The organism is Halomonas sp. 5021, from assembly GCF_036663435.1.
GTDB lineage: Bacteria > Pseudomonadota > Gammaproteobacteria > Pseudomonadales > Halomonadaceae > Vreelandella > Vreelandella janggokensis.
In genome coordinates this window covers 171,965-229,257 of sequence record NZ_JAXOVU010000005.1, presented here as the reverse complement: position 1 = coordinate 229,257, position 57,293 = coordinate 171,965, and the positions used below count along the sequence as shown (strand labels likewise).

General features: G+C 58.1%; 51 protein-coding genes (2 of these 51 running past the window's edge). 26 read left to right on the top strand and 25 right to left on the bottom strand.

What is annotated here, in order from left to right; translation table 11 throughout:
* Window positions 1-169 carry the 3' portion of a lipopolysaccharide assembly protein LapB gene (gene lapB / locus R3F64_RS10980; protein ID WP_309782796.1) on the top strand. 1,031 nt of this gene lie to the left of the window's left edge, so 169 of the gene's 1,200 nt are visible here — the last part of the coding sequence; the start codon falls outside the window, past its left edge; its stop codon occupies window positions 167-169.
* 12 nt (window positions 170-181) lie between these two features.
* On the opposite strand, the gene pyrF is transcribed toward lapB, so the two are convergent.
* On the bottom strand, window positions 182-880 hold the full coding sequence (gene pyrF / locus R3F64_RS10975) for an orotidine-5'-phosphate decarboxylase (protein WP_199285082.1): 699 nt from the start codon (window positions 878-880) through the stop codon (window positions 182-184).
* 220 nt (window positions 881-1,100) lie between these two features.
* Between pyrF and R3F64_RS10970 the strand changes: the two genes are divergently transcribed.
* Window positions 1,101-1,385 (top strand): ComEA family DNA-binding protein, encoded by a 285-nt coding sequence (locus R3F64_RS10970; RefSeq protein ID WP_085917471.1) that lies wholly within the window; start codon window positions 1,101-1,103, stop codon window positions 1,383-1,385.
* Window positions 1,386-1,439: 54 nt separating this feature from the next.
* Here R3F64_RS10970 and R3F64_RS10965 read toward each other — a convergent pair whose 3' ends face one another.
* From R3F64_RS10965 to R3F64_RS10940, 6 genes are read right to left on the bottom strand one after another with little or no spacing between them, the layout of a single operon-like run.
* On the bottom strand, window positions 1,440-2,930 hold the full coding sequence (locus tag R3F64_RS10965; protein WP_332611420.1) for a bifunctional 2-methylcitrate dehydratase/aconitate hydratase: 1,491 nt from the start codon (window positions 2,928-2,930) through the stop codon (window positions 1,440-1,442).
* A gap of 11 nt (window positions 2,931-2,941) precedes the next feature.
* Window positions 2,942-4,126: a 2-methylaconitate cis-trans isomerase PrpF gene (prpF, locus tag R3F64_RS10960; protein ID WP_332611418.1), complete on the bottom strand. Its 1,185-nt coding sequence runs from the start codon at window positions 4,124-4,126 to the stop codon at window positions 2,942-2,944.
* 14 nt (window positions 4,127-4,140) lie between these two features.
* On the bottom strand, window positions 4,141-6,765 hold the full coding sequence (acnD, locus tag R3F64_RS10955; protein ID WP_085917468.1) for a Fe/S-dependent 2-methylisocitrate dehydratase AcnD: 2,625 nt from the start codon (window positions 6,763-6,765) through the stop codon (window positions 4,141-4,143).
* Window positions 6,766-6,777: 12 nt separating this feature from the next.
* Window positions 6,778-7,905: a bifunctional 2-methylcitrate synthase/citrate synthase gene (prpC, locus tag R3F64_RS10950; RefSeq protein WP_199285079.1), complete on the bottom strand. Its 1,128-nt coding sequence runs from the start codon at window positions 7,903-7,905 to the stop codon at window positions 6,778-6,780.
* A gap of 56 nt (window positions 7,906-7,961) precedes the next feature.
* Window positions 7,962-8,864: a methylisocitrate lyase gene (gene prpB, locus R3F64_RS10945; protein ID WP_332611415.1), complete on the bottom strand. Its 903-nt coding sequence runs from the start codon at window positions 8,862-8,864 to the stop codon at window positions 7,962-7,964.
* Window positions 8,865-8,906: 42 nt separating this feature from the next.
* Window positions 8,907-9,647 (bottom strand): GntR family transcriptional regulator, encoded by a 741-nt coding sequence (locus R3F64_RS10940; RefSeq protein WP_085917526.1) that lies wholly within the window; start codon window positions 9,645-9,647, stop codon window positions 8,907-8,909.
* 274 nt (window positions 9,648-9,921) lie between these two features.
* Here R3F64_RS10940 and pabB point away from each other — a divergent pair, with 274 nt between their 5' ends.
* Both pabB and R3F64_RS10930 read left to right on the top strand, forming a co-directional pair.
* Window positions 9,922-11,277 carry an aminodeoxychorismate synthase component I gene (gene pabB, locus R3F64_RS10935; protein WP_332611412.1) on the top strand — a complete coding sequence of 452 codons (1,356 nt, stop codon included), beginning with the start codon at window positions 9,922-9,924 and terminating at the stop codon, window positions 11,275-11,277.
* Window positions 11,278-11,394: 117 nt separating this feature from the next.
* A complete protein-coding gene (locus tag R3F64_RS10930; protein WP_264826312.1) occupies window positions 11,395-12,015 on the top strand; it encodes a phosphoadenosine phosphosulfate reductase domain-containing protein in 621 nt (206 codons plus the stop codon).
* 13 nt (window positions 12,016-12,028) lie between these two features.
* Here R3F64_RS10930 and cysB read toward each other — a convergent pair whose 3' ends face one another.
* On the bottom strand, window positions 12,029-13,003 hold the full coding sequence (gene cysB / locus R3F64_RS10925; protein WP_085917463.1) for an HTH-type transcriptional regulator CysB: 975 nt from the start codon (window positions 13,001-13,003) through the stop codon (window positions 12,029-12,031).
* 254 nt (window positions 13,004-13,257) lie between these two features.
* On the opposite strand from cysB, the gene trxA reads away from it, so the two are divergent.
* Window positions 13,258-13,641 (top strand): thioredoxin, encoded by a 384-nt coding sequence (trxA, locus tag R3F64_RS10920; protein WP_139839338.1) that lies wholly within the window; start codon window positions 13,258-13,260, stop codon window positions 13,639-13,641.
* A 43-nt stretch (window positions 13,642-13,684) separates the two neighbouring features.
* Here the strand turns inward: trxA and R3F64_RS10915 are convergent, their stop codons facing one another.
* Window positions 13,685-14,788 (bottom strand): AI-2E family transporter, encoded by a 1,104-nt coding sequence (locus R3F64_RS10915; protein WP_085917462.1) that lies wholly within the window; start codon window positions 14,786-14,788, stop codon window positions 13,685-13,687.
* Between the two features lie 204 nt (window positions 14,789-14,992).
* Here R3F64_RS10915 and R3F64_RS10910 point away from each other — a divergent pair, with 204 nt between their 5' ends.
* Window positions 14,993-15,826, top strand: coding sequence for an SIMPL domain-containing protein (locus R3F64_RS10910; protein WP_332611406.1), 834 nt, complete (start codon window positions 14,993-14,995; stop codon window positions 15,824-15,826).
* Here R3F64_RS10910 and serS read toward each other — a convergent pair.
* The gene (gene serS, locus R3F64_RS10905) at window positions 15,771-17,048 is read right to left on the bottom strand and encodes a serine--tRNA ligase (protein ID WP_332611404.1); all 1,278 of its coding nucleotides are present in this window, start codon (window positions 17,046-17,048) and stop codon (window positions 15,771-15,773) included. The genes R3F64_RS10910 and serS overlap by 56 nt on opposite strands.
* Window positions 17,049-17,210: 162 nt before the next feature.
* On the opposite strand from serS, the gene R3F64_RS10900 reads away from it, so the two are divergent.
* The 4 genes from R3F64_RS10900 to R3F64_RS10885 all read left to right on the top strand — a co-directional run bounded on the left by R3F64_RS10900 (window position 17,211) and on the right by R3F64_RS10885 (window position 25,301).
* Window positions 17,211-17,801 (top strand): DUF4202 domain-containing protein, encoded by a 591-nt coding sequence (locus R3F64_RS10900; protein WP_199285073.1) that lies wholly within the window; start codon window positions 17,211-17,213, stop codon window positions 17,799-17,801.
* Window positions 17,802-17,889: 88 nt separating this feature from the next.
* Window positions 17,890-20,988, top strand: coding sequence for a D-2-hydroxyglutarate dehydrogenase YdiJ (gene ydiJ, locus R3F64_RS10895; protein WP_332611401.1), 3,099 nt, complete (start codon window positions 17,890-17,892; stop codon window positions 20,986-20,988).
* A 74-nt stretch (window positions 20,989-21,062) separates the two neighbouring features.
* Window positions 21,063-22,139, top strand: a complete 1,077-nt coding sequence (locus R3F64_RS10890; protein WP_332611400.1) for an efflux RND transporter periplasmic adaptor subunit — start codon at window positions 21,063-21,065, stop codon at window positions 22,137-22,139.
* An 18-nt stretch (window positions 22,140-22,157) separates the two neighbouring features.
* Window positions 22,158-25,301 (top strand): efflux RND transporter permease subunit, encoded by a 3,144-nt coding sequence (locus R3F64_RS10885; protein ID WP_332611398.1) that lies wholly within the window; start codon window positions 22,158-22,160, stop codon window positions 25,299-25,301.
* Here the strand turns inward: R3F64_RS10885 and trpC are convergent.
* The 3 genes from trpC to R3F64_RS10870 form a co-directional block, all read right to left on the bottom strand.
* A complete protein-coding gene (gene trpC, locus R3F64_RS10880; protein ID WP_085917525.1) occupies window positions 25,298-26,101 on the bottom strand; it encodes an indole-3-glycerol phosphate synthase TrpC in 804 nt (267 codons plus the stop codon). The two genes, R3F64_RS10885 and trpC, sit on opposite strands and share 4 nt — an antisense overlap.
* 102 nt (window positions 26,102-26,203) lie before the next feature.
* Window positions 26,204-27,223: an anthranilate phosphoribosyltransferase gene (trpD, locus tag R3F64_RS10875; RefSeq protein ID WP_332611395.1), complete on the bottom strand. Its 1,020-nt coding sequence runs from the start codon at window positions 27,221-27,223 to the stop codon at window positions 26,204-26,206.
* 35 nt (window positions 27,224-27,258) lie between these two features.
* Window positions 27,259-27,864, bottom strand: coding sequence for an anthranilate synthase component II (locus tag R3F64_RS10870; protein WP_085917454.1), 606 nt, complete (start codon window positions 27,862-27,864; stop codon window positions 27,259-27,261).
* A 269-nt stretch (window positions 27,865-28,133) separates the two neighbouring features.
* Between R3F64_RS10870 and R3F64_RS10865 the strand changes: the two genes are divergently transcribed.
* Window positions 28,134-29,051 carry a metal ABC transporter solute-binding protein, Zn/Mn family gene (locus R3F64_RS10865; RefSeq protein WP_332611392.1) on the top strand — a complete coding sequence of 306 codons (918 nt, stop codon included), beginning with the start codon at window positions 28,134-28,136 and terminating at the stop codon, window positions 29,049-29,051.
* 18 nt (window positions 29,052-29,069) lie between these two features.
* On the opposite strand, the gene R3F64_RS10860 is transcribed toward R3F64_RS10865, so the two are convergent.
* A complete protein-coding gene (locus R3F64_RS10860; protein WP_264826323.1) occupies window positions 29,070-29,738 on the bottom strand; it encodes a phosphoglycolate phosphatase in 669 nt (222 codons plus the stop codon).
* A 146-nt stretch (window positions 29,739-29,884) separates the two neighbouring features.
* Between R3F64_RS10860 and R3F64_RS10855 the strand changes: the two genes are divergently transcribed.
* A complete protein-coding gene (locus R3F64_RS10855; RefSeq protein WP_199285067.1) occupies window positions 29,885-31,183 on the top strand; it encodes an NAD(P)/FAD-dependent oxidoreductase in 1,299 nt (432 codons plus the stop codon).
* Window positions 31,184-31,205: 22 nt separating this feature from the next.
* Here the strand turns inward: R3F64_RS10855 and rpe are convergent, their stop codons facing one another.
* Window positions 31,206-31,901, bottom strand: coding sequence for a ribulose-phosphate 3-epimerase (gene rpe, locus R3F64_RS10850; RefSeq protein ID WP_085917450.1), 696 nt, complete (start codon window positions 31,899-31,901; stop codon window positions 31,206-31,208).
* A 231-nt stretch (window positions 31,902-32,132) separates the two neighbouring features.
* Here rpe and cysP point away from each other — a divergent pair, with 231 nt between their 5' ends.
* The 4 genes from cysP to R3F64_RS10830 are packed head-to-tail and all read left to right on the top strand — an operon-like array spanning window position 32,133 to window position 35,937.
* A complete protein-coding gene (gene cysP, locus R3F64_RS10845) occupies window positions 32,133-33,140 on the top strand; it encodes a thiosulfate ABC transporter substrate-binding protein CysP (RefSeq protein ID WP_085917449.1) in 1,008 nt (335 codons plus the stop codon).
* Window positions 33,141-33,164: 24 nt separating this feature from the next.
* Window positions 33,165-34,019, top strand: a complete 855-nt coding sequence (cysT, locus tag R3F64_RS10840; RefSeq protein ID WP_264826324.1) for a sulfate ABC transporter permease subunit CysT — start codon at window positions 33,165-33,167, stop codon at window positions 34,017-34,019.
* Window positions 34,019-34,846 carry a sulfate ABC transporter permease subunit CysW gene (cysW, locus tag R3F64_RS10835; protein ID WP_085917447.1) on the top strand — a complete coding sequence of 276 codons (828 nt, stop codon included), beginning with the start codon at window positions 34,019-34,021 and terminating at the stop codon, window positions 34,844-34,846. The genes cysT and cysW overlap by 1 nt, the downstream gene beginning before the upstream one ends.
* On the top strand, window positions 34,843-35,937 hold the full coding sequence (locus R3F64_RS10830) for a sulfate/molybdate ABC transporter ATP-binding protein (RefSeq protein WP_085917446.1): 1,095 nt from the start codon (window positions 34,843-34,845) through the stop codon (window positions 35,935-35,937). The genes cysW and R3F64_RS10830 overlap by 4 nt, the downstream gene beginning before the upstream one ends.
* A gap of 77 nt (window positions 35,938-36,014) precedes the next feature.
* Here R3F64_RS10830 and R3F64_RS10825 read toward each other — a convergent pair whose 3' ends face one another.
* Window positions 36,015-36,632: an alpha-ketoglutarate-dependent dioxygenase AlkB family protein gene (locus R3F64_RS10825; RefSeq protein WP_085917445.1), complete on the bottom strand. Its 618-nt coding sequence runs from the start codon at window positions 36,630-36,632 to the stop codon at window positions 36,015-36,017.
* A gap of 174 nt (window positions 36,633-36,806) precedes the next feature.
* On the opposite strand from R3F64_RS10825, the gene R3F64_RS10820 reads away from it, so the two are divergent.
* Window positions 36,807-37,400, top strand: coding sequence for a YajG family lipoprotein (locus R3F64_RS10820; protein WP_085917524.1), 594 nt, complete (start codon window positions 36,807-36,809; stop codon window positions 37,398-37,400).
* 35 nt (window positions 37,401-37,435) lie between these two features.
* Here the strand turns inward: R3F64_RS10820 and R3F64_RS10815 are convergent, their stop codons facing one another.
* Genes R3F64_RS10815 through R3F64_RS10805 form a run of 3 tightly spaced genes read right to left on the bottom strand, consistent with a single transcriptional unit; the run spans window position 37,436 to window position 39,103 of the window.
* Complete coding sequence (locus R3F64_RS10815) at window positions 37,436-38,071, bottom strand: thiopurine S-methyltransferase (protein WP_332611384.1); 636 nt, start codon at window positions 38,069-38,071, stop codon at window positions 37,436-37,438.
* Window positions 38,072-38,092: 21 nt separating this feature from the next.
* Window positions 38,093-38,728 carry a TIGR04211 family SH3 domain-containing protein gene (locus R3F64_RS10810; protein WP_085917443.1) on the bottom strand — a complete coding sequence of 212 codons (636 nt, stop codon included), beginning with the start codon at window positions 38,726-38,728 and terminating at the stop codon, window positions 38,093-38,095.
* A 48-nt stretch (window positions 38,729-38,776) separates the two neighbouring features.
* Window positions 38,777-39,103 carry a DUF1820 family protein gene (locus R3F64_RS10805; protein WP_085917523.1) on the bottom strand — a complete coding sequence of 109 codons (327 nt, stop codon included), beginning with the start codon at window positions 39,101-39,103 and terminating at the stop codon, window positions 38,777-38,779.
* 374 nt (window positions 39,104-39,477) lie between these two features.
* Here R3F64_RS10805 and R3F64_RS10800 point away from each other — a divergent pair, with 374 nt between their 5' ends.
* Window positions 39,478-41,520: a hypothetical protein gene (locus R3F64_RS10800; RefSeq protein ID WP_085917442.1), complete on the top strand. Its 2,043-nt coding sequence runs from the start codon at window positions 39,478-39,480 to the stop codon at window positions 41,518-41,520.
* The gene (locus R3F64_RS10795; RefSeq protein ID WP_085917441.1) at window positions 41,517-42,275 is read left to right on the top strand and encodes a TlyA family RNA methyltransferase; all 759 of its coding nucleotides are present in this window, start codon (window positions 41,517-41,519) and stop codon (window positions 42,273-42,275) included. Before R3F64_RS10800 ends, R3F64_RS10795 begins: the two co-directional genes overlap by 4 nt.
* On the opposite strand, the gene mscK is transcribed toward R3F64_RS10795, so the two are convergent.
* Entirely contained in the window at window positions 42,272-45,604 is a 3,333-nt protein-coding gene (mscK, locus tag R3F64_RS10790; protein ID WP_309782745.1) for a mechanosensitive channel MscK, read from the bottom strand. The two genes, R3F64_RS10795 and mscK, sit on opposite strands and share 4 nt — an antisense overlap.
* Before the next feature lie 152 nt (window positions 45,605-45,756).
* Between mscK and R3F64_RS10785 the strand changes: the two genes are divergently transcribed.
* From R3F64_RS10785 to R3F64_RS10770, 4 genes are all read left to right on the top strand, one after another.
* Window positions 45,757-46,794, top strand: a complete 1,038-nt coding sequence (locus R3F64_RS10785) for a phospholipase A (RefSeq protein WP_085917439.1) — start codon at window positions 45,757-45,759, stop codon at window positions 46,792-46,794.
* Window positions 46,795-46,865: 71 nt separating this feature from the next.
* A complete protein-coding gene (locus tag R3F64_RS10780; protein WP_085917438.1) occupies window positions 46,866-47,198 on the top strand; it encodes a DUF883 family protein in 333 nt (110 codons plus the stop codon).
* Window positions 47,198-47,599, top strand: a complete 402-nt coding sequence (locus R3F64_RS10775) for a phage holin family protein (protein ID WP_268900804.1) — start codon at window positions 47,198-47,200, stop codon at window positions 47,597-47,599. The genes R3F64_RS10780 and R3F64_RS10775 overlap by 1 nt, the downstream gene beginning before the upstream one ends.
* Entirely contained in the window at window positions 47,574-47,894 is a 321-nt protein-coding gene (locus tag R3F64_RS10770; RefSeq protein ID WP_199285063.1) for a YqjK family protein, read from the top strand. The genes R3F64_RS10775 and R3F64_RS10770 overlap by 26 nt, the downstream gene beginning before the upstream one ends.
* Before the next feature lie 19 nt (window positions 47,895-47,913).
* Here the strand turns inward: R3F64_RS10770 and R3F64_RS10765 are convergent, their stop codons facing one another.
* Entirely contained in the window at window positions 47,914-49,098 is a 1,185-nt protein-coding gene (locus tag R3F64_RS10765) for an NAD(P)/FAD-dependent oxidoreductase (RefSeq protein ID WP_332611378.1), read from the bottom strand.
* 177 nt (window positions 49,099-49,275) lie between these two features.
* Here R3F64_RS10765 and R3F64_RS10760 point away from each other — a divergent pair, with 177 nt between their 5' ends.
* Window positions 49,276-50,343, top strand: a complete 1,068-nt coding sequence (locus R3F64_RS10760) for an efflux RND transporter periplasmic adaptor subunit (protein ID WP_309782740.1) — start codon at window positions 49,276-49,278, stop codon at window positions 50,341-50,343.
* On the top strand, window positions 50,343-53,456 hold the full coding sequence (locus R3F64_RS10755) for an efflux RND transporter permease subunit (RefSeq protein WP_332611375.1): 3,114 nt from the start codon (window positions 50,343-50,345) through the stop codon (window positions 53,454-53,456). The genes R3F64_RS10760 and R3F64_RS10755 overlap by 1 nt, the downstream gene beginning before the upstream one ends.
* A 118-nt stretch (window positions 53,457-53,574) precedes the next feature.
* On the opposite strand, the gene R3F64_RS10750 is transcribed toward R3F64_RS10755, so the two are convergent.
* Window positions 53,575-54,000, bottom strand: a complete 426-nt coding sequence (locus tag R3F64_RS10750; RefSeq protein ID WP_085917432.1) for a DUF3617 domain-containing protein — start codon at window positions 53,998-54,000, stop codon at window positions 53,575-53,577.
* Window positions 54,001-54,113: 113 nt separating this feature from the next.
* Here R3F64_RS10750 and R3F64_RS10745 point away from each other — a divergent pair, with 113 nt between their 5' ends.
* Window positions 54,114-54,323: a CPXCG motif-containing cysteine-rich protein gene (locus R3F64_RS10745; protein WP_066322201.1), complete on the top strand. Its 210-nt coding sequence runs from the start codon at window positions 54,114-54,116 to the stop codon at window positions 54,321-54,323.
* Here the strand turns inward: R3F64_RS10745 and R3F64_RS10740 are convergent.
* From R3F64_RS10740 to R3F64_RS10730, 3 genes are all read right to left on the bottom strand, one after another.
* Window positions 54,320-55,156 carry an ABC transporter permease subunit gene (locus R3F64_RS10740; protein ID WP_085917431.1) on the bottom strand — a complete coding sequence of 279 codons (837 nt, stop codon included), beginning with the start codon at window positions 55,154-55,156 and terminating at the stop codon, window positions 54,320-54,322. The two genes, R3F64_RS10745 and R3F64_RS10740, sit on opposite strands and share 4 nt — an antisense overlap.
* Window positions 55,153-56,064: an ABC transporter permease subunit gene (locus tag R3F64_RS10735; RefSeq protein ID WP_085917430.1), complete on the bottom strand. Its 912-nt coding sequence runs from the start codon at window positions 56,062-56,064 to the stop codon at window positions 55,153-55,155. Before R3F64_RS10735 ends, R3F64_RS10740 begins: the two co-directional genes overlap by 4 nt.
* Before the next feature lie 63 nt (window positions 56,065-56,127).
* Window positions 56,128-57,293 carry the 3' portion of an ABC transporter ATP-binding protein gene (locus R3F64_RS10730; protein ID WP_199285058.1) on the bottom strand. Its footprint extends 16 nt past the window's final position, so the window shows 1,166 of its 1,182 coding nt (coding positions 17-1,182); its start codon lies off the right edge, out of view; it ends in the stop codon at window positions 56,128-56,130.

Below are 57,293 nucleotides of genomic sequence, written 5' to 3'. Positions count from 1 at the left end.
GGACACACGGCTGGTGCTGCTTAAGCATCATACCGAAGCATTGCTGAAGGGTCGCCCCCGCCACCGTTGCCAACGCTGCGGCTTTACCAGCGATGCCTTGCAATGGCAGTGCCCCACTTGCCGTTACTGGGGCACTATCAAACCGATTATCGGGGTTGAAGGCGAATAACGGTTTCGTTCCCTATTCCAGCTCTTGCTGGATAGCCTTCAACGCCTCCATGGGACGCTCTGCCTGGGTAACCGGCCGCCCGACGACCAAGTGCGTGCTACCTGCCTGCATCGCGTCCCTGGGCGTCATGATCCGCTGCTGGTCATTAGCCGCAGCGAAGGCAGGTCGAATGCCTGGCGTCACTTTCAAGAACTCGTCACCACATAGCGATGCAAGTTGAGTCGATTCCTGAGCCGAACACACAACACCGTGCAAGCCACTCTGTTTGGCGAGCTGAGCCAGCCGCGTCACCTGGTCGCTAACCGATGACGGTATACCGACATCCACCAGATCACGGTCCTGCATGCTGGTCAGCACCGTCACAGCGATCAGGTGCGTGGTGAGGCGCTGTTGCGCCAGGCGCGTTGCGGCGGCTTCCATCATTGCCCGACCGCCGCTGGCGTGAAGGTTGACCATCCACACCCCCTGCTCTGCTGCCGCCTCTACGGCGCTGGCCACCGTGTTGGGAATGTCATGGAACTTGAGGTCCAGGAACACATCGAAGCCACGCCCGTGCAACGCTTCAAGGACGGCCGGGCCGCTGCGGGTAAATAGCTCTTTACCGACCTTCAGCCGACACCAGGACGGATCCAACTGATCCGCCATGCATAGCGCCGCGTCCAGTGATGGGTAATCAAGTGCGATAATCAGCGGTGATTCAGTGACAGCCATACCAAGCTCCCCAAGTGTTTCGGCGCATTATATCAGTCCCTTTCGCTCGCCATGTAAGCCTTTTGCCATGCGTGTATAGCAAAAATCTTACATAACGTATCGCTAATTTCCGACAGCATCGCTCCGGAATCCAGTTAAGGTGAAAGAGCGGGGACTTCCCCGCTCACAATAGGACTGATAACCGCCATTAGGACTGAAACCACTATTAAAGGGGCTTAGGATGAAGCTATCACTGAAAGGATTATTCGCCGCATTACTCTTCAGCATCGGCATTGGGGTTGCAAGCAACGGGGTGGCCCAGGACATTGCCCCGATCAACGTCAACAGCGCCGACCCCGAATTACTCGATGAGCTACCGGGTATCGGCCCCAGCCGAGCCGAAGCTATCATTGAAGAGCGTGAAGCAAACGGCGACTTCGAAAGTGCCGATGACCTTACCCGCGTCAGCGGTATTGGACCGGCAACGGTTGACCGTATGCGCGATCAGGTCAGCGTTGAAGACTAACATGACAACACTAAACGCCGCCCGATTACGCTAGTGAATCGGGCGGTTCGTCGTTTAGGGTGTCATCTCCCATAGCGCCATAAAGCGGTTAACCGGCATGGATGCAAGCGCTGCATGATCCTCGCATACCCGCATGATCTGCTCGCACCGATGTGCCGGGAACCGCGTGGCAAGGTGGCGATGAAATTTGTCAAGTAACAACGGCATACCCTCGTCCCGTCGCCGCCGATGACCCAGCGGGTACTCCACGGCGACCTTTTCAGTGGCTGTGCCATCATCGAAAAACACCTGCACGGCATTGGCAATCGAACGCTTTTCGGGGTCCAGATAAGCGCTTGAATAATCAGGGTCCTCTTCCACTTCCATCTTTTCGCGTAGCTGATCAATCAGCGGGTGTGTGGCATGGAAGTCATCTTCATAGTGATCCGCGGTTAATGTCCCCTGTATCAGCGGGACGGCCACCATGTACTGCAGGCAGTGATCGCGGTCAGCGGGGTTGGCGAGCTGGCCGGTTTTGGAAATAATCCGGATAGCCGCCTCATGGGTCGTGATCACAACGCGCTCGATAGACGATAAGCGATCTTTAACCTGCGGATGTAATGCCACCGCCGCTTCACAGGCCGTCTGGGCGTGGAACTCAGCGGGAAATGCCACCTTGAAGAGAATATTTTCCATCACGTAGCAACCCAACGTGCGCTGGAAGCGAAGTCGACGCTCGCCGTCAGGCTTAAGACGGAGGTCTTTATTACTATGACTGAAGGCGATGTCGTAAAACCCCCATTGAGGCGCGCTCAAGGCACTGGGAATACCCATTTCACCGCGCATGGCGATATCCGCGAGGCGCACGCCGCGTGAGGTGGCATCGCCTGCCGCCCAACTTTTGCGGGAACCTGCATTCGGGGCGTGCCGGTAGGTGCGCAAGCTCTGTCCGTCGACCCAGGCATGGGAAAGCGCCGACAGCATCTGCTCACGGTCGGCGCCCATCAGTTTCGCGACAACGGCGGTGGAGGCCACTTTAACCAGTACCACATGGTCCAGCCCCACCCGGTTGAAACTGTTTTCCAGCGCCAGCACCCCCTGGATCTCATGGGCCATGACCATGGCGTGCAGGACGTCCGCCATCACCAAAGGTGCAGCGCCTTCGGCCACTCGCTTCTGGGAAAGATGGTCGGCAACGGCAAGAATCGCGCCCAGGTTATCAGAGGGGTGTCCCCACTCAGCGGCGAGCCATGTATCGTTGTAATCGAGCCAGCGCACCATCGCACCGATGTCCCAGGCCGCCTTGACCGGATCCAGTCGCAGCGATGTGCCGGGTACGCGAGCGCCATGCGGCAGTGTCGTCCCCTCGACCAACGGGCCAAGGTGTTTGGTACACGCAGGGAAACGCAACGCCAACAACCCACAGCCCAGCGTATCCATCAAACAGTAGCGCGCCGTCGTCAGCGCTTCCTCGGAGGGGGCACGAAAGTTGAGAACGTAGTCGGCCAGCGTTTGCAACTCAGGGTCATAGTCCGGACGATCATTCACATCGGCGGTGGTATGCATGTCTTATTCCCCTACTGGTTCAGCGTATCACTCGGAACGCGCACGGTTCCTTCCATCAATACGCGTGCGCTGCGGCTCATGACAGCTTTGTCTATTTGCCAGCGTCCGTCCACCAGGCTTGCCTGAGCCCCCACCCGCAAACTGCCCGAGGGGTGGCCGAAGGTGACCGCATCACGTTCGCCGCCTCCCGCCGCCGCGTTGACCAGGGTGCCTTTAATCGCGGCCGCCGAGGCGATCGCGACAGCGGCGGTGCCCATCATGGCATGGTGGAGTTTACCCATGGAGAGCGCACGCACCAGCAGGTCGACATCACAGGCGTCAATCATTTTGCCGCTCGACGCCGTATACCCCGCAGGTGGTGCAACAAACGCCACTTTAGGCGTGTGCTGCCGGTTGGCCGCTTCATCCACGTGTTTCATCAACCCCATACGGACGGCACCATGGGCTCGGATGGTTTCAAACATCGAAAGCGCTTGGCTATCGCCATTGATCGCCTGTTGAAGCTCAGTACCGGCATACCCGATGTCGGCGGCGTTAATAAACACCGTGGGAATACCAGCGTTGATCATGGTGGCTTTGAGCGTGCCTACCCCTGGCACCTCCAGATCATCGACAAGATTGCCGGTGGGGAAAATAGCCCCTTCGCCGTCGGCTGGATCCATAAAGGCCACCGGAATCTCGGCAGCGGGAAAGGTGACGCCATCGAGCTCAAAGTCGCCGGTTTCCTGTACCTCTCCGTTGGCCATCGGCACCCGCGACACGATCGTTTTCTGGATATTGACCTGCCAGATACGCACCTCGACCACGCCGTTTTCAGGAATGCGTCCGGGGTCAACGAGACCGTGGGTAATCGCAAAAGGGCCGACCGCCGCCGAAAGATTGCCGCAGTTCCCGCTCCAATCGACAAACGGTTTGTCGATTGCGACCTGACCAAACAGATAATCCACATCGTGCTCGGGCGATTCACTTTTCGACAGAATTACCGTTTTACTGGTGCTGGACGTCGCGGCGCCCATGCCGTCGATTTGTTTCTCGTAGGGATCTGGGCTACCTATTACCCGTAACAGCAGCTTGTCGCGCGCCTCGCCAGGCTGCCGGGCGGCGTCGGGCAAGTCGTCGAGTTTAAAAAACACACCCTTGCTGGTCCCGCCACGCATATAGGTGGCGGGAATTTTGAGTTGAGGGCCGTAGGGCATTACGTCATCTCCAGCTAGGCGGCAGTGGATTCGAGAAAGTCCTGAGCAAAGCGTTGCAGCACGCCACCAGCGGTGTAAATCGACACTTCCTCGGCGGTATCCAGGCGGCAAATCACCGGTACGCGTTCGGAGCTGCCACTCTGGCGATGAATCAACAACGTGAGCGTGGCGCCCGGCTGCGGGGTGCCCTCCACATCGTAAATTTCGGTGCCGTCCAACTCCAGCGTGTGGCGCGTTGTGCCTTCTTCAAACTGCAGCGGCATAACGCCCATGCCGATCAGATTGGTGCGGTGGATGCGCTCGAACCCCTCGGCCACAATCGCCTCGACGCCAGCCAGCGCAACGCCCTTGGCAGCCCAGTCACGGGAAGACCCCTGGCCGTAATCGGCGCCCGCAATAATGATCAGCGGCTGCTTGCGGGCCATGTAGGTCTCAATGGCTTCCCACATCCGGGTAACCTTACCCTCCGGCTCAATACGGGCAAGCGACCCTTGCACCCCATTACCCTGCTCGTCACGTACCATTTCATTGAACAGCTTGGGGTTTGCCAAGGTGGCGCGCTGAGCAGTCAAATGATCACCCCGGTGGGTCGCGTAGGAGTTAAAGTCCTCCTCCGGCAGGCCCATCTTGTCCAGGTACTCACCCGCTGCGCTGTTCAACTGAATCGCATTAGAGGGCGACAGGTGATCGGTAGTGATATTGTCCGGCAGAATTGCCAGAGGTCGCATCCCTTTCAATCCGCGCTCTTTGGCCATATTGCCTTCCCAGTATGGCGGACGACGGATATAGGTGCTCTGAGGGCGCCATTCATACAGCGGGCTGACCTGAGTGCGGGCACTTTTATCCAGGTCGAACATGGGGATGTACGTATCGCGGAACTGCTCAGGCTTTACCGCCGACTTCACGATGGCGTCGATCTCGCTGTCGTCGGGCCAGATATCCTTGAGCGTGACCGGGTTGCCTTCAGCATCGTGACCCAGAATATCCTTTTCGATATCAAAGCGAATCGTGCCCGCGATAGCGTAAGCCACCACCAGCGGCGGCGAGGCCAGAAATGCCTGTTGGGCATGGGGATGTATCCGTCCGTCGAAATTACGGTTACCGGACAATACCGCCGTTGCGTATAAATCCCGGTCGATAATTTCCTGCTGAATCTTCGGATCCAGCGCGCCGGACATGCCGTTACAGGTGGTACACGCATACGCCACCACGCCAAACCCAAGGTCTTCCAGCTCGCCCATCAGGTCGGCTTCTTCGAGGTACATCTTGACGGTTTTGGACCCCGGAGCGAGCGATGACTTGACCCAGGGCTTGCGGGTAAGACCCAGCTTATTGGCATTTCGGGCAATCAGGCCCGCCGCCACCATATTGCGCGGGTTCGACGTATTGGTGCAGCTGGTAATCGCGGCGATGATCACTGCGCCATCCGGCATTCTGCCCGCCTGTTCTTCGGCGCGGGCTTTATCCAGATCAACCGCAATACCGCGCTTGGCAAGCTCTGAGGTCGGCAAATGCGCATGGGGGTTGGAAGGCCCCGCCAGCGTGCGCGTCACGCTGGATAAGTCAAAACGCAGCACCCGCTCGTATTCGGCGCTTTTCAAGCTGTCGGCCCAGAGACCGGTATGCCTGGCGTAAGCCTCGACCAGCGCCACCTGCTCGTCCTCGCGCCCGGTAAGCTTGAGGTAGTCGATGGTCTGGCTGTCGATGTAAAACATGGCAGCCGTCGCACCGTATTCCGGCGTCATGTTGGAGATCGTTGCACGATCGCCGACGGTCAGCGCATCGGCGCCCTCACCATAGAATTCCAGGTAGGCGCCGACCACGCGCTCGCTGCGCAGAAACTCGGTAATCGCCAGCACCATGTCGGTGCCGGTCACGCCCGGCTGTAGTTTACCGGTGAGTTCGACACCGACGATATCCGGTAGGCGCATCATTGAGGCGCGGCCGAGCATCACGCTCTCTGCTTCTAGGCCGCCGACACCCACCGAAATCACGCCCAGCGCATCGGTCATCGGTGTATGACTATCAGTACCCACGCAGGTATCAGGGTAAGCCACACCTTGCTGGACCTGGACCACTGGCGACATCTTCTCCAGGTTGATCTGGTGCATGATGCCGTTGCCAGGCGGGATCACATCGACGTTCTCGAAGGCCACTTTCGTCCAGTTGATAAAATGGAAACGGTCGTCGTTGCGGCGGTCCTCTACCTGGCGGTTTTTTTCAAAGGCGTCTTTTTCAAAACCGGCGTGCTCGACAGCCAGCGAATGGTCGACGATCAGCTGCGTCGGCACCACCGGGTTGACCTTCGCCGGGTCGCCGCCTTTATCGGCAATGGCATCGCGCAGGCCCGCCAGGTCGACCAGCGCGGTCTGGCCGAGAATGTCGTGACACACGACCCGCGCCGGATACCAGGGAAAGTCCAGGTCGCGCTTGCGCTCGATCAGCTGTTTGAGGGCAGCCGTCAGCTGCTCTGGATCACAGCGGCGCACCAGCTGCTCGGCCAGTACTCGTGAGGTAAACGGCAGCGTTGCGTAGGCGCCAGGCTGGATATCCTCCACGGCCTGGTAGGTATCAAAGTAATCAATGGCAGTCCCGTCGACCGTGACACCCGGCAGCGGTTTGCGATAATTGGTGTTCATCGTCACTCTCACTTAATCACGGGCTTCAATGGGTACCCATTCGCTCTTCTCGGGGCCGGTATAGTCAGCGCTGGGGCGAATAATGCGGTTGTTTTCACGCTGCTCAAACACGTGGGCGGCCCAGCCGGTAAGCCGTGACATCACGAAAATCGGCGTGAACAGCTTGGTGGGAATATCCATGAAGTGGTAAGCGCTGGCATGGAAGAAGTCCGCGTTGCAGAATAGTTTCTTCTCCCGCCACATGACCGCTTCGCAACGCTCAGAAACGGGGTAGAGCACGCTATCGCCCACATCGTCGGCGAGCTTTTTCGACCAGTGCTTGATGATGGCATTACGCGGATCTGACTCGCGGTAAATGGCGTGCCCAAAGCCCATGATTTTTTCTTTGCGCTTTAGCATGCCGAGCATTTCCCGCTCAGCTTCTTCAGGCGAGGTCCAGTTTTCGATCATCGCCATCGCCGCTTCGTTGGCGCCACCGTGTAGCGGCCCACGCAGCGTCCCAATCGCCCCGGTCACACAAGAGTGCATGTCGGAGAGCGTTGAGGCGCAAACCCGGGCGGTGAATGTGGAGGCATTGAATTCGTGCTCTGCGTAAAGGATGAGAGATACGTTCATTACCCGTGCATGCAGCTCGGAGGCCGGTTCACCGCGTAGCATATGCAGGAAGTGACCACCTACCGAGGCATCGTCGGTTTCGGTATTGATACGTACGCCGTCATGGCTGAAGCGATACCAGTAGCAAATGATCGAGGGCAGCACGGCCAGCAGACGGTCGGCCACGTCTTCCTGCTCTTCAAAGCTTTCCTCGGTCTCCAGATTACCCAGCATGGATGCCCCGGTACGCATCACATCCATGGGATGAGCGTCTTTGGGGATTTCTTCCAGCACGTTTTTCAAGGCGCTGGGTAAGCCACGCTGGCTTTTGAGTTTGTCAATGTAATCGTCCAGCTCAGCTTGATTGGGCAGTTTGCCCTTTAGCAGCAGATAAGCGACTTCTTCAAACTTGGCCTTTTCAGCCAGTTCTTTAATGTCGAAGCCACGGTAGGTTAATCCAGAGCCTGTTTTACCGACGGTACACAGCGCGGTGGAACCGGCGCTCTGGCCTCGCAGTCCGGCACTGTTTTGCGGTTTATCAGCCATGTAGGTCTCCTGCTAGCGTATTTTATTGGTTATAACGTTGTAAGGGTTAACGGCGATTAGGTATCTTTCTGCTCGGCGAACAGCGCATCGAGCTTTTGTTCGAAGTCGTGGTAGTTCAAAAAGTCGTATAGCTCATCGCGGGTTTGCATGGTGTCCAGCACGTCTTTCTGATGGCCGTTGTCCAGAATGCTCTGATAGACATGCAGCGCGGCGGCGTTCATGGCGCGGAAAGCCGAAAGCGGATACAGCACCATTCGGCAGCCCACCTCCCCCAACTCCTGCTGAGTGAAAAGCGGCGTCGCGCCAAACTCAGTGATATTGGCAAGGATCGGCGCATTGACCCGTTCGCAAAACGCCCGGTAATCGTCCAGCGTATGCACCGCTTCAGCGAAGATGGCGTTAGCACCTGCCTCGATACAGGCATTGGCACGCTCGATCGCGGCATCCAGCCCCTCTTTCTGAAAGGCGTCAGTGCGGGCGATGAGGTAAAAGTCAGGGTCGAGCCTGGCATCCGCCGCGGCCTTGATGCGATCGACCATTTCCTGCTGGGAGACGATCGCCTTGTTGGGGCGATGCCCACAGCGCTTCTGGGCGACCTGATCTTCCAGGTGTACCGCCGCCACGCCCGCACGCTGCATTTCCTTGACGGTGCGCGCAATATTAAACGCCCCGCCCCAGCCGGTATCGATATCCACCAGCAGCGGCACATCCGTCGCACCACAAATACGGTGAGCGTCTTCCACCACGTCGTTCATGGTGGTCATACCCAGATCGGGCAACCCAAAAGAGGCATTGGCCACGCCACCGCCGGACAGATAAATCGCCTGATGACCGACCCGTTCGGCCATCATTGCCGTGTAGGCATTGATCGTGCCAAGAATGGGCAGCGGCCGATTCGCCTCTAGCGCTGCGCGAAAACGTGCACCGGGGGTAAGCCCTGACTGGGGAGATTGAGACATGGACGTGGACTCCTTTGTATTGCGACACAGGTAGATGGCGTTTTATTCCGAGGGTGTCGATGATTGTTGTTCAAGAATAGTGGCGTAACGGTCGGCAACATTGGCGCGGGAGGCGCTGACGTGACGGCGCATCAACAACTCGGCGAGTTCGGCATCACCGGCTTCAATGGCATCGACAATGCGATGGTGCTCCACAAAGGCCCGCTGGGGACGCGCGCCGCTGGCGCTGAACTGGGTACGATAAAGACGGACAAGGTAATAAAGGTCGTCGCAGAGAAGGTTCATCAACATCTTGTTGTGGCTGCCCTGAACGATCCGATAGTGAAAATCGAGATCGCCTTCACGCTGATAGTAGGCCTCACCGCGCTTCAGATCACTCTGCCCTTCGTGGAGCGCCAGTACATCCCGCAGCCCCTGGATCTCGTCTGCAGACATGTGCTCGGCGGCCAGCCGAGCGGCCATGCTTTCCAGGGCCTCGCGTACGTCAAACAACTCAATCAGCTCCTTCATTGAGAGTTTGACGACCCGAGCCCCGACATGGGGAACCCGCTCGATCAAACGATGTGCTTCCAGACGTCGCATCGCTTCACGCAGCGGCCCCCGCGAAATACCGTAGGTTTTCGATAACCCGGGTTCGGTAATCTTGCTGCCTGGGGCCAACTCACCGCGAACGATAGCGTCCTGGAGTTGTTGGAAAACCCGCTCGGCCAGCGTGCGCACTTCCGGAGAGGCTGCTTCATGATCCGATGAATCTTTGTGTGTCGTCACAGCTGATAAGGTCATGGGTAAATTGTCGACAATTAAATGATGGGACAACTTTAGTCCTCTGCAAAACCGCCGTCAACCTTGCTTACCGTACGATCAGGTAGGCCTTTTGTCGTACGACCCAGGGCAATAACGTCTTGCGGTGTCAACAATCTAGCGAGAAGCAGGAAAGCGTCGGGGGCAATGTCTTTCACCATGTGATTAACGTGAGAAAGCCGTCGAGAAGACCGACTGGTGTCCTTGTTTAACGCCCTCTAAAATATGCTGCCCCACTTGGCCAGGCGTTTGCTTCATGATATCAGCGTTAACACTGACGGCACTGCCCTACCTACCTGACCCCTTGACGACGTTCGCGGCACTTCGCCAACGCTCAGGCGCGGTCTTGCTAGATAGCGGGCGCCCGTTGGCCAATGGCCGGTTTGACATCATGAGCAGTGACCCACTGGCGACGCTTGAGATCGATGCCAACGGTCAGTCGAAGGTCACGTCCGATCAACTTACTGCGCCCCTTGACTGGCCGGATGCCTTTGCCCCCCAGCAGTGGCTGCTTGATCAGTTGCCTGTGCCATCACAAGACATGGGCGAGCTCCCCTTTGCTGGCGGCTTGATCGGTTACTGGGGTTATGACCTGGGCCGTGAGCAGCAGTCGATTGCCAGCCAGCAGCCGTGTGTCACCGACCTGCCCCAGGCCCGAATTGGGCTCTATGACTGGTGCGTCACGTTTGACCACCACACCCAGCAAGCATGGCTGGTCGCCACCGACGAGCGCCGCGAACAGGTCATGCACTGGCTTGGCCGCTCGTTGCCAGCGACGGCGCCGTTTTGCCTGACCGCTTCTTTTCAGGCGGAGCTCAGCCGCGCTGACTACCATCAGCGCTTTCATGCCGTGCAAGATTACATTCGCGCCGGAGACTGCTACCAGATCAACCTTGCCCAACGTTTTTCGGCGTCTTATCAGGGTGATGAGTGGCAAGCCTATTTGCGACTTCGCCGGGCCACCCCCACGCCTTTTTCAGGGTTTATGGCGTGGCAGGACAAAGCAGTGCTTTCGCTCTCTCCCGAACGGTTTATTCGTAGCCATGAAGGCCAGGTGGAAACCCGCCCTATCAAGGGAACGCGCCCCCGCGGCATGACCCCTGAAGAAGATCAAGCACTCGCCGAGCAGTTGCTTAACAGCCGTAAAGACCGCGCTGAAAACGTCATGATCGTGGATCTTTTGCGTAATGACCTCGGCCGTATCTGCCTTCCCGGTACGATCAGGGTGCCTCAGCTCTGTCATCTGGAAAGCTATCCCAACGTTCATCACCTGGTCAGCGTGATCCAGGGAAAGCTCCCCGACCCGCGTGCCACCCTCGCCCTACTCGCCGCCGCGTTTCCCGGCGGCTCGATTACCGGCGCACCCAAAATTCGTGCCATGCAGATCATCGATGAGCTGGAGCCCTGCCAGCGAAGTATTTACTGCGGCAGCCTCGGGTATGTCGACGTACGGGGAAGCATGGACACCTCGATTGCCATCCGCACGGTGGTGGCAGACGCCGGTAGGCTTCACGTTTGGGGAGGCGGCGGGCTGGTAGCCGACTCCAACGTCAACGAGGAATACACTGAGACACTGGACAAAATTCGTCACTTGATCAAAGCGCTGGAATAAGCAAGCACGGTCTTTAAATCAAAAAGGAATATAAAAGCCAAACCAAACGGTATTGGGGCGACCTGCCTGCTCTTTGGTAGCCTATCGGCATGATCTTTCCGACGATAAGGAGGCAGCATGTCCTCAGAACTTGAAGCGATCAACAATGAATTTGCCAACAACCCTCAAGGGTTAGTTGAGTGGGCACTGGCTCAGGGCACACGGCCCATCTGCACGACCAACTTCCGCCCGTTCGAAGCGGTCATTCTGCACATGGTGACCCAGGTACGCCCGGATATTCCCATCGTATGGATGGATAGCGGCTACAACACCGAGGCGACTTACCAATTTGCTGATGACGTCATCAAGCAGCTTAACCTCAACATCGTCAGCTTCCTGCCCAGGCGGACCCGCGCGCATCGCGAGGCACTGGAAGGCCCCATGCCAGGCATTGATGACCCGCGCCACGATGCCTTTACCCAGGAAGTCAAAATCGAACCCTTTGAACGTGCCCTGAGGGAAATGCATCCGGACGTGTGGCTCACCGCCCTGCGGGCAGAAGACACGCCGGAACGTGCCAGGATGCAACCGGTCAGCCGCAATGCTGACGGCCTGTTGAAAGTCGCGCCGTTACTTCAGTGGACAGCCAAAGATATGTACCAGTATCTGCAAGCCCACAATCTGCCCAACAACTTCGACTACTTTGACCCCACCAAGGTCGAGGAAAAGCGCGAATGCGGACTGCATTTACAGCACTAACCCACACGGCGGGTTAGTACTCCGGCAGGTCCAGGTCGTCAAATAACGACTGCTCATGACGCGGGCCCGCGGTCAGCGCCTCTTCCACCCGATCACGGGTAAGATGAGGCGCAAAACGGGTTAGAAAATCGTACATATAACCGCGCATGAAGGTGCCACGACGAATACCAATCTTGGTCGTGGAGCTTGCAAAAAGATGCCGTGCGTCCAGCGCCACCAGGTCATCATCCAGGGCCGGGTCGACGGCCATATGGGCCACGATGCCCACGCCCATGCCAAGCCGCACGTAGGTTTTGATCACATCGGCATCTGCCGCTGTGAGTACCACGTTAGGTGTCAGCCCTTTGGCTTTGAACGCATCATCCAACTGGGAACGCCCGGTGAAGCCAAACACATAGGTGACCAGCGGATGCTCCGCCAACGCTTCCAATGTCAGCGGCGCATCCAGATGGGCCAGCGGATGGTCTTTAGGTACCAGCACACAGCGGTTCCATCGATAGCAAGGCAGCAGAATAAGATCGGTAAACAGTTCCAGCGACTCGGTGGCAATGGCGAAATCCGCCTGGCCCTCACTGACCATCTGGGCGATTTGCTTGGGTGTGCCCTGCTGCATATGCAGGGCCACATCGGGGTATTTCTGGGTGAAAGCGCTGATAATAGGCGGCAGCGCATAGCGCGCCTGGGTATGAGTGGTGGCAATCGCCAGACTACCGCGCCGTTCGTCGCTGTGCTCCTGGGCCACATGCTTGATGTTCTCGGTCAACCGCAGCACTTGCCCGGCCAGATCAATGATCGACTGACCTGCTGGCGTCACACGGGTCAGGTGCTTGCCACTACGAGCAAAAATCTCGACACCCAGTTCGTCTTCCAACAAGCGAATCTGTTTGGAAATTCCAGGCTGCGAGGTGTAAAGACTTTGCGCGGTGGCCGAAACATTCAAATTGTGCCGATTCACTTCCCAAATGTAGCGAAGCTGCTGCAGTTTCATAGTGTCACCTAACCGGTCAATGCACGGATGATTGCGTTGAAACGACAAGCGCTGCCTTTGCACTTGGCTCACACAACCATTATTAGAATAAAAAAAATCGCTATAATGCCTTTATAGTATAAAAAAACGGCCCTAGCAGCACCTATTACTTTTTACTATTTTATCGATTTCATGCCGTTCGCATTTGCCACACCCCGTTTCGCCCGCTAACATTTGCCGACTTGGCGCGATGAAATGCGCTATGTAATCGCGTGATGACCGTTGCTCCATTTGAGGCAACGAAACAGCAAGAGCAACGCAAACGGGAGAAGCAAATGGCTACTAATGTTGATGTTACTAACGCCAATTTTGAGCAGGAAGTCCTCAACGCCGAACAGCCAGTCCTACTGAAGTTTTGGGCCCCCTGGTGTGGCCCCTGCAAAGTCATGGCGCCGGTGGTCGATGAAGTCGCCGACGAACAAGGCGAAAACCTCAAGGTGGTCAGCGTGAACGTTGATGACGCCCCCGAGATCGCGGCAGAGCAAGGCGTCCGCGGCGTTCCTACCGTCATGCTGTTTAAAGCCGGCACCAAGGTGGCATCGCTGGTGGGTGCTCAATCGAAATCGCAGCTAACCCAGTTTATTGACCAGAACGCTTGACGTAAAAAACCGCCGACTACGTCGGCGGTTTTTACGATTCCATTCAGTGACGTCTTAACCAAGGCGGTCGCCGAGCGTCCAGCTTGCTGGATTTTTCCCCTCTTCGACTGCCTGGACCCAATAAGTGCGCCATCCATCGCGTTTGCGGGTGGCTGTCCAAGGCTATCTTGAGCGTCATGGTCAAAACGACCGACAGCAACATCCCGGCAACCCCGAATACCCACCCCCATACCACCAGCGATAAAAACGCCACAAAGGTGGAAAGCCCCAGCGCCTGCCCCATGATCCGCGGCTCAACCAAGTTACCCAGCACGAAATTGATTGCCAGGTAAGTGGATGCCAGCAGCAATGCCTCCCAGATCCCTCCATTCTGAGAAACCAGCAGCAATAATACCGGCGGAATCGCGGCTATCGCGGAACCGATATTGGGAATAAAGTTGAGCGCAAAGGCCAGCACCCCCCAAAGCAGCGGAAACTCAACCCCCACCATCAGGCAAGAAAGCCATACCAAAATCCCCGTCGCCAGGCTAATCACCGTCTTTACGGCGAGGTAGCGCTTCAACGTCAAGCTGAATTCGCTGAAACGCTTCAAACTCGGCGCCGGGTTTTCCAAGGCCCGCGACACCTTATCGCGAAAATTCAGCGTTTCGAACATCAAGAAAATAACCAGCAACGCGACAATGCTGCTCTGCATGAACAGATTGCCTAGCTCTCCCAGCAAGGTTTGCATCCAGGACCCTTCACCTTCCATTTCCAGCATAGAGCTTAGCTGATCAGGATCTATCGCCAGGCCGCGCGAGGCCAACGCATTTAATATATCCCAGTAGTGCTCGTAGAGACGCGTTTCAATATCAGGCAGGGCTTGAATGAAGGTACTGAAACTGTTCACCACCAGCAGGCCGATCAGCGATATAAACACCAGCATGAAAATCAAGGTGAGAAACACGGCGAGCCGTAAGCTAAGCCCGCAACGATTCAGCCAATGCACGGGGGATGTGCATACCACCGCGATAAAAATGGCGAGCAGCAGTGGCACCAGCAGATCCGAGCCCATTTTCATGCCCGCCATAATGACCACCAAAGCCGCCATGGCCAGCGTGGCATTCAACGGAATACTGCGGTAACCCTCATCCGATAACTTCGACATACCCCTCCATCCCTAAGCAATATCGCCTTCTAAACCAGAAGACAACGGAATTTAGCACCAAGCGTGCAAACTTCTAGCAACAACTTTCCACCACACCGCTACGGCTGAACTTTCTTTGGCCTACCGCATTCCAAGCAGAGTCTAGTCTTACTCTTTCTACTCCGCCATGTGCCTAGCGCACACGCAATAATAGGGATGTTACCAATGAAATGTCGCTTACCCTCTAAAACACCACTACGCCAAAGCCTCGCCGTCGGCGCACTGCTTACCCTGATCAGCATTCCGATGGCCCAGGCAGCCCCAACGCCCCCGAGCTTACATGTACAAGCTCAGTCCTTTGTTGAGGTCGCGCCTGACAAAGCCACCCTCAATGCCCGTTTATGGGAAAAGACGCCCGCACTATCAAGCCTTGAAGACACCGACAGCGAGGAATTAACCGCTGCACGGGAACGTCTTGAACGCCGGGCAAGCGAGCTGATAAACACCATGGAAGATAGCGGCCTTGAGCGCGATGCGATCAGCGCCGGTTCCTTGAATATTTACCCTGAACAGGTATCAGGTCCGCGTGGCGGTAATGGCGAGGGTGAAACGCTGCAACGCACGCGGCTCGAACGCCCGGTTACCGTCGAATTGACGGATATCGACCAGCTTGGTGACGTGCTGGACGCCTTGATGGATGCAGGCGTGAACGCCTTGGACGGCGTGCAATTCGACCTGCAGGACCGTGACGCTGCTACCGACGAAGCGCTGGTCAAGGCACTGGAAAAAGCCCGGCACAAGGCCGAGCTAATGGCCGGAACGCTGGAGACTAACCTCGGTCATGTTCAGCACATTGAAGAAACCCAATCGCCCATTTTTCAACCCCGCATGATGTCCATGCGTGCGGAAGGCAGCGTCAGTGCCGATACCCATGATAGCCCCAGCCGCGAATACCGCCCTGGGACCATCCGCATAGAAGCAGGCGTTAACGTGGAATGGGCGCTTAAAGGGCCAGACGCTCCAGCCCACCCAGATACCGACGTAGCGGCTCAGGAATAACTACCGAGCCATCCGCCTGCTGGTGGTTTTCAAGCACCGCCAGCAGGCAACGCCCAACTGCCAGCCCTGAGCCGTTCAGGGTATGCAACAGTTGGGGCTTTTTCGCCTCCGGATGACGGAAGCGCGCCTGCATACGCCGCGCCTGGAATTCCTCACAGTTGGAAACCGAGGAAATTTCGCGGAAGGTATCCTGACTGGGTAGCCATACTTCCAGGTCGTAGGTCTTCGCCGCCCCGAAACCCATATCGCCAGTACACAGCGTCACCACGCGATACGGCAACTCAAGCGCCTGCAGGATCGCCTCAGCATGGCCGCGCATTTCTTCCAGCGCCTCATAGCTTTTGTCCGGCTCGACAATCTGGATCATCTCGACCTTGTCGAACTGATGCTGGCGGATCATGCCCCGAGTATCGCGCCCGTGTGAGCCCGCCTCAGAACGAAAACACGGCGTATGCGCAGTGAGCTTCATGGGCAGCGCTGCCAGGTCAACGATTTCATCGCGCACAAAGTTGGTCAGCGGCACTTCCGAGGTAGGAATCAGGTGGTATTCACGCTCATCATCCAGGCGGAACAAGTCTTCGCCAAACTTGGGCAACTGGCCGGTGCCCGTTAGCGATGCGCGGTTGACCATGTACGGTACATAGCACTCTTCGTAGCCGTGCTGCTCGGTTTGGGTATCCAGCATGAACTGCGCCAGTGCGCGATGCAGACGCGCCACCGGCCCGCGCATCACTGCAAAGCGTGCGCCGGTGATCTTGGAAGCCAAATCAAAATCGAGATAGCCTGACTGCTTGCCCAGATCGACGTGATCCAGCACCTCGAAATCGAATGCACGAGGCGTGCCCCAACGGTGCAGTTCAACGTTATCGTCTTCGCTTTTGCCTTCCGGCACGCTGTCATGGGGAATATTGGGAATCCCACTGACCGCATCGTCCCACTCGGCCTGCACCTCCGCCAGCTGCTGTTTCGCGGCATCCAGGCGCTCGCCCAGGTCACTGACCTCGTCCAGTAGCGGCTGAATATCCTCACCGTTGGCCTTCGCCTTGCCAATTGCCTTGGAGCGGGTATTGCGCTCGTTCTGCAGTTGCTCAGTCTGGGTTTGCAGCTCGCGACGGCGGGACTCCAGCGCCTGAAGTCCTTGTTTATCCAATACAAAGTCCCGGCGTGCCAGTTGTTGCGCCAGCGCATCAAGATCACCGCGCAGCAGTTTCGGATCGAGCATGAGGTATCCCTTGGCCTGAATTCAGTGAACCACGGCGCAAAGCGCCGACAACAAAGGCAACTATTGTAGGCAAAAGCACGGCGGGGGGCTATGGGGTTATCCTGCTGCGCGCAGCACTGCTAACATAAGCGTATCGACCTTGATTAGCCAAGCGAGCTTCAAATGACCTCCGCTTTTGAGCAAACACTCGACGCCATTGATGCGCTTCATGCCCAGGACCCGCGTTCCACCACGCTTGACGATGGCACCACCATGCCTCAGGAGTTGGCTTATGCCCAGCGGATGAGCAAGTGGCTGGAATCTGTTTTTGATGCACCCGGCGAGCTATTGCAACTGGCGGTACGCGCCCAGCACTTGCAGCGCTGGCAGGTCCCCCGCGAAGACTATGATAAAGGACGGGTGGGCTATTTGACCTGGCGGCGCGACCAGGGCAAACGGGCAGGCGAAACTACTGCCAAACTGATGGAGAAAGCCGGTTACAGCGTTGAGGAGGCCAAACGCGTCGCGGCAATGATCGGCAAGAAAGGTCTGGGGCGTGATCCCGAGGTACAGGCGCTGGAAGACTGTGCCTGTCTGGTGTTCCTGGAAAACTACTTCGCCGATTTCTCGCGCAAGGTCGAGCACGATCATATGGTGCGAATCGTACAGATGACCTGGCGTAAAATGTCCCCGCGTGCCCATGAGCTGGCGTTGACACTGCCCATGTCGCCATCATCGACCGCGCTGGTCAAAGAAGCCCTGGGCGAGGCATAACGCCGCCGCCCTGATGCACCGGCGGCGACGCTGCGGTAAAGTAGCTGTCTTCTCTTTTCCGCTTTCGGCAGTGACGACCTGATCAATTATGATTGCATCTCTGGATTCACGCACCGCGCCATTTGAACGCCTGGGCGCCCATTACGTCCGTTTTCTCGAGGCGCTGAAAACGCGTGGCTTTGAAGGCGAGATCGCGCCAGATTACGCCAACCGCACGGTACTGGCGACGGACAACTCGATTTACCAGCGCCTGCCACAGGCGGCGGTCTTCCCCAAGCACGCCGAAGACCTGGAGCGTCTGACCAGACTGGCGGGCGAAGTGCCCCATCGCAATATCGTACTCACCCCACGTGGGGGCGGTACCGGCACAAACGGCCAGTCGCTGACCGACGGCATTGTGGTGGATGTTTCCCGCCACATGAACCAGATTATCGAGATCGACGCGGATAATCGCCGGGTGCGCGTCCAGGCGGGCGTGGTCAAAGACCAGCTCAACGCCGCGCTCAAGCCTCACGGGCTGTTTTTCGCGCCGGAGCTCTCAACCTCCAATCGCGCCACCATTGGCGGCATGATATCCACCGACGCCAGCGGCCAGGGCAGCTGCGAGTACGGCAAGACCCGCGACCATGTGCTTGAACTCGACACGGTGCTGCTGGGGGGTAAGCACTTACATAGTCGCCCGCTGAGCGTTGAAGAAGAAACCGCTGAATGCGCGCAAGAAGGCATTCTCGGCCGGATCCACGCCACTGCCGCCAAGATTATCGACCAGCAGCGCGAACTGATCGAGACCACCTTCCCGCCGCTCAACCGTTGTCTGACTGGCTATGACCTGGCCCACCTGCGTGACGATAGCGGCCAGCTCAACCTCAACAGCCTGCTCTGCGGCTCAGAGGGCTCACTGGGCTTTCTGAACGAAGCGGTATTGAACGTTTTGCCGATTCCCAAGCACTCGACGCTAGTGAACGTTCGCTACGCCGGTTTTATGGAGGCCCTGCGTGACGCCAAAGCACTGATGGCGTCAAGCGCTCGCCCCACGTCCATCGAAACCATCGACGACACCGTGCTGCAACTCGCCATGGACGACTTCGTATGGGACAGCGTGGCCGAATTTTTTCCGGCCGGTGACACCGCCATTCGCGGCATTAACCTGGTCGAGTTCAACGACGACGACCCCGATGCGCTGGCCCGGCGGGTTCGCGCGTTCACCGAGCATTTGCGCCATGATGCCACCGTCGAGCGGCTGGGCTACACCCTGGCCGAAGGTCGCGGTCAGATCCAGACCGTCTACGGCATGCGCAAGCGCTCGGTGGGGCTTCTGGGCAACGTTCAGGGCGAAAAGCGCCCGCTGCCGTTTGTGGAAGACACCGCGGTGCCGCCCGAGCACCTGGCCGACTATATTGCCGAATTCCGCGCGGCGCTGGATGCCCGGGGGCTTGACTACGGCATGTTTGGCCACGTGGATGCTGGGGTACTGCACGTTCGTCCGGCGCTGGATATGAAAGACCCGGCTCAGGAAGCGCTGATTCGGGCAATCTCCGATGAAGTGGTCGCGCTCACCCAGAAATACGGGGGGCTTTTATGGGGCGAGCACGGCAAGGGCGTCCGATCGGAATACTCGCCGACATTTTTTGGTGAGCTCTACCCCAGCTTGCAGCGAGTCAAAGCCGCGTTTGACCCTTATAACCAGCTCAACCCCGGCAAGATCGCCTCCCCTGGTGAAGGGGACAAGCTGATCGCCCGGGAGCACGACCCGGAGCTGCTCACCATCGACAGCGTGCCGATGCGCGGCCAGCTTGACCGCACCATCGATGAACGGGCCTGGCAGGCCTACGACGCCGCGGTCTACTGCAACGGCAACGGCGCCTGCTACAACTACGACGTCGACGACCCCATGTGCCCTTCCTGGAAGGCCACCCGCGACCGCCGCCATTCCCCCAAGGGCCGCGCCAGTTTGATCCGTGAGTGGCTACGCCTGCAGTCCAATGCGGGTATCGACGTGGTGGAAGAGTCGCGCAGGAAAAAAGCCGAAAGCAGCTGGGGCTTTATCAAGCACTTCCCACGGCGGGTAGCCAACACGCTGAGCCGCAGGCAGCACCACGACTACTCCCATGAGGTCTATGACGCCATGGCGGGCTGCCTGGCGTGCAAATCCTGCGCCGGGCAGTGCCCAGTCAAAGTCAACGTACCGCAGTTCCGCTCGCAGTTTCTGGAGGTCTACCACGGTCGTTACCTGCGCCCGCTGCGGGACTATGTCATCGGCGGCACCGAGTTCATGTTGCCGACCTTTGCCAGAGCCGCCCCGCTGTACAACGCCATCATGGGCCAGCACTGGGTCGAGCAGTTGATGCGCAAAGGCGTAGGCATCAGCGACTCCCCGGCGCTGTCCCGGGCCAACCTGAAAAAGAAGCTGCGCGCCTGGGGGGTGGCCGAGGCCACACCGACCTCGCTTGCGCTGCTCACCGAACAGCAGCGCGCCAACAGCGTGATCATCGTGCAGGACGCGTTCACCAGCCACTTTGAAGCCAAGCTGGTGATGGATATCGTCGAACTGCTGTCGCGGCTCAACCTGCGGGTGTTCGTCATGCCGTTTTCCGCCAACGGCAAGCCGCTGCACGTCCAGGGTTTCCTGGGAGTGTTCGAACGCACGGCGCGGAAACAGGCCGAGCGGCTGCGTACGCTGGCGCACTTTGACATCCCCCTGGTGGGCATCGACCCGGCGATGACTCTCACCTACCGCCAGGAGTACGTCAAATCGCTGGGCAGCGCGGCGGTGCCCGAGGTGCTGATGCTCCAGGAGTGGCTGGCCACCCGCCTCAACACCCTGCCTAGCCGCCCGGTGGAACTGAGCGACCCCAGCTTCAAACTGCTGTCCCACTGCACCGAAAGCACCAATGCGCCGGGCTCCCCCAAGGCATGGCAGCAGGTATTCGCCGCCTTCGGGCTGGAGCTTGAACTGGTCAGTACCGGCTGCTGTGGCATGTCCGGCACCTACGGCCATGAAACCCGCAACGTGGCGACCTCTAAGGTCATCTACGCGCAGTCCTGGCAGCCGCAGGTTGACGCCGAAGAGAATGCGGGCAAGCTACTGGCGACAGGCTACTCCTGTCGCAGCCAGGTGAAGCGTTACTCAAGCCAGGTGCTGCCTCACCCGCTGCAGGCGCTATTGAGCGCGCTCAAGCGCGGATAACGTTGATACCACCAACGCCAACCGACCGTTTGATTCTGGCATGCTGGGCGCAATCCTAGAGCCGGGGAATCATCTTGCGACGATTGTTGACTATCGCTCGCGCCCTTCGGGCGTGCGCCACGACACTGGCCCTGCTGATGGGTGGCATCGGCGTGGCCGCCGCACAGGACGCCCGAGTCGAAACCCAGCGGGTTGAAGACACCCCGCGTATCGAGACGCTGCGTCTGACCGGTAGCGTTTCCGCCCCGCGCACCTCGCAGCTTTCCAGCGCCGAAGCGGGCCAGGTCGCGTCCCTTGACGTCGCCCTCGGCGACCGGGTCAGCCAGGGTGAACGGCTGATGGCACTGGATAGCCGTGAAGCCGAGCTGGAGCGCCAGCGCGCCCAGGCCAATATCGATCAGGCCCGCGCTGATCGCGACGATGCCCGTCAGCGCCTCAACGAAGCCAACCAGCTCTCCGCACAGCAAAATATTGCGGTCAGCGAACAGCGCCGGCGGCAAAACACGCTGGCAGCGGCCGAGGCCCTTCTAGACGCCCGGCAGACCGAATACGCGCTCTGGGAGCTACGCGTGGCCCGCCACACCATCACCGCGCCCTTCGATGCGCTGATCACCCAGCGCGACAGCGAGCTGGGTGAATGGGTCACGCCCGGGGACACCCTGATGACGCTGGTCGACATTGACGCCTTGAGACTGGACTTCCCTGTGCCTTTCTCGGCCTATGGCCGCATGGATGACGCCACTCTCGAGATCCGGCTGGAAGGCGATACCCGATGGTACGCCGCCCACCCCCGGGCACGGGTACCCCAGGACGCCACCAGCCGCCAGTTTCTGTTGCGCGCCGAGCCTGCTGAAGCCCTCAGCCTGCTGCCCGGCATGGCGCTCGAAGGGCGGCTGTTGCTTGAAGGCGAGACAGGCCCAAGCGTCCCCCGCGATGCCTTGATCCGCCGCCCGGACGGCAGCGTGAGCGTATGGCTGGCCCGCCAGGAAGACGACGCATGGCGCGCCTATGAACAGCGCGTGGAGATCGGCAGCGGCCACGAGGGCAACGTTGCGGTGCTGGACGGTATCGAGGCGGGCGATCGCGTCATTGTGGTCGGCAACGAACGCCTGGAAGAGGGGCAGACCTTGTCCCTTATCGACGACGATTAACAAGGAGCGCCCTCGCGCATGTTTGCCGCCATCATCCGTCACGGCATTTTGGTCAGTGTCGTCACCCTGATTCTGCTGATCGTGGGCATTGCCGCCATCTGGCGGATTCCCGTGCAAATGATTCCCGACCTGGAAACCCGGGTGATTGGCGTTGAAACCCAGTGGGCCGGTGCCAACCCGCAGGATATCGAAAAGGATATCCTCATCGAGCAGGAAGAGTATTTACGCAACGTCCCCAACCTGCAGCGTATGGAATCCACCGCCAGCAGCGGCAGCGCCGAGGTTGAGCTGGAATTTCCGTTTGGCGTTGACCTCACCGAAACGCTCATTCGGGTCAACAACGCCCTGAGCCAGGTGCCCTCCTACCCCACCAACGTTGACCAGCCGCGCATCGTCGCCAACTCGTTTTCGGCCAATGCGTTCATGTACTTCAACGTCGGCCCCCGCGAAGGCAATCCGCGCGATCTGGACATGCCAGCCATGCGCGACTATCTGGAAGATAACGTTCGCCCGCGCATGGAAAGCGTCAGCGGCGTGTCGGAGGTCACCGTCTCCGGCGGCGCCGAACGGCAGATGCAACTACTGCTCGACCCCGACGCCCTCGCCGCCCGCGACATCAGCATCAGTGATATCCAGAACGCATTGCGGGAACGCAACCAGGACGTCTCCGGTGGCCAACTGGAAAGTGGCAAACGCCGCTATCTGCTGCGCACCGTCGGGCGTTTCGAGGATGTCGAGAGCCTGGAAGCGTTGATCCTTGACCGCCAGGGCGATGAGGTAACACGGCTTGGCGACGTTGCCGAGGTGCAGCAGTCCTACGCCGAGCTGACCTCGCGCTCTTACAACTCGACTGGTGAGCCAGTTTTGAGCGTTCAGGTGCGTCGCGAGCCGGGGGCCAACGTCATCGACATCAAGCGCGCCATGCTGGACGAGGTGGAGGCTCTGAATGAAGGCCTGCTGGCCGAACAGGGCATGCAGATGATCCTATCCAGCGACGACGTTCGCTACGTGGAGTCCTCGATTGCCAACGTCTGGGTCAACCTGGGCCTGGGGGCGCTGTTTGCCACTCTGGTGATGTACGCCTTCCTGCGCTCGGCCCGGGCCACCTTCGCCGGCATCATCGGCATTCCCATCTGTACCATTGCGGCATTTCTCGGCCTTCTGCTTGCCGGGCGCACCCTGAACGTAATTTCCCTGGCCGGGGTGGCCTTTGCTATCGGCATGACCATCGACAACACCATTGTCGTGCTCGAAAGTATCGAGACCCAACGGCGGCGCGGGCTGGCCCGTTTCCAGGCGGCGCTTGAAGGCGTCAAGCAGGTCTGGTCGGCAGTGCTCGCCTCGACGCTGACCACGATTCTGGTGTTTGTGCCGATTTTCTTTATCGAGCAGGAAGCCGGCCAGCTGTATTCCGATATTGCCGTGGCGATCTCCACTTCGATCCTGGTCTCGATGGTGGTCGCCATTACCGTCATCCCCACGCTCGGCGCGCATATCGATTTCCGGGGCCGCAATAACGGCAATGGCACTCGCCCGCGCTGGATGAGCGCCTGCCTGTGGGTGGTCGACCGCATGATCAAAAGCACGGCGCGGCGCACGGCGGCCGTGGTGTTGGGCATCGTTGGCGGTGTGGCGATTTTTGTCGGGCTGACGCCGCCTGCGGAATACCTGCCCGAGGGCGAGGAAGCCAAGACCTTCGCCAGCATGAACGCCCCGGCAAGCTACAACCTCGCCACCATGGACGCCATCGCCCAGGACCTGCAGCGCGAACTCGAACCCCACGTCGGCGCCGACCCTGAGGACTTTGAACGCGGCGACACCGACGTGCCCCCCATCCGCACCATGGGCATCCAGGCCGAAGCGCAGAGCCTGCGCATCATTGCCGAAACCATCGACCCCAATCATATCGAGGCGCTGATGGACGCGCTCACCACACGCTACGAGGCCTACCCGGATATGCGCGCCTTTGCCGCGCGCGGCTCGATCATCTCGAGTAACGACGGCGGCACGCGCAGCATCACGCTGGATATTGCCGGTAATGACCTGGAAACCCTCTACGCAACGGCCAATCGTATTTACGAACGCGCCCAGGCGACCTTCGACAACCCGCGTATTCAATCGCGCCCCTCGGCGCTGGATCTGGGCCAGCCGTTGATCGAGATTTATCCGGACTGGGAGCGCGCCGCCGAGCTGGGCTTTGATACCGAGGCTCTGGGCACCGCGATTGCCGTGCTGACCAACGGGTCGTACCTGGACGATTTTTACCTCGGCGATGAGAAGATCGATCTTTACGGCTATGGCCCAGAGGCCGGCGATATCGACCTCGACCGCTTGGCCAGCCTGCCCTTGCATACGCCTGCCGGCTTCAACGTACCGCTGAACGACGTCGCCGATATCGAAGAAACCGTTGGCACCGCCACCCTACGCCGGGTTGATGGCCGGCGCAGCGTGACCCTGAATGTGATCCCACCGCGCAGCGTGGCGCTGGAAGCGGGTATCGAACGGATGCAGCGCGAAGTGATCGAGCCCATGCGCGATCAGGGCGAGCTACCTGGCGGTATCGATATCACGGTAAGCGGTGCGGGCGACCAGCTCGATGCCACCCGCCAGTCTCTCACCGGCAACGGGTTGATTGCCCTGGCGATCGTGTATTTATTGCTGGTGGCGATTTTTGCCCACTGGGGCTATCCGCTGCTGATTCTGGCGACCATCCCCCTCGGCGCCGCCGGAGGGATTGTCGGTCTGTGGCTGATGAACAGCGTGGGCGCGATGCTGCCGCGTATCGGCTTGAACGCCATCAGCCAGCCTTTCGACATGATCACCATGCTGGGCTTTTTGATCCTCATGGGCACTGTGGTCAACAACCCGATACTGGTCGTCCATCAGGCACGCATCAACCTGCGCGAGACGACCATGGACGTACGCGATGCGGTATACAGCGCCGTGGAGAGCCGCCTGCGGCCCATTGCCATGACCACCTTGACCACGCTGTGCGGGCTATCGCCGCTGGTGTTTTTACCCGGCGAGGGCACCGAGCTGTATCGCGGCGTCGGCGCCATCGTGCTGTTCGGGCTGCTGGGCACCGCCATCGTCACCGTCACCTTTCTACCGGCGCTTACCGTGGCGGTGCTTAGCCGGCGGACTAAGCGACAGCCGGATTAGAAAAACAGCTGCTTGAGGGCTGCACCCGGGTCGGCTTCACGCATGAAGACCTCACCCACCAGGAAGCCGTTAATTTCGTGGTCACGCATTAGTTCCACGTCGTCACGGGTGTGGATTCCCGATTCCGTTATCACCGTGACACCCTCTGGAATACTGGGCAGCAACTCCAGCGTGGTGTTCAAACTGGTCTCGAAGGTGTGCAGGTTGCGGTTGTTGATGCCGATCAGCTTGAGATCCAGCGCCATGGCACGTGACAGCTCGTTGGCATCGTGGACCTCTACCAGCACGTCCATGCCCAGGGCGATGGCTTGCTGGTTCAGGTCACGAAGCTGGGCGTCGTCCAGCGCGGCGACAATCAGCAGAATACAGTCAGCCCCGATCGCCCGCGCCTCGGACACCTGATAGCCGTGGGTAATGAAATCCTTGCGAATCACCGGCAGCGAACAGGCATCACGCGCGGCGATCAAGTAATCTTCGTGGCCCTGGAAAAAATCCGCATCGGTGAGAACGGACAGACACGCCGCGCCGCCCTGGGCATAGCTTTTGGCGATATCCGCCGGGTGAAACTCCTCACGAATCACCCCCCTGGAAGGCGAGGCCTTTTTAACTTCGGCGATGATAGCGGCATCCCCGGCGGCGATGCGGGTATTAAGCGCATCGGTAAATCCCCTGGGCGCGCTCTGCTTTTCACCCAGCGCCAGCAGGTCGGCTTCCGAAACGGCCTGGCGGCGCTCGGCCACTTCCTGGTCCTTGCGGTCCAGAATGCGCGTTAAAATAGTCGGCGTTGCCTGTTGAGTCATGGTGATCTCTTCTTGTTTAAAACTAACCTTTATTAAAACTATTTTTTTAAAATTAATCTTTATTAAAATTAATCTTTTTTAAAACATAGTTTGTTTAAGCGCCTACTGCTTGAAAACGCTGGTGAAGTGGGACAATTCTTTTAGCTTTTCAAGCGGTAATTTGGAGGCCTGGGCATCCTGAGCCAACATCACGCCCTCTTTCAAGCTATCCGCCACGCCCGCGCAATACAGGGCCGCACCTGCATTCAGCGCGACCATGTCCGCCGCCGCACCGTCACCACTCAGCGCCGCTTTCACCAGCCGCAAGCTATCTTCCGCGCTGGTGGCCTTGAGCGTAGCCAGACTCTGGCGCTCGATGCCGAAGTCCTCGGGATTAATGGTGTACTGGGCAATCTCGCCGTCCTTAAGCTCTGCCACCTGGGTCGGGGCGGCCAACGAAATTTCATCCAGGCCGTCTTCGGAATGCACGACTAGCACGTGGCGACTGCCAAGCTTCTTCAGCACTTCCGCCATCAGCGGCACCAGCGACGGCGCATAGACACCCAACACTTGATTGGGCGCGCTGGCCGGGTTGGTCAGCGGCCCCAGAATATTGAACAGCGTGCGCACGCCCATTTCACGGCGTGGGCCAATGGCATGGCGCATCGCTGGGTGGTGGTTGGGGGCAAACATGAAACCGACACCTACTTGCTCGATACAGCGGGCAACCTGCTCAGATTTCAGGTCGAGGTAAATATCCGCCACGTCGAAAAGGTCGGCACTGCCAGACGACGATGAAACGCTGCGGTTGCCGTGCTTGGCCACATGGGCGCCAGCAGCGGCAGCGACAAAACTGGCGGCAGTGGAGACGTTAAACAGGTTGGCGCCATCGCCGCCGGTGCCGACGATATCCACGATGTGGTCGGCATCCAATTCAACCCGCTTCATCAAGTCTCGCATTACCTGGGCGGCAGCACTAATTTCAACTGCACTCTCGCCTTTCATGGCAAGCCCCACCAGCAGACCGCCAATCTGGGCATCGGACGCTTCACCGGTCATCATCTGGCGCATCAGCGCGTGCATGGCATCGAAAGAGAGGTCTTCGCGGCGCATCACCGCGTTAATTGCGTCTCGCATTTGCATGAACAGGAAAGCCCCTAAAGCTGTATTTCCGGCGATCAGCCGCGTTGTAAAAAGTTGGCCAGTAGCGCATGACCTTGACGGGTAAGGATGGATTCAGGGTGAAACTGAACGCCTTCGACATCGAGTTCGCGGTGTCGCAAGCCCATGATAACCCCTGGCGTAACGTCGTCATCAGCGGTCAATGCGGTTATCTCCAGGCAGTCGGGCAAGCGTTGCTTATCCACCACCAATGAATGGTAACGGGTCACTTCCAACGGGTTATCCAAGCCGGTAAACACCCCTTGGTTATCATGCTCTACCGCTGAGGTTTTACCATGCATGACCTCTGGGGCGCGCACCACATGGCCGCCGTAGACCTGTCCAATGGCCTGATGCCCGAGACACACCCCCAATATCGGCAGCGTGCCGGCAAAATGTTCAATGGCCGACAGGGAAATTCCGGCCTCATTGGGCGTACAGGGGCCTGGCGATATAACCAGATGGGTTGGCGAGAGTGCCGCCATCTGCTCAATGGTGATCTCGTCATTACGATGGGTCACGACCTCAGCGCCTAACTCGACCAGATACTGAACGATGTTAAACGTAAAGCTATCGTAATTGTCCAGCATAAGGACGCGCTTGGCGACCTTCACCTTTGCCATTGGCTGTCGACCCTTTAGGTAAAACGATCAGTAACAACTGCTTTACCACGATGATACCCCAACCCGGTGCGTCATTGCAGGGGTTAAGAAGGCGACCAGGAGACGTTGACGCCGGGCCACCCACAGGAACACGCTATGCTGTTAAGGTATAAGTTGCCAGCGCAGTGGTCACGTAGCGTTTGCGGGACGCCTCCCAGCTAACGGGAACTGGTATCGCGGTAGAACAATCTTTATTATCAGTCGCTTTTCAAGAGAGTCAGGAGCGTGGGATGCGTAACAATGTCATGAAATGGGGGCTGCTCTTGCTGGCATTGATGATCGCCAGCCCCTCGACAACGGCGCAAACCTCGCTTCGGGTGGTGGTGTCATTTTCGGTGATCGCTGATCTGGTCAAGCGAGTGGCGGGTGACGCTGCAAGCGTGGATGTGATCGTTCCTGCCGACGAAGACGTCCATCGTTGGGAGCTTACCCCGCCCAATGTGCTGGCATTGGAAGAAACCGATCTCGTGTTTTACAACGGCCTGGAATTAGAGCCCTGGCTGCGCGATGTAAAAGCCATTGTGGAAAATGATCTGCCCATGGTGGCCTTGGCCGAAAATGCAGATTACCCTGCGCTGCCGCTTACCTCTGGTCGCTATCAAGGCTACGCGAACCCCCACATGTGGATGGCCCCCGAGGGCGCCGCTGCTTATGTGGACGTTATCGCCGAAACCCTGTCAAAACATGCACCGGACCATGCTGACGCGTTCGATCAACGCGCCGCGGATCTCAAGCAGACACTGAAAGAGCTCGATGCCGATATTGAAGAGCGCCTGGGCGGCATTCCCCAGACGAACCGAACGCTTGTGACCAGTGAAGCAGGCCTTGCCTACTTCGCCGACGCCTACGCGTTCGAGTACGACGCTTTGTGGGGCGTCAATCACGAAACTCTGGGGACCCCGGCCGCGATGGCCCGCCTGCAGGCAAGGCTGGCCGAGAAGCGACCACCCGGCCTGTTTTTCGAGAGCACCACACCAAAGATTCACATGGACGCCCAGGCACGTTATGTCGGTCTTCCCCTGGCGGGGCCACTCTACGTGGACGCCCTCAGCGGCGGTGACGGACCGGCATCCAGCTACGCGGACATGCTGCGCCACAACGCCGAACAGTTGCATGCCACCCTGGGTGGTGCCAGAGAAGAAGACTAGGAGCCTGGCAGCTTCATATCAGGTGATCATCTCGGCGAGTGACGTCAGTACGGCATCAGGATCGCTGTGGCTGATCGGTTCGCCGTGATTATAGCCATAGGGCAACGCCAGGGTGGTAAAACCAGCGGCTTTACCCGCTGCGATATCATGTCGTGAATCCCCCACCATCACGCAATCGCCGGGGGGCACACCGCAGGCGTTAGCAGCGTACAGCAGCGGTAACGGGGAAGGCTTCTTCTCAGCCAGGGAATCACCGCCCAGGCACAGATTAAAGCAGGCGTTCAACTCGAAGTGGTCCAAAATAGGCGCAATAAAGCGCTCTGGCTTATTGGTGATCAGCACCAGGATATAGCCTGCTTCGCGGAGCGCCGTCAGTGCTTGCCCGACGTGAGGATATAAGGTGGTCAACTGATTGGGGGCCGCCGCATAATGGTGTAAAAACCCCGCGTAAGCACGCTCAAAAAGCCGGGCATCGGGTGGCGTGCCCAACGTCCAGGTTAATGCCCGCTCAACCAGCACGGCAGCGCCGTTTCCCACCCAGTCGCGAACGTTATCTGACGTTGGCATTGTCAATTTCTGGTCGGCCAGCGCATGGGCTACCGCGACCGTTAGATCGGGAACCGAATCGATGAGCGTGCCATCGAGGTCGAAGGCAATCATACGCTTGCCGTGAAGAAGTGGGTGCAAGTGACCATCCTTTCTACTTAAAAATCACCTAAAGCTGGCTCCAGGACGCGCCCTGAGACCGGCTTTGCTATATGAAACGCAGCTTACATTCGTCACTACCGCAAGAAACCTCTATGCTGAGTCTTATTTCAGTCAAGGAGTAAGACATGAGCCTTCCCACCATCGTGATCGTTGGCGGCGGTGCCGGCGGACTGGCCCTGGCAACTCAATTGGGACGTAAGCTTGGCAAGCCTGAGCGCGCCAATGTTGTCTTGCTTGACCGTAATACAACCCACGTCTGGAAGCCGTTGCTGCACGAATTGGCCACCGGGGTACTGAACTCCAGCATGGACGAAGTGGATTACCGCGGTCATTCGTCGGCGCATCATTATCGCTACCAGCGTGGCTCGCTGTCCGGCATTGATCGCCAGGCCAAGCAGCTGCACCTGGCCCCCATTGTGGATGAACAAGGCGAGGAGGTTCTCCCCGCAAGACAGCTAGGCTACGACTACCTGGTCATGGCCCTTGGCAGCGTATCCAACGACTTTGGCACGCCAGGGGTCGCCGAGCACTGCCATTTTATCGATTCGCCCCAGCAAGCCAAGGCGTTTCAGCGCGATATGATCAATACCTTCCTGCGCTACACGGACCCATCGCTGCGCCAGCATCCCCAACTGACCATCGGTATAGTGGGCGGTGGCGCTACCGGGGTGGAACTGGCCGCCGAACTGTTTGACGCCTCAAGGATGCTCAATGCCTACGGGGTGACCGCCACCGACCACCAGCAAATCAGCGTGCACCTGCTCGAGGCCGCACCGCGCTTGCTTCCGGGCCTGTCCGAACGCATCAGCCAGACCGTTCAGCAAGAGCTGGAAGGCATGGGCGTCACGGTCCACGTGGGGACTGCGATCAAAGAGGCCCAGGCTAGCTGCCTGGTTACCGGCGACGATGACGTGATCGAGACCGACCTCAACGTCTGGGCGGCGGGCATCAAGGCACCGCCGTTTCTCGCGGAGCAGGGACTTTCGACCAATAACAAAAACCAGATCAAGGTCGCTAAAACGCTTCAAAGCGTCGATGATCCGGCGATTTTTGCCCTGGGCGACTGTGCCGACTGCCCGCAGGGGGACGACAGCGCCGTACCCCCGCGTGCCCAGGCCGCTCACCAGCAGGCCAAACACCTGGTCAAGAACCTGGTCAATCAGCTGGAAGGCAAACCGCTCGCCGATTTTCGCTACCGGGATCACGGCTCGCTGGTGTCCCTTGCCCGTTACGATGCCGTCGGCAGCCTGATGCGCAGCTCTGCATCACGCGGGCTATTCCTGGAGGGTTGGCTGGCACGCCGTGCCTACGCGTCGCTCTACCGAATGCACCAGCTATCGATCCATGGCGCGCCCAAAACCGGCCTTGCCTGGCTGGTCGATAAGCTCAATCGTTACCTGAAACCCCGCATGAAGCTGCATTAATTAATTAAACCAAGCATTTAAATCAGGCACTGGCAATCGCTTCGCGCAACTGCCGAATCACGGAATCATAGCCGTGCGGGTCACTTTGCTGGTGGGCATTAAAGATCGCCGACCCGGCGACGAAGGTATCCGCCCCGGCAGCGGCGATATCGGCTATGTTATCGGCCTTGACGCCACCGTCGACTTCGAGGCGGATCGCGCGCCCTGACGCATCAATCCTCGCGCGCGCATCGCGCAGTTTATCCAGCGTACCGGGGATGAACGACTGCCCGCCAAAACCGGGGTTGACGCTCATCAGCAGCACCATGTCGACCTTATCCATGACGTAATCGAGATAGGAAAGCGGCGTTGCGGGGTTGAATACCAGCCCAGCTTTGCAGCCGCTGTCGCGTATCAGCTGCAGCGAGCGGTCAATGTGCTCGGAGGCTTCCGGGTGAAAGGTAATATAGCTGGCCCCCGCCTCGATAAAATCGCTGATCATTCGATCCACTGGCTTGACCATCAGATGCACATCAATGGGCGCTGTCACGCCGTGTTGGCGTAATGCCTTGCAGACCATCGGTCCGATGGTGAGATTGGGCACATAGTGGTTATCCATGACATCGAAGTGGACGATATCCGCTCCTGACGCGAGCACATTGTCCACTTCCTCTCCCAGGCGGGCGAAGTTGGCGGAAAGAATCGAGGGAGCAATTAAGCAATCACGCGCAGCGGTCATATCAACAATCCTGCTTTACCAAAGTGAGTAAACAACGGCCATTACCGCATTCAAGGGGTTGCATGTTACCAGAAGCGTCGCGCAGCGGGGTTTGTCAGGCATTGTCTTTAACATATATTCTAAAAAAGAATATAAAACAGAATTGTAATTCCACAATCACAGGTTTAAGCTTGCTAACTATATTATCAATACCAGATTGCCAACACTGGCTAAGTTATTAAGGAGCTTAGAATGTCATTTGTCGTTTTCCGTCGTAGCGTCTTGGCGTTGGCTATCGGCGCCACGCTTTCAAGCCCTGCCATTGCCCAGGAACGCGAACTGCTGAACTCCTCCTACGATATTGCCCGGGAGTTGTTTGCCGAGATCAACCCCAAGTTTGAAGCCTGGTGGGCAGAAGAACACGGTGAAGACGTTGAGGTCAGCCAATCCCACGGCGGTTCATCTGCCCAGGCACGCGCCATCATGCAAGGGTTGCGCGCTGACGTCGTGACGTTCAACCAGGTGACCGATGTCAACGTCCTCGCTGAGGCGGGCCTGGTTGATGAAGACTGGCAGGAGGCGCTGGACAACAACGCCTCGCCCTACTACTCCACCACGGCGTTTTTGGTGCGCAAGGATAACCCCAAGGACATCGAAAACTGGGACGACCTGGTGAACGAAGACGTTGAAATCGTTTTCCCCAACCCGAAAACGTCGGGCAACGGCCGCTATACCTACCTGGCCGCCTGGGGCTTTGCCGACGAGCAATTTGACGGCGACGAAGAGCAGATTCAGGACTTCATGCGTACCTTCCTCGCCAACGTGGAGGTCTTCGACACCGGCGGTCGCGGCGCGACGACCAGCTTTATCGAACGTGAGATCGGCGATGTGCTGATCAGCTTCGAGTCCGAGGTGAATAACATTCGCAAGGAATATGGCAGCGATGATTACGAAGTCATCGTGCCGCCTACCAGCATCCTTGCTGAGTTCCCCGTGGCCGTCGTAGGCGAAAATGCTGAGCGAAACGGTAACAGCGACCTGGCGCAAAGCTACCTGGAATATCTCTACCGTGAGGACACCCAGCGACTGCTGGCAGGCTTCAACTACCGTGTGCACCATGAGGCGGTGGTCGAGGAATTTGCCGATCAGTTCCCCGAAACCGACCTGCTGAAAGTTGAAGATGTTTTCGGTAGCTGGCCAGAAGCGATGGAAACGCACTTTGAAGGTGGCGGCATGCTGGACCAACTTCAGCGCCGCTAATTCTCTAATCCGCCGGACTGAGACATGAGCCACTTCGCCCTTCGACACTCCGGCAGCGCGCGCGTGCTGCCGGGTTTTGGTCTTTCCATGGGTATCAGCGTGCTGTTTATCTCGCTGGTACTGCTGCTGCCCATTACCGGGCTGTTTGGCCAACTCGCCGGACTGAGCTTCGCTGAATACTGGGCAATCATCACTGAAGGCCGCGTCGTCGCCAGTTACATGGTGACCATTGGGGCGGCCGCCGTCGCGGCGTTGGTCAATGCCGTCTTTGGCCTGCTGCTGGCCTGGGTGCTGGTCCGTTATGACTTCACCGGCAAGCGGCTGCTCGACGCGCTGATGGATTTGCCCTTCGCCTTACCTACAGCGGTGGCTGGCATTACCCTGGCAACGCTCTACGCGAGCAGTGGCTGGATGGGCGGTTGGCTGGAGTCACTGGGGTTTCAGGTTGCCTATACCTGGGTTGGCATTGCCCTGGCGATGGCGTTCACCAGCATCCCGTTTGTGGTCCGCACGGTACAACCCGTACTGGAGGACATGCCCGCTGAAGTCGACGAGGCGGCGATGTCACTGGGCGCCACTGACGGTGTCGCGTTTCGTCGGGTCATCATGCCCCACTTATGGCCGGCGCTGGTCACTGGCACGGGGCTTGCGTTTGTGCGCTCACTCGGCGAATTTGGCGCCATTATCTTTATCGCTGGCAATATGCCTTACGAAACCGAGATCACCGCGCTGATGATTTTCGTCAAGCTGCAGGAGTACGACTACGCGGGGGCTTCGGCAATCGCCTCGGTGGTGCTGTTTGTTTCGCTGACCCTGTTGCTTGCGATCAATGTCTGGCAGGGGCGCTTTATTCGTCGCTTGCATGGAGGTAAGGGGTAATGCGTCGAATTGGGGATGCACCACTGATCCGCCGCCTGCTGATTGCAGCGGCGGTGGGCCTATCGGGGCTATTTCTACTGCTGCCGCTGGTCGCCATTTTCGCTCAGGCCTTCTCGCAGGGTGTCAGCGTGTTCTGGTCAAACGTCAGTGACTTTTACACCCTGCACGCAATCGGCCTGACGCTGGGTATTGCCCTGCTGACAATTCCGGTCTGCCTGGTGTTCGGGGTGGCACTTGCCTGGCTGGTGACGCGCTTCAGCTTTCCTGGCCGTCGACTGCTACAAACGTTAATCGATATACCGTTCGCGGTATCTCCCGTCGTCGCCGGGCTTATCTACCTGCTGCTCTACGGGCGCAACGGCTGGATCGGCGGCTGGCTGGACAGCTACGATATTCAGTTGATGTTCGCCTGGCCGGGGATCCTGATGGTGACCATCTTTGTCACCTGCCCCTTTGTTGCCCGGGAACTGATTCCCTTGATGCAGGCCCAGGGCTCACGTGAAGAAGAGGCGGCCGTAACGCTCGGTGCATCGGGATGGACGACGTTTCGGCGCGTTACCCTGCCCAACATCCGCTGGGCACTACTTTACGGCATCATTCTCACCAACGCCCGCGCGGTGGGTGAGTTTGGAGCCGTCTCGGTGGTATCCGGGGCGATTCGTGGCCAGACCAACACCCTGCCCCTGCACCTTGAGCAGCTTTATCAGGATTATAACGCCGTGGGGGCTTTTGCCTGCGCGGCTCTACTCGCATTGATTGCCCTACTGACGCTCGCCGCCAAGGCCGGGCTGGAATGGCGCTCGTCGCGCCGGGAGGCATTTGCATGAGCATTCGCTTACACAATATCGCCAAGCACTTTGGCGCGACTCAAGCGCTGGAACCGATCAATCTGGATATCCAGGAAGGCGAACTGGTTGGTCTGCTAGGTCCTTCCGGCTCGGGTAAAACCACCCTGCTACGCATCATTGCAGGGCTTGAAAACGCCGACCAAACACCGACGCCCGGCAAGATTTTATTCGGCGAGCGCGATGTCACCCACGTGCATGTCCGTGACCGGCGGATTGGCTTCGTGTTTCAAAATTACGCCTTGTTCCGCCACATGAGCGTCTACGACAACGTCGCGTTTGGCTTGACTGTCATGCCGCGTGCGAAGCGGCCCTCTGCCCAGGACATCCGGGCCCGGGTGTATCGGCTGCTTGAAATGGTCAAACTCGAAGCCTTTGCCCACCGCTACCCGGCGCAGCTCTCCGGTGGACAGCAACAGCGCGTTTCACTGGCCCGTGCGCTCGCCGTCGAGCCGGATGTTCTACTGCTTGACGAGCCGTTTGGCGCGCTCGATGCCAAAGTACGCCAGGAGTTGCGCCGCTGGCTGCGTCATCTACACGAAGAGTTTAACTTCACCAGCGTGTTTGTGACCCACGATCAGGAGGAAGCCCTTGAGCTCTCTGACCGCGTCGTTGTAATGAGCAACGGGCGTATTGAGCAGATCGATACGCCGGAAACCCTCTACCGGGCACCCCAGAACCGCTTTGTGTTTGAGTTTCTCGGCGACGTCAATTACCTGGAAGGCAAGGTACACAACGGCACGCTTACCTGCGGCGACGCGCACCTGGCGGTGGACCTGCCGGATGGCGACGAAGAATTGTTGCTGCGGCCCCATGAGATTCGCCTGGCCGAGCAGCCCGCCCCGGAGAGCCACCTGCCAGTGACGATCACCGCGATTTCCCCCGTGGGCGCCGAAGTCCGGGTGGAGCTGGAAGCCGACTGGCTGGCAAAGCCCTGGCTGGCAACGGTGCGCCACGCCGATTTCAACCGGCTGGGATTACGCCGCGGCCAGCGGCTTTACGCCCACCCGAGGCATTGGCGACGCTTCCCCGACGCAACAGAAAACACGATGGCGAAAACTCAAGTCGCATAGTGAGTTGCACAGTCCGTCGGCTGCCCCGGACGGGGCAACCGACGTCAATAACAGGATTATGTTTTCTGACTCAAGCCTCAGAAACGCATCTGCCTGAAGGTCAAATTGACCCGCGGATCAGAGACTTTTTTGGTTTTGGGCAGGCTATGTAGCCAGTTTTTCTGGGTACTGCCTTTCATTATCAACAAGCTGCCGTGCTCAAGGCTCAGCGACACCCGTTCGCCGGTGACTTTATGTTTAAACGAGAATTTTCTGGCACTGCCTAGCGTCAATGACCCGATCGCCCCCTCTTCAACCAGCTCTTTTTCGCCATCGCTGTGCCACCCCATGCCTTCATCGCCCGAGCTGTAAAAATTACACAGGCACGAATTGAAGATATCGCCACTGCTGCTCTCCACCCGCTGCTTAATCTCGCGCAAGACGTCAGGCCACATCAACGCCGTCCTGGTATGCCCGGAGTACGTATAGGAGACGGGCTCATCCGCGTACCAGGCCATCTTCCTCTGGGTCACGATCTCTTTGCCAAACATGAACGCACGATCATGCGCCCAGCTAAGTTGATCAATACATTGCTCCAGATAACGATCCGCCGCGCCAGCATCCAGGATTTTTCCGTGGTAATAGGCTTCGCCGTCCTGCGGCAACAGGTTAATCAACTTCATTTCGTCATTTTCAAATAGATCGGTATACGTCATCACAACGCCTGGTTGGTGTCCATGGAGCGAAGCCAGCTTTGCACGGCCGAGAGTGGCTCACAGTCAGCGGTTAAAAACAACTTGGCAAACCCGCATCGTCTGATCATACCGCTGGCGCACTACCAGCGTTATACTGACGCTCTGATGACAGTTTCAACAACAGCGGAGAACTCCATGCTACGGCGTCATTTGCTCACTTTATCTGCCTCCTTGCTGGCCACTGTGTGGCTTGCGGGCTGTGCCAGCCCCCACTACCTGCAGCTTTCCCCGGAACGCACCGCCAACGTACCTTCAGTCGGTCAGGGGCAGGAAGTGACTGTCCTGGCGCAGGATGGTCGTGACAGCGAGGTGATCGGCAACCGTGCAGGCGGTGGCATGTCGACCGCGAAAATCACCGTCAACAGCCATGAAATCATCCCACGCTTGCAGCAGGAAGCCGAGCGGGCAGTCGCCGATATGGGCTTCACGCCCACCCGGCAAGCCGCCGACGGGCGTCCCAGCCTGACGCTGGAACTGGCAAGCCTTACCTATGTGCAGGGCAACAGCGACCAGCCATTGATCGACGAAGCTCGGATTGAAGGCGTGTTACGCGCCATCGCGCGCAATGACGGCACCACCTACACGGGCACCTACACCTCCAGGCGCACTCAGGAGTATGCGGTCAAGCCCGACAAGGATACCAACACGCGAATGGTTAACGACCTACTAAGCGATGCGCTGAATCGCGCCTTCAGTGACCAGGACCTTGGCCAACTGCTGGCCCGCTAACCCCTTTGACCATTACGTTAGTGCGTCAGAGGTTTTTATGGTTCCAGCGGCCCTCGACGCACTAAATGCCAAACGGTTTCCGTTATCCCGCGTGCATCCGGCTCGGTCTCTTCCAACAGCGACAACCGGAAATTGGGCGTCAACAGTGCCTCGACTTCCTCATGCGGGACGCTGTAAGGAGGGCCCCCGCCCTCTCCCTGGTGTGCCACACTCACCAGCAGCCCTTTGGCCCCCGGCGGCGTCAGTTGGGCAAGATGAAACGCATAACGCTGGCGCGTCGCTTCGGGCAGGGCGATTAGCGCGGCGCGGTCGTAAAACGCGCCGATTTCGCTTGCCTGCTGAATGTGCAAGTGAAAAAAATCGCCGCACCACAACTCGATATTGCCTTGGCGGCTGATGTTGAACCCCGCCTGTTGATAACGCGATACCGAAGTCGATGACTGGGCAAGAAACTGCTCGATTGCCTCAGGCGCCAGCTCAACACCCAGCACTGGATGCCCCGCTTCAGCAAGCCAACGCATATCCAGCGTTTTACCGCAGAGGGGAACCAGTACCTTGGCGCGGTCAGGCACGCCAAGCGATGGCCAGTAATGTGTCAGCGCGGGGTGGGGTTGGGGCAAATGAAAGCCAATACGCCCCTCCTGCCACCGGGCTCGCCAGAGATCCGTCATTTTTGGTCGCTCATACGCCCATTAAAACCAGCGATCGCGTTTTTTACGCCGACGTGGCAGGTGAGGCACGATAAGACCGACAACCAGGCCAGCACCGGCGACGCCTCCGCCATACATGAAGTAGCGCAGCAGCAGGTCCTCTTCCTGGGTATCAAGCCGTGCTTGCAGGGCGCGCACTTGCTCGCTCGACTCATCGACATTACTGCTCAGTTGGTCGTTACGCGTTTCCAGTTCATCAATGCGCTGCTGACGTGCTTCCAAGGTATCGCGCATGGTGGCCACGCGCTGCTCCCATTCTTCGTTGATACCGTCTAACTCATCGGTAAGCGCGGCCACCCGTGACTCGAGTTCTGGCAGCTGCTCGGTGGCACTGGGCGTTTCCTGGAGCTCATCGCTCAAAATCCATACGGTATCGCCGCCATCACCGCGCACGCGGGTGTAGTCGCCGCTAGTTTCAAGCACCTCAACCTGCTCGCCGGCATTCAGCGTCCCCACAATGCGGTAGCCATCCGTGGGGCCACTGCGTACATAGGTTGAAAGCTCATCACTTACCCAGGCCTCATTTTCCGGCTGGGCCACCCCATTGACACACCACACACTGACTAATACACCGGCGGCAACCGCCCGGTAACGATGACAAAATTGAGCTATCTGCATGACGTAATGTCCTGATTAAGTCACTGCCCTTCGGCAGCGCTAACGTGTCTAATCTCCGCGCGGTGGGAGTGAAAACGGACGAGGAAACTCCGCCACCTGCGCGTCGCTTTTAACGGCTTTCAAAGGTCCCTCACGCTCCACTTCATCAATGCGCACGATCGCGTTGAGCGGGAGGTAACTTCGCTTCACGCCTTCGAAGGTGCGCTGCAATTTTTCGCTCGCAGGGTCGATTACTACCCTCGAGGAATCTTCAAAGACAAACTCCTCGACTTCAATAAAGCCCCAGAGTTCGCTTTGGAATATCTCGCGCACGTATAAATCCCAAATTTCACCCTGCTGGTGCACCACCACTCGGTAAATTGGCTTGGCCGCCATCTTGGCCTTTTCCTCTTGCCGCTGGAACGTTAATTTAGCGGTGAAGCTTAACATATTCCCGTATGCAAGCGTTTGCCGTTCGGACAACCCTTCCATGGCCGAAACCTCCGCTTGTGTGTAGGGTAGTCAAGTCTGTTTGACTTTTTTGTCCTTCATCCAGAAGCAATCACCCATGCAAAGGGCCCAAACAGGAGCAATAGCGATCTTCCTGGCTGGTGCTTCAGTGCCATCACCCAAAGTATCCCGCTTGGTACCCACTGCGGTCTGGTCTACTTTAAGGGTGAGAATGCACATTCGCTTCGCGATCTACTAAAACATCAAGAAGATCTCGACTTCTATGTATAATCCCCGCTCACCCGGGACAAGGAGTCATCGTGACCACCGATCAACAGCCAGCGACGCAAGACGATAAATTTAACGGGCTGCTGACCAACTTTGACGACGCCGTGCACCTGCTGTCGCAAGCGCCTGCGTTATCAAAACCAGCGGAACTACCCCGCGTCTTGGACACAGCACGCGAACTTTTAATGCTGGACGGCGGCGCCCAAGCGCTCGAGCAGCGTGCGCAAGCATTTGAGGCGGCGGGCGTCTTCTTGGGTTCCGACTGGGAAACCCCCCAGTATCTGGTGCCAACCCTGACCACGTTTGCACTTAAAAGCACCGACCCCAACGTGGTGGTCATCGAGACGCTCAGCGAGATTCGTTTACTCGCCGTGGCAAAAGGTGGTTATGCGCACCCATTGGTATCGGAAGAATTTTCGCATCATTACCTGACCCAGGTCATCGCCATCAATCTATGGCTGCTGTTTACCGCGCCAAGCGAAGCTGAGCGTGAACAGCAGGGACGCCTGGCCGTTATTCCACGCCAACTCTTCCAGTATCTGGCGGAACGGATTGGTTACGAACACATCATCGACCAGTTGATTGACGAAATATGGCGCATTCTCAAGCAGCGCCCCATTCAGGTCGATTCCATCAAACAGATGATTACCCAAATCTCCCTGTGCCAGGCAAACCCCGAGATCGACCTGGGGGCCAGCGGCCAGGGGGCCGACAGGCTGGTAAGCTCGCTCTTCGGGCCAACCCAGGCGTGTCGCGAAGACCCAGGCATTGATATCTACCGCGAGCGGCTGGATGGCATGGACCAATCGGCTCTACAGGCTGAAGCAACCGGGTTCGCACGAGCCATGCACGACACCGGGCTGGTATCGCCCTACCACGCGGTCCTGCTGCGTCACTTGCTCGAAGAGGGTGATCATCTGGTGTCTGAAGCCTTCGGGCTCTCGTCAACCGGCCGTGATTGCCTGCTGTGTTACCGCGAGCTGGTTCATGCACTGATTCGCGGCAGCGTATATCCAGCCACGGCCCAGGCCGTCTACGGGCTGGCCCTGATGCTCGAGCGAGGGATTCTTTACCAGCCCCCGGTGGCACCGGCCATGTGGCGCCAGCTCAACCTGCCTCTTTCCGAATGGTCTCAGGCACGCCTGAATATTGCCTATGGCGAGATAGCGTCGCCAAGGGCTCGCCTGCTGGAAGGCGTGCTGTGCATGCTGGGCTTGCCGTTAGGTGTTGGTCAGGGCAATAACCCGACCTGTCAGTCGGCCCGCGCGTTATCAATGTGGGCTTACAATGACCCGGACTACTTGTTGCAGATGGTCACCTGGGCCGCACGGGATGACGAGATCATCATGCACTTCGAAGGCCAGGCCATCTCTTCGATGGCGAGTTTATCGGGCGTGGCTTCGGAGCTACCGATAGACCTTGACCCCGTTTCATTGATTGTGGTGCCGCATCTGGACCGTATCTACGCCGAAATGGGTCGACGTTGCATTAGCCGTGAAGGCGACCCCCACCGCTGGGTGAATCCGGAATTTCACGGCTGGTGGTCAGGCCGCGGCTTTCGTATCAATGTCGATGTGGCTACCGGCAAATTAGTCGACTTGAATGATTTTATTCGTCACTTCTACGCCTGCTACCACCCTTACTACAATGGCAACCAGCCGCTGATTCATCCGCAGCCTGCCGGTATTGCCGTCACCGACAGCGCCGCCCGTTTCATTGGCTGGCACGCCATCACCATCCTGCGCGCCTCACTTGATCCTAACGACGTGATGCGCATTTATTTTTACAATCCCAATAACGATAGCGGTCAGGATTGGGGGGATGGTGTAAAAGTCAGCACCGCGGGACACGGCGAACGCTTCGGCGAAGCCTCGCTGCCGTTTTCGCAATTTGTTTCGCGGCTGTATATTTATCACTTTGACCCGCTTGAACGCGGTGAACTGGCGACAGTCACCGAAGACGAGCTCGATACCGTTAAACGTTACCTGCAGCAAAGCTGGGGGGCCGAACGGCTACCCGCCACAGAGCTGCAAGCCAACGAAGGCCCTTACCACACCCCACCCAACGACACATGATGCGACTTGACCAACTGCTCGTCAGCCAGGGGCTGACGAGCTCGCGCACCCGCGCTCAGCGCCTTATCCGCAATGGCCGTGTCTCGCTTGATGAGACGACGCAGGCACTCACCAAACCCAGCGAAAAGTGGCCCGAAGATACCCGCCTGTACGTTGCCCCGGACCCTGAGGAGCGCTTCGTATCACGTGCCGGCCTCAAGCTGGAGGCCATGCTTGACGCACTTGAGCTCCGACTCGACGGACTGGGTGTCCTCGACGTCGGCCAGTCAACCGGGGGGTTCAGCGACTGTGCCTTGCAAGCCGGCGCGCGCCACGTGATTGGTGTCGAAGTCGGCCATGGCCAGTTAGATGCACGCCTTAGAAACGATCCACGGATCACCTGTCTGGAAGGCATCAATGCCCGCGCCATGCGCGGGGAAAAGACCCTGCAACAGGCGCTCGCCGAGCACCCCGTCGATTTGGCGGTCATGGACGTATCGTTTATTTCGCAAACCTTGATCCTGCCTGAAATAGCCGCCCTGCTGCCGCGCCACGGACGGCTAATTTCTCTGGTAAAACCGCAGTTCGAGCTGACACCGAAAGCACTGGACAAACGCGGCGTGGTCCGCGATGACGCGAATTATCATGACGTTGAGGAACGCTTAAGGAAAGCATGCCAGTCACTGGGGTTCACCGTCCAACATTGGCAAATCAGTCCGATTACCGGCGGCGACGGTAACCGCGAGTTTCTGCTTTACGCGCAAAAAACCGACTAGTCATTGGAAGTTCCCGGAGACGGCTTTAGCGTTTCCACTTTCACCGACTCCCCCGACGCCCGGTGCAGCCAGACATCCATTTGCTCAAAGGCAATGCGTACGCCCGCTTCGCGGAACAGCGCATCCACCCGGCAATTGATCTCATCGGCGGCAAACAGTCGATCCAGCAGATCGTTGACAAAGATACGCAGTTCAAAGTTGAGGCTATGGGGCCCATAGCTCATGCAGAATACCTGCGGCTCGGGATCGGCAAGCACACGGACATTTTCATCCGCCGCTTGGCGCAACAAGCGGTGTACCGTCGCCAGATCTGAGCCATGGACCACGCCGTAGGTCAGCACCACGCGGGTCACGTTGTCGGAGAGCGACCAGTTGATCAATTGATCGGTCACGAAGGTTTTATTGGGAATGATGATCTCTTTGCGATCAAAATCGGTCACGGTCGTCGCACGTATGCGAATACGGCTCACCGTGCCGTGCAGATTACCCAGGGTGATGGTATCGCCAATCCGGATGGGGCGTTCGAACAGGATAATCAGACCGGAGATAAAGTTGGCAAAGATCTCCTGCAGCCCAAACCCCAGGCCCACACTCAAGGCCGCTACCAGCCATTGTAATTTGTCCCATGACACGCCCAGCGTGCCCAAGGCCGACACGATACCGGTCCCGACAATGGTGTACGACAGCAAGGAAGTGATCGCATAGGCACTGCCCTGCTTTAACGTCAGGCGGGAAAGCACCATGACCTCCAGCAACCCCGGCAGATTGCGTGCCAGAATAAACGTCAGTGCCACCACCAGCAGGGCACCCGACAGGTCGGAAATCGACAGCGCACTATCGACCAATTCGCCATCGGTGTTCTCCCATAGCGATACCTGATCCAGATAGCTCAGCACTGAGAGCAGGTCTGCCCAGACCAGATACAGCAAGCCACTGAAGGCAACCAGTAAAATCAGTTTGGAAAGGCGTAGCGACTGAGTATTGATCTGTTCCATGTCCAGCGGCGGCTCTTCTACGACTTCCAGACCGCCTTCGGCACCCTCCTGAACCTGGGCGCGTCGCCTTGCCAGTGCACGCCGATAAGCCAGGCGCCTTGCCGCCACGGCCAAACTACGCACCACTGTGGCTTCTACCACCACCCACAAGCCCAGTAGGTAGAGCGTGGCAACAAAGCGACCCACCAGCCTCAGCGCCGTGTATTCATATCCCCATACCACCAGCCCCAGCAAGACGATAGGCACTGCCGACATGGCCAAACCGAGTAGCAGGCGAAACAGGCGAACGCCAAAAATGGGCACATGGGCCAGGATCAACCTGGCCAAGCACACGCTCATTGCCAGCAGCCCCAAGGTTAACAGTCCCATGGCAACCGGCCGCTGGGCGAGCGGCGTCTGAAGATTGTCGGCCAGTGTTGAAATGGCAATCACCGGTACCAGCGCCACCCCTAGCCCCGCCAGTAAACGCCGCAGTTGGGCGTTATAAGCAGGCGACCAGGTAAAGTGTTGCTCGGCCACGCCATCCGCCACCAACAGCCGTCTCCCCCAGGCGACAACAACCCAGCTCAACGCCAACTGCAATAAGGCAGGAGCCAGGTTCGCCGCCAGCAGACTCTCGGTAGCGCCCAGTGCCACCCCCACTCCCGCCAGTGCCAACGGCCCTGGCATCGCCAGCAAGGCATTCAGAAAAACGGCTCTGGGCGTATGCAGCTGGGTGTCGCTCTTTAGTCGTCCAATTTGGCCGTGTAGTGTCGCCAGGCGCTTCTTGATCCGGCGGCGTAGAACGGCCAGCAAAAGTCCAGCGGCAAAAAAAGGAACACCGCTCAACATTTCCCAATCCGGTGACGGCCAGCGATTCGGCAAAGCAGCGCGCCACTCGCCTTCCTGCCACTCGATGCGTAGATGTTGAGGTAACTGCCGGAGCCAGTTAACGTCCAGTGGTCGGCTATTGGCCACCCAGAACAACTGCTCGTCAATGGTACTGCGCAACGCTTGGGTAGTGGCCAACAACTGCTGTTGATTAAGCTGTAGCTCGACGGCAGCGCTTAGCAACCGTCCATAGACCTCTTCAAGCTCATCGACCAATTCGCGGCGTGACTGGTAGAGCCTTGACAGCGTATTGATCAGCGCGGGGGTCGGTTCGACATTGGCATCCTTGAGACGTTGCCTGGCCAACTGCTCAGCCTGACGTAGCTGGTCGCGCTGGCGAACCAGATCGAACTGTTTGAGACGCAAGTCGGCAATCTCATCCTGCAAATCGCGACGAGGTTGGACATTAGGCAACGACTGGCGCTGCTCGCGTAGTATCCGTGACAGCAACTGGCTGCCGCGAATCGCCTCTATCTGCTCGTTCAAACTACGCTGTAGTTGGCGCACATGTTCAAGCTGGCGCTGGGCATCGATATTGTCGCGCACCAGGCTGTTATCCCGCTCACCCGCCTGCAATAACGCCAGACTAAGCGATTGGTTACGCTGCTGAGCCTGCACCACAACAGGGTGTCCAGCCGCAATCAGGGGATCTGTCTGGGCAGCATCGGCAATCGCCTGTTCTGATGCCAGCCGTCGCTCCCTATCTATAACGTTTTGCAGCAAATTAAGCCGCTGCTCCTGTTGATCAATTTTCAGCATCAACAGGTCCCGACGCTGCTGGGCAAGATCACGCAACCGTCCATTGGCGCTCAGCTGGCGCTGATAAAGAGCCACCTCACGATCGGCGACGGCCCGCTCAAGACGCAGTTGAATCATGCGGGCATCATTCAGGGCGGATAGCTGACGATCCCCCAGCAGTGTTTCACGTTCAGTGGCGTCACGGCGCAGCGACTCCATGCGCTCAAGCGTGACGGCCATGGATTGCTGGGCGCGTTCGGGCAACGTTTGAGCCGTCAGAAATTGCGAATTCACTTCCGCAAGCTGGCTCTGAAGCTGCTGGAGCTGGGTCAGCGCCTCTGCCTGCTCGGATTCCAGTGCGGCCAAGGGTAAGTTGCTGAGCTCATCGATCGATGGCATGTCATCGCTATCTTCAGTCTCAGCGAGCTCACGCTCGACGGCAATCAGCGCATCAGGCGCCTGGCTTACCCGCTCCTCCAGCTCCGCGAGCTGCTGTTCGATGGCATCCAGCCGCTCGTAAGCCTCCAATGCGGCGATCAACGCTTGTTGATCCAGCGCCTGCTGAGGGTTTAATGTTTCCTGAGATTCAAGCTGATCAAGCCGTTCCTGGAGAGAGGCTTCGTCGGGCACATCGTCCACCGTCGCCGCTTTCAAGGCAACGCTACAAAATAGTAGCATCAGGACCAACAACCCTTTCATTGCCAAACGGAAGACGAATTTCTCCACAGCGCTATGCCTCGCTAACGCATCAGTATTGAGCTTGGCTATTGTCGGGGGTTGGCAGTCGCGGCGCAATCATAACAGTTGACTTACGTCGTCAGCATGATAGAACAGCTCAAGCACAGGCACGTGCCCCACCCTATCCATGTGAGTTATCGATGGTCATTCGACACCGACGTCTAAAAAGCTTCTTTTTACTTTGCGGCCTGACCGTCTTCAGCGCTTTCTCCCACGCCAATACCCGCGAGGATATTGAGGCGCGTATTAGCGAGCTGAACAATGAGCTCTCCCGGCTTCACCAGCAACTGCAGCAAGCCGAAGCGCTTGAAGAAGAGGGTCAAACGGACACTGGCGATATTCGACCACCTGAAGAAGTCGCGATTGAAGATCTCAACGAGCGGCGTCAGTTGGAACAGGAATCCAGCCGCAACCCCTTTTCGATTACCACGCACCGGACCAACTACCTATTTCCGGTGAGCTATAATGAAAAACAGAATCGCGAAAACTTCAAAAGTGTCTCTTCAGATGCCTCACCGGATAGCACCGAACTGAAGTTCCAGTTCAGTGCCAAGGTCAATCTGGCAGAGAATGTACTATGGGGCGAGTACGGCGACGTCTATTTTGGCTATACCCAACGTAGTTGGTGGCAGGCCTTCAATACAGAAGCCTCTTCGCCGTTTCGTGAGACCAACTACGAGCCAGAAGTGTTTATTGACATTGATGCACCGTGGGGGGCCTTGGGTTGGGTAAACACCCGCAACCGTATCGCAGTCAACCATCAGTCCAACGGCCGTTCGGACCCGTTCTCGCGTAGTTGGAACCGAGTCTATCTCGAGAGCATCTTTCAAAGTGGCGACTGGGCCGTCACCTTTGCGCCCCACTGGCGGGTTCCCGAATCCGAAGGCGACGACGACAACCCGGATATTGACCGCTATATGGGGTACGGCGACATTCGTATCGCCAAACGACTCGATGACAACCATGAGGTCAGTGGCCAACTGCGAGGGAACCCCAGCGCTGGCAATATGGGAACGCAAATCGACTACAGCTGGCCGGCCTTCAATTCTCTACGCGCTCACGTACAGTACTACTACGGTTACGGCGAGAGCCTGATTGACTACGATCACCGCGTGCATCGCTTGAGCATCGGGTTCAGTTTAAACCCGTTATTCAGCGCCAGCGGCCTGAACCGATAGCCAATTCGCTTGTCAGTGACTATGCGACTGCTATGCTGATAGCTGTTCATTAACCGTCAAAGGAAGACATCATGGCTAAACGTCAAAACGAAAGCACCGCTCAGGCCGATCAACTGAAAGAAGATCTGCGCCATCTGAGCGATACCGTCGAAGAACTGGTCAATGCCACCTCGAAAGACGCCAGCGGCGAAATGCGCGACCTGCGCACCCGCGCCGAACAGCGTCTCAAGGATACCCGTCAGCGCCTGGAAGCGCGTGGTGAGCGTATTTATGAAGACACCCGCGATTCCCTGACACACCAGGCTGATGCCTGCGACCGCTATGTCCACGAAAACCCCTGGACCAGCATCGGAATCGGTGCAGCGGCCGGCGTTATCATCGGTATGCTTATCGGTCGTCGCTAATGGCTTTGGGGCCTACCCAACGCGTTTTTTCAGCCGCTAAACGCTTACTCAACTCGCTGATCGCCAACGGTGAAACGCGCTTGCGTTTAGCGGTAGTAGAGCTGGAAGAAGAACGCTCACGACTGCTTGTGCTGATGTTGTTGGCTGGCGCCAGTCTGCTTTTGCTACTGCTTGGTGTCGCCACGCTGGTGGCACTGGTCGTGGTACTTTTCTGGGATACCTACCGGCTTGCCGCTATTGGTGGAAGCGCTCTGGTATTGATTGTAGCCAGCTTTACATTGGCCTTGATAGCGCTTCGCCAAGCGAAACAGCACACCTTGCTGAAAGAAACGCTGAACCAATTAGCCGCCGACCGCGCCTTGCTGGAGGCAAAAAATGAGTCCGATCAACGCCCCCGCTAAGCCACCAGGCGCCGATACCAAGCCGCTTTCCAGGGCAGAGCGAAAGGCGCACCTGTTAGCCGAGCTGGAGCAGCAGCGTGTGGATATTCTGGTCGACAGTGATCAATTATTGCGGGCGGCATCTCCCCTCGACTCCAATTGGCAACGCTTTAAAATACCTGCTTATTTCGTCGGCGGTATCATTGCCTTGCGCCTGGCTCGTCATCCGCGGGGGGCGCTGGCAGGTGGCCGTAAAGTCCTGGCGGGCTACATGCTTTTCCGCAAGCTCAAGTTGCTTGCCAAAGCGACCACCTAGCCGACACAGTTTGCCTGGGTCAGCAAGCCTGGCCGCAGGCTACCCCGCTGGCCCAGGCCCACTGAAAGTTATACCCCCCCAGCTCGCCGGTCACATCGAGCACTTCACCGATGAATCGCAATTGGGGCAATCCGCAGACCTCAAAGGTCTTGGATGAAATTGCCTGGGTATCCACCCCTCCCATCGTCACCTCCGCCGTTCGCCACCCTTCCGTTCCGGCAGGTTTCAACTGCCAACGATTTAGCCGCGCCGCCCAACGCTCAAGCTGCGTATTGCTGTATTGCGCCAGCGGTTGCTTGTCGTGGCCTTCTGGATACCAGTCACAAAGCGATTGCGCCACTCGCTTGGGCAAATAATCCATCAACCAGGTGGCCAACTGGCGCTTAGGTGTGTGCTCGCGGGCATGGTGCAGCAACGCTTTGGCATCCTGCTGCGGTAATAAATCAATTTCAATCGCCTCGCCGGGTGCCCAGACGCTGGACGCTTGCAACATGCCAGGGCCGGATAACCCGCGATGGGTAAATAGCATGGGCTCGTTAAAACGTTGCGAGCCAGCGCTCACCGTCACCGGCAAGCTGACTCCCGACAGATCGCTGGCCCTGGCTTTCCACTGATCGCTGAGCGTAAACGGTACAAGACCTGGCGTCGTCGGCCGCACGGCAAGGCCAAACTGACGGGCGAGGTCGTACCCGAAACTACTCGCCCCCATGGTCGGAATCGACAGTCCGCCGCTTGCCACGACCACGACACCCGCATCGATACTACCTATTGAGGTCGTTAGCCGCATGGCACTGCCCTGCTCCTCGACACGGGTGACCTGAGTACTGAGACGTATGTCAGCGCCCGCCCACTCGCACTCGGTGAGCAGCATGCGGACGATCTCTTTGGCAGAGGTCGCACAGAATAGCTGACCGGGCGTTTTTTCTACGTAGTCAATCCCATGACGCTCTACCAACTCGACAAAATGCTCGGGCCGGTAGCGTTTTAACGCCGAAATACAAAAGTAGGGGTTTGACGAGTAAAAGTGCTGTGGCGTAGTGCCAAGATTGGTAAAGTTGCAGCGCCCCCCGCCTGACATCAGGATTTTTTTGCCGGCTTTTTTCGCATGATCAATCACCAACACACGCTTTCCGGCATAGCCCGCCTGGGCAGCACACATCAGGCCTGCCGCACCAGCCCCAATGATCACGACATCGTAGGTCATTCGTTAGCGCTCCAAGCTTGGCAAAAGGCGGCATTTTAACAGCCTCTCAAGGCTTTTTTATTGTATCATTGAAATAATAAATATAGCTTTTGTATAAAATTAAACAGCTATCGACATTGACAACATAAACCGCTGCCTGGCGTCAGCGCACGCGGTCCACGTATTGCAGAGAGACTTATGCCTTTATTGTGCCGCCGCCTGGCTGTCACGCTACTGCTCATCACTGCCCCCATCGCCAGCCTGGCTCAATCCGAGCCCAGCGTGATTGGTGTTCGCGCCATGCTTGCTCCCTGGTCTGACCCCATTGAAGCATTGGGTACGCTACGCGCCGATGAAAGCGTGACGCTATCGGCCACCGTCACCGATACCATTGCCGACATCAATTTTCAGGACGGCCAGCGTGTGACCGAGGGCGATACGCTCATTCGCCTGCAGGACGCTGAAGAGCAGGCACGTTTAAGGGTCGCACAATCGCTTCGAGACGAGCGGCTTAATGCCCTGGGACGCGCCTCTGAGTTACAGAACCGCAATTTGGCAGCCCGCGCTGACGTAGAAGATAACCAGTCGCGCGTTGACCAGGCCGAGGCTGAAATTGCGGCATTACGTGCACGTCTTGCGGATTATCGACTAACCGCCCCGTTCAGTGGCCGTGTCGGCATACGCAATTTGAGCCCTGGTGCATTGGTGACACCGGGTATGGAGCTGGTCACGCTTGACAAACTGGACGTCATGAAGCTGGATTTCAGTGTCCCTGAAACCTACCTCAGCCGACTTGCGCCTGGGTTATCGCTCAGCGCCACCACCGCCGCCTATCCAGACGAGGTTTTCAACGGTGAAATTGCCAGCCTGGGGACGCGCGTCGACCCGGTAACACGCAGCATTGGCATTCGCGCGGAAATCGACAATCCGGATGAACGGCTACGTCCAGGCATGCTAATGGAAATCGTAGTTCGCCAGCAGCCCCGACAAAGCGTGGTCGTCCCCGAAGCAGCTGTCCAACCCAATGGTAATCGCCACTTTGTGATGCTGATCGACGATCACGAGAGCACTCCTCGGCTTCGCCAGCAGAGCGTCGAATTGGGCGAGCGTCGGGCAGGCGAAGTGGAAATTAACGAAGGGCTAGCGGCCAATGACATCGTCGTGGTGCATGGCCTGCAGCGAGCCAGGGATGGTCAAGCGGTGAGGCTGATGGGCCTGATTGACGAGGATACCAGTGTACGCGAGTTACTTGAGGCTGATCGCTAATGCGCTTATCGGACATATCGGTTCAACGCCCTGTCCTGGCGGTGGTGATGGCGGCATTGATCATTGCCTTTGGCCTCCTGGCACTTGATCGCTTGCCGCTTCAGGAATACCCCACCGTGGATCCTCCGATCGTGAGTATTGATACCCGCTACCCCGGGGCCTCGGCAAGCGTCGTTGAAACACGCATTACCCAGGTGCTTGAAGACCGCATCGCCGGGGTGGAAGGAATCGAACTGATCACCTCCGAAAGTGAGGACGGCCGCTCACGTATTGATATCGAATTTGCCCTGACCATGGATATCAACGCGGCAGCCAACGACGTGCGCGACCGGATAGGCGGCGCGTTGCGCAACCTGCCCGACGATGCCGAGAACCCCGAGGTAAGCAAAGCCGATAGCAGCGAGGAAGTCGTGGTATGGCTAAGCCTTTCGGGAGATGGCTACTCGATCACCGAGCTTACCGACTATGCCAACCGCTTTCTGGTGGATAGCCTTTCGGTACAACCGGGAGTGGCCAGGGTGCGCGTGGGCGGTGGCCGTGACTATGCCATGCGCATCTGGATTGACCGCAACGCCATGGCGGCACGGAACTTAACCGTCAGCGATATTGAAGATTCATTACGGGCCGAAAACGTCGAGCTCCCCGCCGGTGCCATTGAATCCGAGGATCGCCAATTCATCGTTCGCTTACCGCGCACCTTTGAAACCGCCGATGACTTTCAGGCACTCCCGCTTGTCGAAGGCGACGATGGCTACCTGGTCCGCCTTGGAGACGTCGCCGACGTCGAGGTCGGCTCCGTGGAGGACCGCACGGTCTTCCGCGCCAACGGCGTTCCCATGGTCGGGCTTGGCATGATCATGCAGTCGACCGCCAACGTCGTTGAACTTTCAGACGCGGTGCGCCAAGAGCTTGCGCAGCTGCAATCGACGCTTCCCGATGGCATGTCACTCAGTTTGAACTACGACGCGTCGGTGTTCGTCTCGGGGGCCATCAAGCAGGTCGTGTTGACGTTATTGATCTCGATGGTATTGGTTATTGTGGTCATGTTCCTGTTTTTGGGCAACCTGCGTACCACGCTGGTCCCGGCGGTTACGGTGCCGATCGCCATCATTGGTGCCTTTACTGCGCTGGCGGTCATGAACTTTACCATTAACCTGCTGACCCTGCTGGCACTGGTGCTGGCGATCGGGTTGATTGTCGATGACGCCATTGTCGTCCTGGAAAACATCAATCGGCGCATGCATGACGAAGGCGAAACACCGCTGGTGGCCGCGTTTCGTGGCACCCGCCAGATCGCCTTTGCGGTCATTGCCACCACACTGGTGTTGATCGCCGTCTTTGTGCCGCTCAGCATGCTGCAGGGCGATATTGGGCGGTTATTTTCCGAGTTTGCCCTCACCATGGCCGCAGCGGTCGCCATCTCCACGTTGCTGGCACTAACATTGACACCGATGATGGCGTCTAAAATACTCTCGCCGCGCATGCACGACAGCCGCCTTTCCCAACGCGTGCAACGCATCATGCGCAGCGCCCAGCGCCGCTATCAATCGTTACTCGACGTGTTACTTGCGCGGCGCAGTTGGGTAATCGCCGTCTTTGGGCTACTGATTGCGCTAACCGCCTGGTTAAGTCAACTATTGCCCAACGAGTACACCCCCCAGGAAGATCGGGGTAACTTCATCGTGCTGGTCAACGGGCCCGAAGGCGCCACCTTTGACTACATGATGGATTACATGGATGAGATAGAAGCCCGCTTGACGCCAATGGTCGACAGCGGTGAGCTGGAACGGATTGTCGTTCGTGCGCCTCGCGGCTACGGCAATATTGAAAACTTCAACAGCGGTTTCATCATCGTCAATATGGCCGACTGGGGCAGTCGCCGTAGCGCTTGGGCAATCATGGACGATGTTCGCGCTGAGCTGAACACCTTACCCGGCGTCCAGGCATTTCCGGTCATGCGTCAAGGCTTCGGCCAGCGTACGCAAAAGCCCGTACAGTTTGTACTCGGCGGGGGCACCTACGAAGAACTGGCCGAGTGGCGCGACCGACTGATTGATCATATCCGCGACGATAACCCACGCATTCGCGCCATCGAAAGCAACTACGATGAGACGCAACCGCAACTCAACGTGGAGATAGACGAGCAGCGAGCCGCCGCTCTGGGGGTCACGGTCAGCGAGATCGGTCGCACGCTGGAAGTGCTGCTGGGTGGGCGCAACGTCACCCGCTATGTCGATAACGGTGAAGAATACGATGTCATCGTTGAAGGCGATCGCGCCAGCCAGAACAGCCCCCGCTCGCTGGATAACATTCAGGTCCGTTCACGGCGCTCGGGCGAGCTTATTCCCCTGGCGAGTCTTGTGACCTTAAGCGACGCGGCAGGGGCCAGTACGCTTAACCGTTTCGATCGCGTGCGCTCGATCACCATCGAAGCCAACCTGGCGGATGGCTACCCATTGGGAGAAGCCCTTACCTACCTTGAACAAAGCGCGGATACGCTGCTGCCTGAAGAAGCGCAGACCAACGTCGCCGGAGCATCCAGGGATTTCCAGGACGCCAGCGGCGCGACCACTTTCCTTCTGGTGCTGGGCGCACTGGTGGTATTTCTGGTATTGGCCGCTCAGTTTGAAAGCTTCATTCACCCCCTGGTCATCATGCTCACGGTACCGCTTGCCATGAGCGGCGCCTTGTTGGCGCTGTGGTTAACCGGCCAATCGCTGAATATTTATAGCCAGGTGGGGCTGGTACTGCTGATTGGACTCGCCGCTAAAAACGGCATACTGATCGTCGAGTTCGCCAATCAGTTGCGCGATGAAGGCAAGGCTTTCCGTGACGCCCTCATCGAAGCCTCTGTCACCCGCCTGCGGCCCATTTTAATGACCGCCATCACCACCATGGCAGGAGCGGTTCCCCTGATCGTATCCAGCGGCCCGGGTGCCGAGTCGCGCTATGTGATCGGTATTGTCATCATGGCTGGAGTGGGAGCTGCCACGCTGTTCACGCTGTTTGTGGTGCCGGTCGCCTACGATTTACTGTCTCGACACAGTGGCTCGCCAGGGGCGGTCAAACGTCGACTGGAGCATGAAATCGCTCAATCGACATCGGAACGTTAGCCAAGGCGTGCCCCTGTATTTCGGTTGGCAATAAACGTTTCCAATAACCCTTTTCCAATAAACAAAGAGGGCGCGCCTCAGCGGCGCGCCCTCTTTGGCATGTCGCGTCAGACTAAGCTCAACAATCGCCTAAGCGCTGACCTTCAATCTGGGTTTGCATGTTCAGCTCGCCCATGGGCGATTGCGTCATGATATCGACAGACCCTTCGATGCGCTCCCCCATGAACTGCATATCACCATCGATATTGGCTTCGCCGCCGTCAGCCCGGCATACCATGCTGTAGGAAAGGCCGTCAGCACTGGTGTCCTGATTGAGCAACTCGCAGCCTTCCTCTTCTTCAATAAAGCCCAAATCAGCATCGTCCAGATCTTCCTGGGTGATGCACTGCTGTTCGGTATCGGTCTGGTCAGGAATCGGCATGTCGCCGGTCACGGTGGTGGTGCTGACAAATTCCCACGACCCGGGCGTTATGTTGGGTGTTTCCGCCCATGCGGCTACCGGCAAGGCCACCAAGGCCGCTATGGCCAACTGTCGTAACTTCATCGCTGCTCTCCATTGCGTTATAAAACGGCGTTTAGCCTAACTGATTGCATACGGCAATGCCTCTCGATGACACGGCTGCTACACTTAAGTGTCAATTGCAAAAGGATCGCACCATGCAAGAAGATACCTTAGTAGAGTATGACGCCTACTGCCCCTACTGCGATACCTTGTTAACACTATTGATTGATCCTTCACAGGGCAGTCATGTTACCTGGGAGGATTGCCACCAGTGCTGCGCGCCCATCCAGTTGGCTATCGAGGTATCGCTGGTCACCGGCGAACTGGAAAGCGTCAGTCTGGGCAGCGATGACGATGTGCTCTAACCTGATGCTTTCAACACCTGTTGTCGCTTGGCCTCGTTGCGACGCATGATATACCACGCCAGCAGCGTTGCCAGGGATACCGCTAAAATGATCAGCGTTGCCAGCGCATTAATTTTTGGCGATACGCCCATTCGCACCGATGAAAACACCACCATTGGCAGCGTATTGGCCCCAGGCCCCGATACAAAGCTGGCAATCACCAGATCATCTAGCGACAGCGTAAAGGCCAACAGCCAACCTGCTACCAACGCTGGTGCAATTACCGGCAGCGTTACGCAGAAAAAGGTTTTCATCGGCGGCGATCCCAGGTCCATCGCGGCCTCCTCGATAGACCGATCAATCTCACGCAGTCGAGCTGCCACCACCACGGCGACGTAAGCACTGCAGAAGGTGGTATGCGCAATCCAGATGGTCGCCATCCCCCGGTCGGCAGGCCAGCCCGTGATCTGGGCCATTTGCACGAACAGCAGTAATAGCGACAGCCCGGTGATCACTTCAGGCATTACCAAGGGGGCCGTTATCATGGTCGAAAGCGCCGTTTTGCCGCGAAATTGCCCATAACGAGTCATCACAAACGCCGCGATGGTCCCCAGGCATACCGCCATGCTGGCGGAGAAAAAGGCAATGCGCAGGCTCATCCATATGGCTGAAAGGATTTGCTCATCGCGAAACAGCTCCCCATACCATTGGGTAGAAAACCCCGCCCATACCGTCACCAGTTGGGAGGCGTTGAACGAGTACACCACCAGCACCAGCATCGGCACATACAGAAAGAGCAGCCCCAGGACCAGCATGACGCTGCTGAAACGGAGACGTGGCTTGGCAAGGCTCATTCGTTCAACTCCCGAGACTGATGACGGTGGAACCATACAATGGGGATCAACAGCAGCAGCAACATGACCATGGCAAGCGCCGAGGCCACGGGCCAATCGCGATTGTTGAAGAACTCCTGCCACAGTATCTTGCCGATCATCAAGGTATCCGGCCCGCCCAGCAGTTCAGGGATCACAAACTCGCCCACGGCAGGAATGAACACCAGCATGGAGCCAGCAATAATGCCGCCCATCGACAGGGGCAACGTGATCTTGATGAAGGTATTCAACTTGCGCGACCCCAGGTCTGATGCTGCCTCGAGCAATGCATTATCCAGCCGGGTCAAGTGAGCATAGAGCGGTAGCACCATGAATGGCAGGTAGGCATAGACAATCCCGATAATCACCGCAAACTGGGTATTCATCATACGCAAGGGGGAGTCGATCAGCCCCATGCCTATCAGCAGGTTATTCAGTAAGCCGCTGTTGCTGAGGATGCCCATCCAGGCGTAGATCCGGATCAGAAACGATGTCCAGGATGGCAGCATCACCAGCAGCAATAAAATCATCTGCCAACGGGCACTCGCTCGCGCCATGGCATAGGCCATGGGGTAACCGATCAACAGGCAGGCCAGGGTCGAGATGAAGGCGGTTTTCAGCGACCCCCAATACGCTGCCACATACAACGAATCCGATGCCAGAAAAAGATAATTTCCCAGGTTGAGCGCAATATTCAGGGTTTGGTCGACCACCTCAACCAGGGGCCCGTACGGCGGCACCGCGATGGCGGCCTCAGAGAAACTGATTTTCAGCACCAACGCAAAGGGCAGCAGAAAGAATAGCGTCAGCCACAGAAGGGGCAACGCAATCACCGCACGCCGTCCCAGTTGCAGGCGCTTCAGCATGGCGGAAAATCGAGCAGGCATCATTTAGGCGATCTCCTGAGCGCCCACCGCAAAAGGCGCTTTTCATAGACGAGTAAGGTGCCCATGCTAACGGTTCAGCACCATGGCGCTATGATCTTCCCAGTACACGTACACTTGATCTTCCCAGGTAGGTCGGTCGCCACGACGCTCGGTATTGGCCATACTGACCTTGATGAGCTGACCACTGGGAGTGCGCACGTAATAAAGCGAAAAGCCGCCCAAATAGGCGATATCTTCCACCTTGCCTTCGCTCCAGTTATGGGGGGCGGATGGGCACTCGCGGGTCAGCCAGATCTTCTCAGGCCTAAGCGCGGCCCACACCCGCCGGTCCACGGCCTGGGTGGTGATCCCATGGTCGATATAAATCGGCCGCTCAAGCACTGGTGACACAATTTTGCAGTGGTCCGCAGCGTCCTCGACGATTTCCCCCTCGAACAAGTTTACGGTGCCTACAAATTCGGCCACCATGCGGCTGACCGGGCTTTCATAGACATCGATCGGTGAGCCCACCTGCTCGATCCAGCCGTCGGCCATGATCGCCACCCGGTCGGCCATGGTCATGGCTTCTTCCTGATCGTGAGTGACCATGATGCACGTCACCCCGACTTGCTCAATGATCTCGACCACTTCCAGCTGCATTTCGGTACGCAGCTTCTTGTCCAGCGCCCCCATCGGCTCATCAAGCAGCAGCAGCTTGGGGCGTTTGGCCAGCGAGCGCGCAAGCGCCACACGCTGGCGCTGGCCACCGGAAAGCTGGTGTGGCTTACGCTTGGCAAAACGCTCCATGTGCACCAGCTTGAGCATGTGCGCGACCCGCGCCTCAATATCTGCCTTTGGCAGTTTGTCCTGCTTTAGCCCGAATGCGATGTTCTGGGCCACGGTCAAGTGCGGAAACAGCGCATAGGATTGAAACATCATGTTGATGGGCCGCTTGTGCGGCGGCACGGCGGTAATATCGTCGCCGCCCAGCAAGATACGTCCCTCGGTGGGTGTTTCAAACCCCGCCAACATGCGTAGCAACGTCGACTTGCCAGAGCCGGACCCCCCCAGCAGGGCAAAAATCTCACCGCGCTTTACCTGCAGGTTGACGTCATCTACCGCCAGGGCATCATCAAAGCGTTTGCTTAACCGCTTCACCTCCAACACGATGTCATCCGCAAACCGAGGGGCTTTGCCCAGGGCACGCATAGCAGCCGCATTGGCAGGAAGATTGGATGACGCGTCGTTCGATA

What these genes read in the sequence shown, in the direction of transcription:
- pyrF (WP_199285082.1), bottom strand. Translation starts at nt 880, where the DNA reads ATGGCTGTCACTGAATCACCGCTGATTATCGCACTTGATTACCCATCA.
- R3F64_RS10970 (WP_085917471.1), top strand. Translation starts at nt 1,101, where the DNA reads ATGAAGCTATCACTGAAAGGATTATTCGCCGCATTACTCTTCAGCATC.
- R3F64_RS10965 (WP_332611420.1), bottom strand. Translation starts at nt 2,930, where the DNA reads ATGCATACCACCGCCGATGTGAATGATCGTCCGGACTATGACCCTGAG.
- prpF (WP_332611418.1), bottom strand. Translation starts at nt 4,126, where the DNA reads ATGCCCTACGGCCCTCAACTCAAAATTCCCGCCACCTATATGCGTGGC.
- acnD (WP_085917468.1), bottom strand. Translation starts at nt 6,765, where the DNA reads ATGAACACCAATTATCGCAAACCGCTGCCGGGTGTCACGGTCGACGGG.
- prpC (WP_199285079.1), bottom strand. Translation starts at nt 7,905, where the DNA reads ATGGCTGATAAACCGCAAAACAGTGCCGGACTGCGAGGCCAGAGCGCC.
- prpB (WP_332611415.1), bottom strand. Translation starts at nt 8,864, where the DNA reads ATGTCTCAATCTCCCCAGTCAGGGCTTACCCCCGGTGCACGTTTTCGC.
- R3F64_RS10940 (WP_085917526.1), bottom strand. Translation starts at nt 9,647, where the DNA reads ATGACCTTATCAGCTGTGACGACACACAAAGATTCATCGGATCATGAA.
- pabB (WP_332611412.1), top strand. Translation starts at nt 9,922, where the DNA reads ATGATATCAGCGTTAACACTGACGGCACTGCCCTACCTACCTGACCCC.
- R3F64_RS10930 (WP_264826312.1), top strand. Translation starts at nt 11,395, where the DNA reads ATGTCCTCAGAACTTGAAGCGATCAACAATGAATTTGCCAACAACCCT.
- cysB (WP_085917463.1), bottom strand. Translation starts at nt 13,003, where the DNA reads ATGAAACTGCAGCAGCTTCGCTACATTTGGGAAGTGAATCGGCACAAT.
- trxA (WP_139839338.1), top strand. Translation starts at nt 13,258, where the DNA reads ATGACCGTTGCTCCATTTGAGGCAACGAAACAGCAAGAGCAACGCAAA.
- R3F64_RS10915 (WP_085917462.1), bottom strand. Translation starts at nt 14,788, where the DNA reads ATGTCGAAGTTATCGGATGAGGGTTACCGCAGTATTCCGTTGAATGCC.
- R3F64_RS10910 (WP_332611406.1), top strand. Translation starts at nt 14,993, where the DNA reads ATGAAATGTCGCTTACCCTCTAAAACACCACTACGCCAAAGCCTCGCC.
- serS (WP_332611404.1), bottom strand. Translation starts at nt 17,048, where the DNA reads ATGCTCGATCCGAAACTGCTGCGCGGTGATCTTGATGCGCTGGCGCAA.
- R3F64_RS10900 (WP_199285073.1), top strand. Translation starts at nt 17,211, where the DNA reads ATGACCTCCGCTTTTGAGCAAACACTCGACGCCATTGATGCGCTTCAT.
- ydiJ (WP_332611401.1), top strand. Translation starts at nt 17,890, where the DNA reads ATGATTGCATCTCTGGATTCACGCACCGCGCCATTTGAACGCCTGGGC.
- R3F64_RS10885 (WP_332611398.1), top strand. Translation starts at nt 22,158, where the DNA reads ATGTTTGCCGCCATCATCCGTCACGGCATTTTGGTCAGTGTCGTCACC.
- trpC (WP_085917525.1), bottom strand. Translation starts at nt 26,101, where the DNA reads ATGACTCAACAGGCAACGCCGACTATTTTAACGCGCATTCTGGACCGC.
- trpD (WP_332611395.1), bottom strand. Translation starts at nt 27,223, where the DNA reads ATGCAAATGCGAGACGCAATTAACGCGGTGATGCGCCGCGAAGACCTC.
- R3F64_RS10870 (WP_085917454.1), bottom strand. Translation starts at nt 27,864, where the DNA reads ATGGCAAAGGTGAAGGTCGCCAAGCGCGTCCTTATGCTGGACAATTAC.
- R3F64_RS10865 (WP_332611392.1), top strand. Translation starts at nt 28,134, where the DNA reads ATGCGTAACAATGTCATGAAATGGGGGCTGCTCTTGCTGGCATTGATG.
- R3F64_RS10855 (WP_199285067.1), top strand. Translation starts at nt 29,885, where the DNA reads ATGAGCCTTCCCACCATCGTGATCGTTGGCGGCGGTGCCGGCGGACTG.
- rpe (WP_085917450.1), bottom strand. Translation starts at nt 31,901, where the DNA reads ATGACCGCTGCGCGTGATTGCTTAATTGCTCCCTCGATTCTTTCCGCC.
- cysP (WP_085917449.1), top strand. Translation starts at nt 32,133, where the DNA reads ATGTCATTTGTCGTTTTCCGTCGTAGCGTCTTGGCGTTGGCTATCGGC.
- cysT (WP_264826324.1), top strand. Translation starts at nt 33,165, where the DNA reads ATGAGCCACTTCGCCCTTCGACACTCCGGCAGCGCGCGCGTGCTGCCG.
- cysW (WP_085917447.1), top strand. Translation starts at nt 34,019, where the DNA reads ATGCGTCGAATTGGGGATGCACCACTGATCCGCCGCCTGCTGATTGCA.
- R3F64_RS10830 (WP_085917446.1), top strand. Translation starts at nt 34,843, where the DNA reads ATGAGCATTCGCTTACACAATATCGCCAAGCACTTTGGCGCGACTCAA.
- R3F64_RS10825 (WP_085917445.1), bottom strand. Translation starts at nt 36,632, where the DNA reads ATGACGTATACCGATCTATTTGAAAATGACGAAATGAAGTTGATTAAC.
- R3F64_RS10820 (WP_085917524.1), top strand. Translation starts at nt 36,807, where the DNA reads ATGCTACGGCGTCATTTGCTCACTTTATCTGCCTCCTTGCTGGCCACT.
- R3F64_RS10815 (WP_332611384.1), bottom strand. Translation starts at nt 38,071, where the DNA reads ATGACGGATCTCTGGCGAGCCCGGTGGCAGGAGGGGCGTATTGGCTTT.
- R3F64_RS10810 (WP_085917443.1), bottom strand. Translation starts at nt 38,728, where the DNA reads ATGCAGATAGCTCAATTTTGTCATCGTTACCGGGCGGTTGCCGCCGGT.
- R3F64_RS10805 (WP_085917523.1), bottom strand. Translation starts at nt 39,103, where the DNA reads ATGGCGGCCAAGCCAATTTACCGAGTGGTGGTGCACCAGCAGGGTGAA.
- R3F64_RS10795 (WP_085917441.1), top strand. Translation starts at nt 41,517, where the DNA reads ATGATGCGACTTGACCAACTGCTCGTCAGCCAGGGGCTGACGAGCTCG.
- R3F64_RS10785 (WP_085917439.1), top strand. Translation starts at nt 45,757, where the DNA reads ATGGTCATTCGACACCGACGTCTAAAAAGCTTCTTTTTACTTTGCGGC.
- R3F64_RS10780 (WP_085917438.1), top strand. Translation starts at nt 46,866, where the DNA reads ATGGCTAAACGTCAAAACGAAAGCACCGCTCAGGCCGATCAACTGAAA.
- R3F64_RS10775 (WP_268900804.1), top strand. Translation starts at nt 47,198, where the DNA reads ATGGCTTTGGGGCCTACCCAACGCGTTTTTTCAGCCGCTAAACGCTTA.
- R3F64_RS10770 (WP_199285063.1), top strand. Translation starts at nt 47,574, where the DNA reads ATGAGTCCGATCAACGCCCCCGCTAAGCCACCAGGCGCCGATACCAAG.
- R3F64_RS10765 (WP_332611378.1), bottom strand. Translation starts at nt 49,098, where the DNA reads ATGACCTACGATGTCGTGATCATTGGGGCTGGTGCGGCAGGCCTGATG.
- R3F64_RS10760 (WP_309782740.1), top strand. Translation starts at nt 49,276, where the DNA reads ATGCCTTTATTGTGCCGCCGCCTGGCTGTCACGCTACTGCTCATCACT.
- R3F64_RS10755 (WP_332611375.1), top strand. Translation starts at nt 50,343, where the DNA reads ATGCGCTTATCGGACATATCGGTTCAACGCCCTGTCCTGGCGGTGGTG.
- R3F64_RS10750 (WP_085917432.1), bottom strand. Translation starts at nt 54,000, where the DNA reads ATGAAGTTACGACAGTTGGCCATAGCGGCCTTGGTGGCCTTGCCGGTA.
- R3F64_RS10745 (WP_066322201.1), top strand. Translation starts at nt 54,114, where the DNA reads ATGCAAGAAGATACCTTAGTAGAGTATGACGCCTACTGCCCCTACTGC.
- R3F64_RS10740 (WP_085917431.1), bottom strand. Translation starts at nt 55,156, where the DNA reads ATGAGCCTTGCCAAGCCACGTCTCCGTTTCAGCAGCGTCATGCTGGTC.
- R3F64_RS10735 (WP_085917430.1), bottom strand. Translation starts at nt 56,064, where the DNA reads ATGATGCCTGCTCGATTTTCCGCCATGCTGAAGCGCCTGCAACTGGGA.